Consider the following 57,671-nt stretch of genomic DNA (forward strand, 5'->3'; position numbering starts at 1 on the left):
AGCTGGCGATCGACCTGTACGCCGCCCCGATCACCCGTGAGGCGCTGCTCACCCGCTGGACGGAGGCCACCCTGGCCCACCTGCGGGCCGCCGAGGCGGGCAGCGACCACCAGCTCGCGTGGGCCCGCGCCTTCGCCGCGACGGCGCGCAAGCCGGAGGAGCTGGACCTCCTGGACAGTCTGCTGGAGGGAACCCAGACGATCGAGGGCCTGGCCGTCGACACGGAGCTGCGCTGGGCGTTCGTACAGCGGCTGGCGGCGGTGGGCCGGTTCGACGAGACCGAGATCGCGGGCGAGTACGAGCGCGACAAGACCGCCGCGGGCGAGCGCCACGCGGCGACCGCGCGCGCCGCCCGGCCGACCGAGGAGGCCAAGGCGGAGGCCTGGGCGTCGGTCGTGGAGTCCGACAAGCTGCCGAACGCGGTCCAGGAGGCGGTCATCGCCGGCTTCGTCCAGACCGACCAGCGCGAGCTGCTGGCCCCGTACACGGACCGCTACTTCGAGGCGCTGGCCGACGTCTGGGCCTCGCGCTCGCACGAGATGGCCCAGCAGATCGTGGTCGGCCTCTACCCGGCGATCCAGGTCTCCGAGGAGACCCTGGCGAAGACGGACGCCTGGCTGACCTCCACCGACCCGAACGCGGCCCTGCGCCGCCTCGTCTCGGAATCCCGCTCCGGCGTGGAACGCGCCTTGCGCGCCCAGGCGGCGGACGCGGCGGCGGAGTAGCCGAGCAGCGGTACGCAGGTTCAGAAGGGCGCCCGGCGGTACGCCGCCGGGCGCCCTTCTCGCTGCACGGAATCCGCTCAGTGCGCCCGCGCATGCTCAACCACTCCCCCTCTCCCTTCCTCCCCGTCCTTCACCTCTGTGTGGTCCGTCTTGAACACCGCCCAGACGGATTTGCCGGGATGGTGCGGCGTCACGCCGAAGTCGTCCGCGAGAGCCATGACGAGGCGAAGTCCCCTGCCCCCGCAGTCGTCCACTGCCGCATCCCTCACTTCAGGGCTCCCACCGCCGCTGTCGCGCACCTCGATCCGGACGAGCGGACCGTCGCCGACCAGCACCAGGGAGAGTTCGCGTCCTGGCGGTACGCCGTGCAGCAGGGCGTTCGTCACAAGCTCCGACACGCAGATGCGCACGTCGTCCTCCCGGCCCCGGTAGCCCCACTCAGCGAGCGTGTCGAGAGCGAACCTGCGTGCGGCGGGCACCGAGCGGTGAGCCCGCGGGAATCGACGTTGCCGCGACAGAAGCACGGTGAGCACCGCCTTGGATCAGTGGTCTACGGTCCGGGCCACCGTGCCACTATTCACGAAAAGCAGTAAGATGTGAGATCTGAAGCAGTTCACTTAACGTGTAAAGCAGCAAGGTCGTCGAGCACTCGCCTCCTGGAGGACACCGTGAGCGACAGCACATGGGTCAGCACCTCACTCCCGTACCTGACTCCACGGGAAAAGGGGCAGCCGGAAGCCTGGGCGTCCGAAGCCGCGGCCCAGGGCGGCAAGGGCACACAGCGCATTGCGTACGCCGGTGAGACAACTCCTCCGGAGGGAGTCGCCAAGCTCCTCGAACTGCCAGCCGAAGAGACGGCGATCGTGCGCCGGCGAGTGATCGAGCTGGACGGAGAACCTTGTGAACTGACGGACACGTACTACCCCGCGCCCATCGCCCGAGGCACCCGCCTCGCCGACGAGAGGAAGATTCCGGGCGGCGCCGTGACGCTCCTCGCCGAGCTGGGACACGTCGGCGCCTGCGTGCGCGAGGACGTGACCGCGCGCATGCCGAGCCCGGAGGAACGCGACATCCTGCGCCTGGGACCGGACGAGCCCGTCCTCCACCTGAGCCGAGTCACACTCGACGGTGACGACCGCCCCTTCCAGGCCGACATGATGGTCATGCCGGCGCTCCGCCGGCGCCTGCGCTACGAGATCCGGATCGGATGACAGTGCCCACCACCCACACCGCGTCGCCGGACCCGCGATCGCTCCACGAGCGGATCGCCGCCGACCTCCGGGACGAAATCATGAGCGGGGACCTGGCACCGGGCGCCAGCCTTCCCTCCACGGCCCGGCTCAAGGACAGATTCGACGCCTCGAACGCGACCATCCAGAAGGCACTACAGCTCCTCAAGGACGAGCAACTGGTAGTAGGCCGCGCCGGATCCGCGGTCACCGTTCGCGAGCACCGGCAGCGCACGGTGCGCCCCGCCGCGTCCATGGCCCCCGCGGACCCGGGAAAGCCGTACCGCTGGCTCACCGAGGCCACGCGCCTCGGCATCCAGGCGCACAGCACCCTGCTCGACGTGATCGAGACCCGCCCTCCGGCCGACGTCGCGTCGGTACTGGGCCTCGACGACACCGAGACCGCGGTACTGCGTCATCAAGTCCTGTCCATCGACGATGAGCCCGTCGAACTGGTCAAGTCCTACTACCCCTTGCACCTCGCCCGAGGCACCGCCATCACGGCCAAGCGGAAGATCAAGGGCGGCACCCCGGCACTCCTCGCCCACCTCGGCTTCCCACCGCGCCTGAGCGTGGACCGGGTCTCGGCCAGAGTCCCCACCCAGGAGCAGTACCAAGCCCTGCACCTGCCCAGCGACCTCCCGGTACTCCGCACCCTGCGCGTGGTCTACAGCGACGAGGAACGTCCCGTGGAAGCCACGGTCATGGTGAAGGCGGGCCACCTCTACGAGCTTCAGTACGAGTTCACACCAGAGTGAGCAGAGTGCCCTGGGCGCCCGGGAGGACGCGTTCGCAGAATCATGAAGGTGGACGCCGGGAACTCGCCCGCCAGTGCGGCTGGAGAAGCCGTCGGGCGGTCGGGCTCGCGACAGCCGCTGAGGGCTGAGGAGAAAAAAGGTGCAAAGCCTGCGGAGCTGCGACTACAACAAGTCCCATGACGGTCTTCCACTGTTCCAAGTGCGGCAGCGCGCTCACGCCGGACTTGACGGCACTGCCCGGCGTTCCGATCGTCCCGGACCTCTACAGCTCTCGGCCCGAGGGGGCACGCCAGGCGTCTCCTACCGTGCCTCGTAAGCATTACGCGATCGACCGCGAGCCATGGGGCGCTCCTTTCGTCCAGCAGGAGGACCAGGACAACCCGGTACCGGCTTATCCTCGGGGACCACTCATGGCTGTCGAGGAAGGCTTCGTCGTCTCGGCCGGTGTTCGCGACACGGTCGTTGTCCACCCTGATGACGTTCCCGAGTTGCAGCCCCTGCCAGGGTGGGAGAACAGCACCGGCTGCTGCGGCCCGAACGGAACCGAAGGAGCAAACCGCGCATGTCCGTGCGGAGCCCGGATCGCCACTCTCGCCGCAGACTGCTCCGGGCCATACGAACTGCATCTGGACCCGGTCCGGACATACGCATTCGCCGGGCAAGGCACACCGTCCGACACGGCCGGCCGGTCCGGCGGGGCATTTGACGCCTCGCACAGGGCCGAGGAGCCATGACATCCTGCGGCCGTGCTTTTGAGCGATCATGCAAGCAGTGTCGACCTCCGTCCGCTGCGCTATCAGTTCCCCGTGGTCCAAGGCGACTCATACGACGACAACTGGCTGGTCATCAGCGGAACGGTGGCCACTCCCGAGGGCAGCTGGTCCTTTACCGACCCCTGTCTGCTGGCCCAGGAAGCCCGTCAGGTGTCCGCGTGGCTGCGGGCGGTGGCCTCCGGGGCGTTGGAGGTGACCGGGCCCGATGCCGAAGGCCGGCTGTCCCCGGACACATGGTTCGTCGAACCGGTCCTCGCCATGAGCCTCGCTGCCCGCACTGACCGCGGGGCGGTGATTCGCGTTCACCTGTCCCTGGAGGCGGCACCCCCGTGGCAGCAGGGAGATGACGGAGCGGACATCTACCAGTACTTCGTGGAGCTGCGGGTGGACGCTGCGGCACTGCTCCACGAGGCCGACCAATGGGATCTTGCTCTGAACTCTTTCCCCACCCGCTGATCCCGAAGGACTGGATGAGGTGGAGCGGGTCGGCGGCGGGCTGGGCTTCGCGGAAGACCCGGTCGCTACGGACCTGTCGAAAGTCCAGTCCGAACTGCCCGCAGACGTTCCGGACCATCCCTCGGGAGGCGGCCGGTCGTTGGGGTCCGTGGCAGTGATCCGGTTGACGATCAGGTACTGGTGCTGCGCCCGACGGAACGAGGTAAAAGCGCCTTCCACAGGGACAGGCTGTCAGCGGCGATCGTGTCGACGCCAGGTGCCTGCCCTCGGTTCGGACTTGAGGGCCCCGCTCGCACGAGATGGCCCAGCAGATCGCGGTCGGCCTCTACCCGGCGATCCAGGTCTCCGAGGAGATCCTGGAGAAGACGGACGCCTGGCTGACCTCCACCGACCCGAACGCGGCCCTACGCCGCCTCGTCTCGGAATCCCGCGCAGGCGTCGAACGCGCCCTGCGCGCCCAGGCGGCGGACGCGACGGCCGAAGGGGCGTAGCCCGTACGCGTACGTATCAGTGGCGCCCGGTGTTGCTTACGCCGGGCACCCTTGGTGTTCCTTGAGCCCGTCGACAAAGGCGGCGAAGGCGGGAGCGGAGACGAAGAGGGGGGCGCTGGAGGAACACTTCGAGTCGCGTAAGGCTGTGTTGCCACCTAGCTCCACGATCTCCACGCAGCCGTTGCCCTCGCCACCGCCCGAGAAGGAAGACCCGCGTCAGTGAATGGGGCATCGGGTTCCTCGGGATGCGGGGATCTGCTGTAGCCGTCGCTTCGGTCAGGTGCTTTGCGGGTCTCCGGTGAGGGGACGGCCGACGATTCGCTGAAGGTTGTCGACGTACTCGGCGAAGGCCCGGCGGCCCTGAGGGCTGAGCTTGAGCCAGGTACGGGGCCGTTTGCCGACGTAGCCCTTGCGGATCTCGACATAGCCGGCCTTCTCCAGGGCTGCGGCGTGTTTGGACAGGACCGAGTCGCTGATCTCCAGGCTGTCGCGGACGAAGGCGAACTCGGCCTCGGTCGCCGCGGCCAGCAAGGAGAGGATCTGGAGCCGGGCGGGTGCGTGGATCATCGGATCGAGATTCACCGGACCGGCCTTCCTGCCGAATGGGCCAGCACCTGGTTCTCGACCCAGCGGGTGGTGACCGCCGCGTAGACGGCGGCGACGGCGCCGGCGAGAACCTTCTGCCACACGGCGGAGTCGGTGAAGGAACGGGTGATGGCGGGAACAATCCCCCAGACGACGAGGATCGAGACGAGCCACAGCAACATCCGCACGCCCGCGTTCACGGTCCAGGTACGCGGCCTCCATCTGACGCGCATACGGGTGGCCAACGTGGCGGTGAGGGCCGCCAGGCCCGCGACCTCCACCAGGATGAGCACGATCCGGGCGGTGCCCCCCAGTTCCCCGGCGACCGCGGCCATGGTGACCAGGGCCACCACTCCTGGCATGTACCAGGCCGGGAGCCGCTGCTCGGCATAGGCCTTCTGCTGGACCCGCTGGATCTCGGAGAGGGCGTCGGCCGGGGTGGGAGTCGCGTCCATACGGAGATACCCGCTTCCTCGTGAAGTACTTGACGCAACGGAAAGTACCCAATCACTTTCCATTGCGTCAAGTACTTTCCTGAAGGATGAAGGATGCGGCATCAGCGCACGACACCGCCAGCCGAGCCGCAGCAGCCGGCGCTGGGGCCATCCCCGCGGGCGCGGGGAGCAAAGGAGCAGCCCGCACGAGGGCGGGCCGCGGTGGGGACCATCCCCGCGCTCTGGAGCCGGGTGGGCGCGTGGATCACGGGGTCGAGGTTCACCGGACCACCTCTCGCGCCGAGTGGGCCCGCACCCGGTTCTCGACCCAGCGGGTGGTGGCCGCCGTGTAAAGGGCGGTGACGGCACCGGCGACCGCCTTCTGCCAGATGGTGGAGTCGGTGGCTGAGCCTGCGACGTCCAGAACAATCCCCCAGACGCCGAAGCACGAGATGATCCACAAGGCCGGCCGTACGCCCGCGTCGACAGTCCAGGTGCCCGGCCTCCATATAACGCGCACCCGTGCGGCCAGCGCCCCGGACATGGCGCCCAGGCCCGCGCCGTTCGCCACGAGGAACACGAGCCATGCGATGCCGTCCATCTCTGCGGCGATCACGGCCGCGGTGACCAAAATGACCACACCCGGCATGTAGCAGAGCGGAAGCGGCTGGTCACCGTGCGCCTTCTGCTGAACCCGCCTGATCTCGGAGAGAGCGTCGGCGGGATTCGGTGTCACGTCCATGCAGCACACCTGCTTCCTCGTGAAGTGCTTGACGTAGCGGAAAGCATCCAAACTGCTTTCCGCTACGTCAAGCACTTTCTAGAAGGGTGAGGGATGCGGCGCCGGCGCACGACACCGTCAGCCAGGCCGCAGCAGCCGGCGCCGGGACTGTCCCCGCGGGTGCGGGGAGCAGTGGCTGTCACCTTCCTGGCTGTCACTGTCGATGGGACCATCCCCGCGGGTGCGGGGAGCAGGACCAGTACGAGGGCGACGCCGACCCGGAGGCGGGACCATCCCCGCGGGTGCGGGGAGCAGATCGTCGTGGCTCCCACCTATGTCGCCGACCTGGGACCATCCCCGCGGGTGCGGGGAGCAGCAGGTGATCGTGCGCACCACCCCCACCAACGGGGGACCATCCCCGCGGGTGCGGGGAGCAGGCTCCGCCAACACGGCACGGTCCAGGTGGACTGGACCATCCCCGCGGGTGCGGGGAGCAGCAGGTGATCGTGCGCACCACCCCCACCAACGGGGGACCATCCCCGCGGGTGCGGGGAGCAGGCTCCGCCAACACGGCACGGTCCAGGTGGACTGGACCATCCCCGCGGGTGCGGGGAGCAGGCTTCCAGCTCTTCCGCCGTCAGCAGCTTCTCGGGACCATCCCCGCGGGTGCGGGGAGCAGACCCCGTGCACCGGGCCCCACGGTCCCACGTGGGGACCATCCCCGCGGGTGCGAGGAGCAGTCCGTCCCATGAGCCGCATCATGCGAATCCTAGGGACCATCCCTGCGGGTGCGGGGAGCAGGCAGGCATCGCACTGCCGCCGTTCCAGATGGCGGGACCATCCCCGCGGGTGCGGGGAGCAGCGGTTGAGCATCTCGTCCATGGCGAGGGCGTCGGGACCATCCCCGCGGGTGCGGGGAGCAGGGTCATGCCGTCGACCTCTCGGTACACCTCCTGGGACCATCCCCGCGGGTGCGGGGAGCAGTTGAAGGGCTGGTTCGTGAAGACGGAGAAGCTGGGACCATCCCCGCGGGTGCGGGGAGCAGGCGTCGGTGCTCCGCGCGTCGGGCCTGCTGCAGGGACCATCCCCGCGGGTGCGGGGAGCAGGACGTGGAGCCGTCGACGACCAGGTTGAGCTTGGGACCATCCCCGCGGGTGCGGGGAGCAGATCGAGCGTCAAGGCCAGGGTGTCGGCGAGGAGGGACCATCCCCGCGGGTGCGGGGAGCAGATGGCCAAGTACGTGACGCGTACCGGCCTGGAGGGACCATCCCCGCGGGTGCGGGGAGCAGCGCGAGCAGAGCGGTTGCGGCGGCCCCGGCGATGGACCATCCCCGCGGGTGCGGGGAGCAGCTCACCCAAACGCCCGGCAAGCGCCCCCGACGGGGACCATCCCCGCGGGTGCGGGGAGCAGTACCTGTCCACCGCTGGGGAGTCGATGAACGTGGGACCATCCCCGCGGGTGCGGGGAGCAGGAAGCAGCGCTACCTCGAGCGGCAGGTGCGGCGGGACCATCCCCGCGGGTGCGGGGAGCAGTCGTCGTCCGCCCCACCGTCACCGTCGGCGTCGGGACCATCCCCGCGGGTGCGGGGAGCAGACCGACTTGTCCATGTAGCGGACGCTGATCGGGGGACCATCCCCGCGGGTGCGGGGAGCAGGGCCAACGAGCACCAGCTCTACCGGCTGCCCCCGGGACCATCCCCGCGGGTGCGGGGAGCAGTTGGGCGGGTCCGCGGGCGGGGTGCCGCCGTCGGGACCATCCCCGCGGGTGCGGGGAGCAGTTCCCGGCCGTCAGCACGCCGGGCAGGGTCGTGGGACCATCCCCGCGGGTGCGGGGAGCAGCCGGAGCCGGCGCCGGTGGCGGCGATGTCGACGGGACCATCCCCGCGGGTGCGGGGAGCAGCAGGTCCGCAAGGGCAAGCACACGCGCGCCCAGGGACCATCCCCGCGGGTGCGGGGAGCAGTGCTTGAGGACGTGCGGGTGGAACGTGGCCGTGGGACCATCCCCGCGGGTGCGGGGAGCAGTCCGGCGGCCACGGGTCCTTGTTGTCGCCGAGGGGACCATCCCCGCGGGTGCGGGGAGCAGGAACTTCCCCTCGGCTGGCTGACCGGTGGAGGGGGACCATCCCCGCGGGTGCGGGGAGCAGGGCCCCAGCTTCCGCAGGTTCGCCACGATGTCTGGACCATCCCCGCGGGTGCGGGGAGCAGTTTCCCCGAAAACCGGCCCGTCGGACGACGAGAGGACCATCCCCGCGGGTGCGGGGAGCAGAGCTCACGGACATCATGGGCGGCTTCTAAGTAAGGACCATCCCCGCGGGTGCGGGGAGCAGCGCCCACCTCGTGGACCCGAGGCAGGTCAAGGAGGGACCATCCCCGCGGGTGCGGGGAGCAGACGCGTGGATGGTGCCACCGGAAAATGCCAAAGGGACCATCCCCGCGGGTGCGGGGAGCAGTCCCCGACAGGGGGCCCGGGGAGCCGCCGACGGGGACCATCCCCGCGGGTGCGGGGAGCAGTCGCCCTTTTTGGCGTAGGCCTTTTCCAGCTGGGGACCATCCCCGCGGGTGCGGGGAGCAGGCCCCCCCCCCCCGGCGAGCTCGGCCGCGGCGCCGGGGGGACCATCCCCGCGGGTGCGGGGAGCAGTCGACCAGGGCCGCGAGCAACTTCCGCAGCCCGGGACCATCCCCGCGGGTGCGGGGAGCAGGTCAGTCCCGCCGCCTCGCGGAGCTGTACGTAGGGACCATCCCCGCGGGTGCGGGGAGCAGTCCTGCAGGCGGGCCTGGGTCGGGTTGGGTTCGGGACCATCCCCGCGGGTGCGGGGAGCAGCCCTCGTCGCCGACGCGCGTAAGGCGTTGCTCGGGACCATCCCCGCGGGTGCGGGGAGCAGGACCCGCCTTCCTCCGGTCCTCGGCGGCCGGCGGGACCATCCCCGCGGGTGCGGGGAGCAGGGTCGGCAGGCCAACATGAACGTCGTGGCCGTAGGACCATCCCCGCGGGTGCGGGGAGCAGATGGTTGGCCATGATCGTCAAGAGGTGGCCGAGGGACCATCCCCGCGGGTGCGGGGAGCAGCATCCCACGTGCCCCCGAGACGGGCCCCCACGAGGACCATCCCCGCGGGTGCGGGGAGCAGGTGGGCAGTCGAGTGCGCCCCCGTTCGCTCCCGGGACCATCCCCGCGGGTGCGGGGAGCAGGCCAGGATCATGATGCGGTCGGCCGTGTCCAGGGGACCATCCCCGCGGGTGCGGGGAGCAGCCTGGCCACTCTCTGGACGACGTGCACGCCGTGGGACCATCCCCGCGGGTGCGGGGAGCAGGGTCGGCTTCCTTGACGTGCCGCAGCGTCTCGGGGACCATCCCCGCGGGTGCGGGGAGCAGCCGCTGGAGATGTATGACCAGGCGGAGCATCTGGGACCATCCCCGCGGGTGCGGGGAGCAGGCTCCGGCTCCCGATCCCCACTGCATCTCACCGGGACCATCCCCGCGGGTGCGGGGAGCAGGTCGTCGCTCCCGGACGGCGGAGCGCTCACGGGGGACCATCCCCGCGGGTGCGGGGAGCAGTGTACCCGCTTGAGGACGCGGACCGCGTCGAGGGGACCATCCCCGCGGGTGCGGGGAGCAGTTGCCGCGGTTCTTGCCGCCCGGGGTGCCCTGGGGACCATCCCCGCGGGTGCGGGGAGCAGGGGGGCGCTCCGCTAGGCACCGGTCCGTCGTGGGGACCATCCCCGCGGGTGCGGGGAGCAGATCCTCGCTCGCTACCAGACTCACGAGGAATCGGGACCATCCCCGCGGGTGCGGGGAGCAGTCCAGATCTCCCGGTCCGCACACATGCAATTTTGGACCATCCCCGCGGGTGCGGGGAGCAGCACCGGCCACGTCGATTCAGACGATCTAGTCCGGGACCATCCCCGCGGGTGCGGGGAGCAGAGGACCCCATGCCGAAGATCAGTACCCGTGTCGGGACCATCCCCGCGGGTGCGGGGAGCAGACCTGTCGGCTCCGGGTCATCAGTTCAGGGCTGGGACCATCCCCGCGGGTGCGGGGAGCAGCAGTCGTTCGCCTGCCGGTCGAACACTCGCCTGGGACCATCCCCGCGGGTGCGGGGAGCAGACTCGGTGACCTGCGGGTTTATGAGGGCGGGGGGCGGTTTTTGAGTACTTTCGCTGATTCCGGCGAATGGGGCATAAGTGGTTCTGTGTGCATCAGCCCCTCCCGAAGCGGCGGCGTTTACTTGCTCTGCTCCAGCCGGGTGGTGGGCCGTTCTGGGGCGTTGGGCCGGGGGTGGGGGCGTTCGGGTCGGGGCGGCGGATGAGGGTGACGCCTTCGTGGTCGGTGGGGTGCCAGGTGTGGTCGTGGGTGCGGAAGGTGAAGCCCTGTTCGTTGTTCGTGGTGTGGGCGAGGAGGGCGCGGCCCTGGCCCGCGTACTGCTGGACCTCTTCCCAGAGCACGTCGCGGATGCGGGCCGAGGGGTTGCCGACGAACACGCCTGCGGAGATCTCCAGCAGCCAGCGGGTGAGGAATCCGCGTAGGCCGGCCGGGCAGTTGGTGAGGACGATGACGGTCACCAGAGCGAGTCCCCGTAGTCGTCGGGCCCGTCGTGGTTGACGCCGGAGGCGACCTGGCGTCCGCCGTCGCTCTGGAGCGTGACCACGTCCCGGTCGTCATCGGCGGCGCCGCCGGGACCGGTGGAGCCGGCTGTTTCCGGTAGCAGGAGGTGTTTGATGTCGTCGACGCACCTGTCCAGCAGGGACGTTTCGTTGATGCGGTCCCGGAGTGCGCGGCGGGTGCGGGAGCCGACGTCCTCCTCGTCCTGTGCGGCCACGTCGAAGGCGAGCGGGATGCCGATCTCCGTTTTGTAGAGGTCGGCGATGTCCAGGACGAAGGAGAGTTCGTGGCCGGAGTGGACGAAGCCGAGGGCGGGGCTGCAGCCCAGGGAGGTGACGACGGCGTGGGCGATGCCGTACATGCACTGGGCGGCGGCGGTGATGGCCTGGTTGACGGCGTCGCCGCTGGTGAAGTCGCCGGGGACGTAGCGCCGGCCTTTCCAGGGGATGCCCGTGCGGGCGGCCTCGGCGCGGTAGCAGTCCTTGACCCGGCGTCCCTCGCGGCCCAGGAGTTCGTGCCGGGTGAGGCCGTCGGGGTCCTCGTCCGGGAAGCGCAGCCGGTACATGTGCCGGGCCACGGCGATGCGGTTGCGCGGGTTGGTCCATTGCCGGGCCTGGGCCTCCATGAGGGCGGAGGAGCGGCTGAGGGCGCGGCCGGAGGCGTAGTAACGCACGCCGTGTTCGCCGACCCAGCAGACGGCGGCGCCGGTCTCGCCGAGCACGCTCATGGCCTGGTGGGTGATACGAGTGCCGGGGCCGAGGAGGAGGGTGCCGATGGTGGCGGACGGGATGTGGGTGGTGCCTTCGGCATCCTGGGCGGTGATGGCGTTGGCGTCGCGGTGGACCGTGCAGCGTTCCAGGTAGACGAAGGAGAGGCGGTCACCGGTGCGGGTGAGCTGCCGCGGGGTGAGCATCGGGCGCCGGGAGACCGTGCTCACGGTGTCCGCCGGTCGGGCCGGTCAGGCCGGGCGGCGGGGGTGACGGGGGCCAGGGTGAGGAGGCCGCAACCGTAGGCGCGGGCCCTGCCGACGCCCTGGGTGAGGGTGCGGCGCAGGGCGTCGGGGTCGATGACCTCCAGCCGCCCCTCGAAGGTGGCGGTGACGACGGTGACGGGGTTGCCTCGACGACCTTCGGGACCGCGGGACTTGTCGAAGGAGAGGGACCGCGCGTTCCGTACGGCCAGCTCGTACCGGTCTCCGGGGTGGGGGTGCTTGTGGTGGGTGGTGCCTTCGGGCAGCAGCCGCCGGTCGGCCGGTTTCTCGCAGACGCGGAACCCGAGGCGTGTGAGGCGTTCCTCGTCGAGCAGCCAGCCCATCTGGTGGACGGGGGTGAGGTGCGCGGTGAGTTTGCGGGGTTCGCCCTCCTTGCGGCGGACGGTGTGGACGGGGTTCGCGGTCAGGCGGAACGTCCAGTGGTCGCCGGTGGCCAGCCGGTCGAGGAGCGGGGCATAGGGCCGGGTGTGCCAGCCCGGGTTCTCGGGTCCGGCGACGGCGGGCCATCCCGCCTGTTCGACCAGGTGCGTCAGGTCCGGGCGGTCGGGGCTGACGACGTACAGCAGGACCTCGGCCCGCGCGTGCTGGTCGAGGCGCCACAGCACGCGGGGCGCGTCGGGCGCCGGGCTGTCGGAGGGCAGGAGGTGGGGAAAGGACGACATGACGGCCGCGTGCATGGCCTGGGGTGAGGACAGGAGGCGGCGGGCGCCGGGCCGGGCGGTGTTGACCCGGAAGCGGGTGATGAACATCGGGTGCTCTCATCCTTCCAGGATGTCGAGGGCGGCGAGGGCGTCGAGAGCGGCGAAGGGGTCGTGCGCGTCGCACGGTCCACCGCCGCCTGCGGGCATCGGTGTGGGCACGGGGTCGGTGAGGACGGTGCGCGGTGCGTGCCGCCGGTGGGCGGCGTCGAAGCTGACGGGCTGGTCGCGCAGCACGTCCGCTGTCACCGCGGGCTCGTCAGCGGTCGTCTCGCGCAGCACGGTGAGGGTCCGCGGCACGGTCCAGTGGCGTCTGCGGTACCAGGCGGAGGCTTGCCAGGGCACGTTCCTCAGGACGTCCTCCAGGCCGGCGTCCTCGTACAGGCCGAGGTCGACCGGTCCGGCGGGTGGGCAGGAGCGCCGCCCGAGGTAAGGCGGATACACCGGGGAACGCAAGGCGTCGTCGAGGCTGGTGAGCAGGGTGCGGTCGCCTTCGACGGCGGCGACGAAGACGGCGTCGGCGAGGTAGTACCGCTCGGACAGGGGCATGGAGGCGCCGGTGACGCCGTGGTGGGCGGTGTGGAAGTCCCTGATGCGGGTGCCCGGCTGGTCGATGCGGACACCGAACCTGAGGGCGGCGAGAGGGGCGAGCGCCCCGTCGTCGCCGCGTTCGATGCCGGCCGCCGCGGCGAGCAGGCCGATGACACCGCTCTTGGTCGGGGCCGATTCGGTGGTGCGGCGGGTGAAGCGGGAGGAGGCCCCCCAGGACTGCAGGGGGCCTGCCAGGCGGAGGGCGAGCACGCTCATGCGGGCTTCTTCTCCAGGCGCTCCGCGACGGCCCGCCCGACGGCGGCGGTGAGTTCGCCGAGCGTGCCGGCCTCGGTGCCGAGGTCGGCGAGTTTCTGCGTGGCGGGACCGACGCGCAGGACCCAGGTAAGAGTGGTCTCGGGGTTTCCGTAGGCGCGCTCGACGTCGGAGGCGTAGGCGGCGAGGCGGTCGGCGGCCTCACGTAGATGTCCGCCGCCGTCGCTGCGGACGGGGTCCTCGAAGGCGGCGACGCAGCTGATCGGCCGGGTGGTACGCAGTTTGACGACGACGGCGTCCGGCTCGGTGTGGTGACCGAAGGTGTTGATCTTCCCGGTGGGCAGGGAGTCGACGAAGGCGTGCACGAACGCCTCGACGGCGCGGCGCACCGGCTCGGTGCGCGGTTCGTCGTCGCGCAGGCCCTCCCCAAGGTTGGCGGCGAGCTGGTGCACGCCGAGGGCCGCGTAGCGGTAGAGGGTCGCGGAGTTGAAGTCGACGGTGCCGATCATTCCGGCGCCGGTCTCCTCGTCGGTGTTCTCGTCGTCGACGGCGGTGTAGTAGTCCGACTCGTTGTCGACGCGGTGGACGCTGAGGGCGTGGGCGACCTGCACGGCGGCGTCGACGTTGATGTCGGCGACATCGGCGACCATGCGGCCGAAGAGGGCGATGTCCACGGAGTGGCGGGTGTCCGCGAGTTCCCGGGCGCGGGCCTTGTTCTCCTTGGTCTTCAGGAACGCCGTGATGTCGGCGGCGCCTTCGAGGGCGAGGCGGGCAAGGCCGTCGAGCTGGCGGGAGCTGAGAAAGACCAGGTACTTGCTCTCGGGGGCGGGTGCGGGGCCGCCGTCCTTCTTGGCCTGGTCGGCCTTCCGCTTGGGGACCTCCGTCTTGAAACCGGCGGCCTTGACCGTCTCGTCGGCGAGCCGGAGCGCGTCCTCCCTTTCGGTGGACGGGTCGAGTCCGGCGATGCGGTCGGCCAGGAGTTCCACGATCTTCTTGGTCCGTACGCCCAGTTCGGCGGGGTCGAGGAGGTGTTCGTCCCTGAAGCAGGTGCGGATGGCCCGCTTCCAGGCCTGGCTGGAGACGCGGGCGCGGGGGACTCCGCCGTAGACGGCCGTCTTGGGCGCGCCCGTGTCGTCGCGATTCAGGTTGCTGGGCGGGACGGTCTGCAGGGCGTGCACGTCCAGGAAGATGCGGTTCACGAGGCGTCCTTGTCGGTGTCCGGGAGCGTGTCCGGGGCCGTGCCCGGGAGGGTGTTCGCGTCGGGGGCGGGGTCGGTGCCGGGCGTGGTGTTCGCGTCGGGTGTCGGCCGGGGCCGCCGCTGTTCGTGGAAGGAGCGTCCCCACCGGCGGCGGACGGCGGCGGGCCCGTCGGGCCACTGCCAGACGTAGAGCTGGCCGGCGAGGAGGGCGTAGTCGAGCGGGATGTCCTCGCGCCGCAGCAGGGCGACGAGGTCGCGCAGCCGCTGGGTGAGGGTGACGAGGTCGGGGGCGGAGCCCGCACGTACCAGGCGTTTGCGGACGGGTTCGTCGAGGCCGTCGGCCGGCATCAGGCGCCGGACGGCCGCGCCGAGCCCTGCCGGTCGTTCGCGGGTGTGCCGGCGGTGCATCGGGGCTCCGCGGGACTGCTGGTGGAACGCCCACAGGGTGAGGGCCGCGTGCAGGGCGTCCTCGGCGCGGATCAGTTCCCGCTCGCTCAGTCGCCGGGCCGGTTCGTGCGAGGCGAGGGCGTTCGCCTCTCCGCCGGTGTCGTGGAGCGGGTCGGTGTCGATGAGGCTCCACAGGTCGGGCAGTTCGCCGGCGGCACGGCCCGCGCCGCGGCGCAGTCGGGCGAGGGCGGCGACGGCCTGGGAGCGGTCCTGGAGGTAGCCCTCCTGCCAGGGGGCGATGTGCGCGGCGGCGAGGTCGGCGACCCGCTGGTACACCGGGACCGACGCGGGCGGGGCGATTACGGACGCAGATGTGGATGTGGATGTGGATGCGGATGTGGATGCGGTGGTCATGCGTGCACCTCCGGGGCGGTCGCGGCGGGGTCGGTTTCCGGCAGGCCGGCCGGTCCGGGCCCGACCGGCCCGGATCCGGGGATGCCGGGCCCGGGTGCGCCTCCGCCGGCCGGGTCGGTGACGCCCGTGGCGTTGCCTCCGGCATCCGGGGAGCCGGGGTCACCCAGTGCCCTGGCCAGGCGTCCTCGGAACCACACGTCGGCCAGGCCCGCGTTCAGCCAGTGGACGGCGCCCTTCTTGTCGGTGGAGAGGCGGCCCTCCCAGGCCGCGTCGCCCGCGGCGGCGATGAGGCGGTCGCCGGCGCTGCCCACCATCTGCCGTACCCGGCGCTGCCAGGTGTACCGGTGCTCGTACGGGTCGGGGGCGTCCGCCATGGCGGCCAGCCAGCCGCGGTACGGATGTTCCAGCTCGTCGAATCCACCGGCGCGGGCCACGGATTTCGGCCCCTCCTCCTCGGATCCGGTCGCCCGGGCCAGGTCCGCCGCGAGGTCCCCCAGCGCCCGTACGGCCCGGTCGGCGTCCTCGGCAGCGGCGACGGCCTGCCGGGCGTACGCCGGGTCCTGCCGGTGGAGCAGGACGACCGGCAACTCCAGGCGGTCGTCGACGACCTCGTCGATCACGGACTGCTGGGTCCCGTACGTGACGCCCACGAGCCGGGCGCGCACCAGGAAATTGCGGGAGAGCTGCCCCGAGGACACCAGGCGGGCCACCCACTCGAGGATGCGGGGCCGCAGCCGTGTCGGGCCCTCGGCACCCCCGGTGTCCTCGATCCGGTCGGCGACGAGCGCGGCGATGCCCCGCCAGGCCGCGCGGTCCGGGTCGTGTTTGAGGGGCAGGAAGACGGGTGACCGCCCGAGCTTCTTCTCCTGTGCGGGGCTGCGGCGCCACGGGGTCATCGGCTCGCGGTCGTGCGTGTTCCTGGACGCGAGCGGGTCGCCGTAGCCGAGGACGACTCCGTGGACGCCGTCCGCGTCGTAGTGCAGGCGTACCCGCCGCGACTGCCAGGTGTACAGGTCCCGGGGGCCGGTCGCGGGCCGGTCGGCGGAGCCGGGGCCGCAGGGGGCGCGGCGCCAGGCCGGCCGGTCGTCGCCGGAGAAGCCGAGCCCCTCGGTGTCCGCCGCGACCAGGTTGAGCAGCAGCGTCTCACGCAGCGTTTTCCCCTCCACGAAGACGCCTCCGAGCCCGCCCGCCCAGCCGGTCCCCAGCGGGTACACCTTGCCGCCCTTGACCCGGGCGTCGTCGTCCATGCCGGTCTTGATGCCGGAGGTGTCGTAGGCGTGGACGTGCACGACCCAGCGTGCCGCCTCGGCGAAGGCCAGCCGCTCCACGTCCGGCATCCGCGCGGAGAAGAACGGGGCACCCGCGGGCACGTCGGCCACGATCCGGTTGAGCGAGAAGACCTCGTCCTTCGTGGTGCGCAGGCCGGGAGTCTGCAGAAACGGGGTGGCCGGGTGCAGGAGGTCGAAGCAGTCCCGGTGCTGTTCCAGGTAGGCCTCCACGGGAGAGAAGCAGTCGGGGTCCTCCCACAGGTCCGCCCATTCCTCGATGTCGCCGGGGCCGTCCAGGGCGTCGTGCGCGACGGCCAGGAGGAGCCGGACGAGGGAGAACTCCTGTGTGGGCAGGTCACCGAGGACGTGACGCAAATCCTCTGCCTGAGCAAATATCTGACGTAGTGACAGTTCGTCCGGGGAGCCGTCGTGGCGCAGCACCCCGATCCACGGCCGACTGCCCAGGTCGAAGGAGAGCGCCTCTCTCCTTCCCTCGCTTCCACTACTTCCGCTTTCGCCTCCGTCAGGGGAGTCAGTCGTCCGGGTCACGGATCACCTCAAGGCCGTCTTCGGGGTTGTAGTGGAGCGAGAAACCCGCCAGCCGGGCCCGACCGTCCTCGTCGAGGGGGAGAATCAGCTGGTCGGCGAGCCAAGGGCTGTTCTTCCCCTGCCAGTGGGGCAGGTACAGCTGTTCCAGTTCCCCGATGGCCCGGTCCAGGACCGGGCCGGAGAACTGCAGCGGTAACCGCAGTCCGCAGCTCGCGGCCGTACGGGCCGCGAACGGCGTCGGGGTCGCGTCCTGCGGCAGTTCGACACCGGCCCGCTGCCGGTTCCTCCGGTCCGCTCCGAGCCACGGCAGGGTGGCCAGGCTCCCGTCACCGCGCCGCTGCACGACCACGACTTCCAGGCTGTCCCGGCTGTCGCGGACTTGGGCGTGCCCCGTGGGGGTGTCGTCCGTGTCGCCCACGCCGGCGGCCACCCAGCCGAACAGCGGTCGCCCCGCTTTGCCGACGTCCCCCAGTCGGAACACGGCGGCGCGCTCGGCCTGGTCGTCGCGGTGCCGGTCGAACTGCTCGCGCGCCGCCTTCAGCGCGTCCTGCCAGTGGTCCGGCCCGACCGGTCCTTCCCCGTAGGCGCCCTGGACGAGCGGGCTGATGTCCGTCGGGAGTTGCACCGGCTTCCGGGGCCCGCCGTCGAGGTGGGGCAGGAGCGCCGCGGCCGACCGCAGCAGGGCGTACCGCCCGTACACGGCCACCGACCCGCGCACCGGAGCGGGTACGTCCGCCGCCCAGTCGACTCCCGTCACCAGGCAGCGCGCGGTCCGCAGGCGCTCGGGCCGGTCGGCCTGGTCCTGTCCGCGCCGGTGGCGGTGCAGGCGGCCCATGCGCTGGAGGAGCAGGTCGACGGGGCAGAGGTCGCTGACCAGCAGGTCGAAGTCGACGTCCAGGGACTGCTCGGCGACCTGGCTGGCCACCACGATGTGCCGGCCCGCGGGCCTTTCCCCCGTACGCTCCGGAGGGCCGAAGAGCTGGAGCAGCCTGCTGTCCTTGCCCGCCCGGTCGAGGTCGACGAAGCATGAGTGGGCCACGGTCACGTTCTCGGCGCCGAACTCCTCGCGCAGCGCACGCGCCGTCTCCAGCACCCGCCCGACCGTGTTCCGGATCACCAGGACGCATCCGCCGTCGGCCAGTTCACTCCGCAGCCAGGCGGCGAGGACGTCCTGACCGTCGGCGATGCGCTCCACGCACACCGTCGTCGACCGGGCCGACGCCTGCGGTCGGCGGACCAGCGGAGCGCCGCCCGGAGCGACGGCGGTCAGCAGCGGGTACGCGTCGTCCGGGGCGGTTGCCGCCGCAGCGGGACCTTCCGCGGGCATGACCGCGTCCGCCCGGCCGGCGTACGCCTCGACGAGTTCACACCTGCGCGAGGCCGGAAGAGTCGCGGAGAGCACCACCACCGGCACCCGGTACGCACCCAACCAGGACAGCACCCGGTCCAGGTACACGCTCATGTACGTGTCGTAGGCGTGCGCCTCGTCGATGACGACGACCTTCCCGGCCACCGCGAGATGGCGCAGCGCCAGGTGCCGGCTCTTCAGCCCGGCGAACAGCAGCTGGTCGATGGTGCCCGCGACGAACGACGCCAGCATGGCCTTCTTACGCCCCCGCAGCCAGGCATGCGCCACCAGTTCGGCCCCCGCACGGCGCCGCGCGTCGTCCGTCCGCCACCCGCCCGACTGCCACGTGGACGAGGTTTCCGCCCCGTCCACGTCGACAGCCGCGACCCGCCCCGCACGGGCCATCAGACCGGCGAAGTCCTCGTTGAGCGCAGCTTTGGAATGGGCCAGATGCACGGACCGGCGTGCGCCTGCCACCCCCGGCAGCCGGTCCAGCCAGGCGAGCAGGCGGGGGAACATCGCATTGCCGGTGGCCATGGTCGGCAGGGCGAAGAAAACTCCTCCCGCGCCGGAGCGCGCCGCGAAGATCTCGGCCACGGCGAGCGCGGCCTCCGTCTTGCCTTCCCCCATCGGCGCTTCGACGATCATCAGTCCCGGCGCCTCCATCTCCCGGGCGAGTTCCACGGCGGCCTCCTGCACGGGGCGCACCGTCGCCCCCTTCGGCAGAGCGAACCGGGAGGCGAACAACTCCTGCGCACTCCCGGCAGGTTCCTCGGCCCGCCAGGGGTCCGGCAGGTCAAGCCCCCGCCAGGCCGCAGCAAGACGTTCCCGGTCACTGCGGGACGCCCCATCGGGGAAGTACGGGAAGAGATCCGGGTTGCTGGCGATCCAGTCGGAGACGATGACCAGCGCGGTGAGCAGCACCTGAACCGGCTGCGGCAGCTTCGCCGTACGCCACTCCCCCAGCCGTTCCGTCACCCCGAAGCGCTCGGCACAGGCATCGAGCAGCTCCGTCTGCACCTCCCGCCACACCCGGCCGCTCGCCCCCGGAGTGCGCAGCAACTCCTCGTGCTCGTACAGGGCCTTGATCTGCCCGTACTCGGGCGGGACCCCGTGATGCCCGCCCACGGCAACCGTGAACTGACCGGTCCGCGCGGGCGCCCACCCGTGCCGCTCCTCCAGCCACTCCCCCAGCAGCACCTGCCCGGCCAGACCGTGCGGCGCGATCCGCCGGTCCGGCCCCATCGCCTTCGCCGAGCGCATCTCCATCCCCTGGTCGCGCATCGCGTCGGCGAGTTGATCGACCTGGCAGGCGAACGCGGGGGTGGCCTTGCCGATGTCGTGCACCCCGGCCAGCCACACGACGAGGGCCCGCGCGTCCGACTCGCCCTGCGGCAACGCCTCGGCCACCAGCCGCCGCACCCCCGCGGGCAGCCAACGGTCCCACAACAGGCCGGCCACCGCCGCGCTGTCCTCCATGTGCCGCCACAACGGCAGCCACCCGTCGGTGTCCCGATCATGCTTGGCCCACACCGCCCGAGCCGGCCCTCCGAGCCGACACAGCAGGTCGGATCGGGGCATCCCCCCATTGCTCATGAGGGATTGATACAGGGAGAGACGGGCTCCGCACACCAAAATGGGCAAAGAGACGGAAGCAGGCGCAGGAAGCGGCATCGGGACTTACGATGACCGGCTCACCATCGCTTCACTGAGAAGCGCCCGCGAGACCGAATGGCACCGCATGCCCCATTTGCCGAGATCTGCAAAAGTCTCCGAAACCACGTATCTGCGAAAGTAAAACCGCAGGTCATCCAGTCTGCTCCCCGCACCCGCGGGGATGCTCCCCGTCAGGTCTGACTGTCAGCCGGGATGATGTGCTGCTCCCCGCACCCGCGGGGATGCTCCCGAGTGGAAGGAGGCGGGGACGGACTTCCACCGCTGCTCCCCGCACCCGCGGGGATGCTCCCGGGCCTTGACCGCCGACGCCTTCGGGGTCGCGCTGCTCCCCGCACCCGCGGGGATGCTCCCAGCACGCCGGCGGCCGTGTTGATGGCGCGGGTCTGCTCCCCGCACCCGCGGGGATGCTCCCGCGCCTCCCGGCGAGCCGCTTGACCCCAGGTCCTGCTCCCCGCACCCGCGGGGATGCTCCCCTCTACCCCTGGTGGACCGGCAACCGCGAGATCTGCTCCCCGCACCCGCGGGGATGCTCCCCCGCTCGCCCAGATCGTCCGCTGGACGGCTCCCTGCTCCCCGCACCCGCGGGGATGCTCCCGAGGAAGCGATCCTCACCGCCCTGCGAGACAGCTGCTCCCCGCACCCGCGGGGATGCTCCCGTGGAACTCCCGCTGCGCCGGATCAAGGAACTCTGCTCCCCGCACCCGCGGGGATGCTCCCAGTCCCGAGCTCCACGGCCGCCGGCCGACCGGCTGCTCCCCGCACCCGCGGGGATGCTCCCGACGCCACCGTTCGCAGCCTGCCGCCGGCCCCCTGCTCCCCGCACCCGCGGGGATGCTCCCCCGGGCACCAAGACGATCAGGGTCTCCCCTGCTCCCCGCACCCGCGGGGATGCTCCCTGGACGAACAAGACCCTCCCGGCCGGGACCGACTGCTCCCCGCACCCGCGGGGATGCTCCCTGTTCGGCTCGTGGAACACCTCTCCCCACGGGCTGCTCCCCGCACCCGCGGGGATGCTCCCATCGGAACGGACTGGTCCGTCATTTTTGCTCCCTGCTCCCCGCACCCGCGGGGATGCTCCCGGGCGCTCCACCAGCTTGGTGATCTTGTCCAGCTGCTCCCCGCACCCGCGGGGATGCTCCCTACTGGTACACCGGCGGTACGGCACCCGAGGCCTGCTCCCCGCACCCGCGGGGATGCTCCCTTCAACGTCAGCGGCATCGGCGTGCAGGTGGCCTGCTCCCCGCACCCGCGGGGATGCTCCCGACTGGCCGTTCCCGCCCAACGCTCCCGCCCTCTGCTCCCCGCACCCGCGGGGATGCTCCCGTAGCCCGGCCCGTGGGCATCGTCCTGACTGTCTGCTCCCCGCACCCGCGGGGATGCTCCCGGACGCGCCGCGATCACCTGCGCGTCCTTGCCCTGCTCCCCGCACCCGCGGGGATGCTCCCAACTACGACATGCGACGTCTGCCGAAGACGGACTGCTCCCCGCACCCGCGGGGATGCTCCCCCGCTGACCTTGCTCCCGGTCTTGAGCCCGAGCTGCTCCCCGCACCCGCGGGGATGCTCCCGGCGGCGACGTCGACGTCTGGCCGACATGGCACTGCTCCCCGCACCCGCGGGGATGCTCCCGTGGTGGTGGTCTGCGCGGTCCAGGAATCGTGCTGCTCCCCGCACCCGCGGGGATGCTCCCAAACTGCCGTGGGAAACCTGGCTCGGCGCCGACTGCTCCCCGCACCCGCGGGGATGCTCCCGCGCGCCACATGAAGCTCGTCGTGGAAGCGAACTGCTCCCCGCACCCGCGGGGATGCTCCCACGGAACCGCCTCCCGTCCCGACAGCCCCGACCTGCTCCCCGCACCCGCGGGGATGCTCCCAGGGGCACGATCTGCGCGATGAACTTCCCCACCTGCTCCCCGCACCCGCGGGGATGCTCCCCCGCCGCGAGGCGAGTGCCGCCAGTGCTGGCACTGCTCCCCGCACCCGCGGGGATGCTCCCGCCCCGTCGTTCCGGTGACGGCGTTCGCGGCACTGCTCCCCGCACCCGCGGGGATGCTCCCGATCCCCCCCTAACATCCGAGCCACCGCTAGGCTGCTCCCCGCACCCGCGGGGATGCTCCCGGGGTACGCCGGAGACGCGCCGTGAGCACGACCTGCTCCCCGCACCCGCGGGGATGCTCCCGAGTACATCCGCGACAACCCCGGCATCCTCACCTGCTCCCCGCACCCGCGGGGATGCTCCCCGCACGTTGGCGTGGGTGGCTCCGGGGCTGCGCTGCTCCCCGCACCCGCGGGGATGCTCCCCGATGTGCTCCCCTCAGACCTTCGCCTTCGGCCTGCTCCCCGCACCCGCGGGGATGCTCCCGATCGGGTCCACCTCGGGCACGGCCAGGGCCGCTGCTCCCCGCACCCGCGGGGATGCTCCCCTGCGGGATCTCCGCAAGTTCCTGCCGGTCCACTGCTCCCCGCACCCGCGGGGATGCTCCCCGTGCTGTGGCTCAGGCCCTCGTACCGGGTGGCTGCTCCCCGCACCCGCGGGGATGCTCCCCGCCTTCAGAGCCTGCTGCTTCGGGGTCAGCCCTGCTCCCCGCACCCGCGGGGATGCTCCCACCGGCCGCGATGGCGGCGACCTCCCCGCCGGCTGCTCCCCGCACCCGCGGGGATGGTCCCGTGCTCCTCGGCATCGAGGCTGCCGGGGCCGGCTGCTGCCCGCACCCGCGGGGATGGTCCCCCCTGACCGTCTTCGAGGCCCTGTGTCAGGCCCTGCTCCCCGCACCCGCGGGGATGGTCCCCCTCGGCATGTCGTCTCCCCCGGTGCCATCCGCTGCTCCCCGCACCCGCGGGGATGGTCCCAACACGGCTGCCAAGATCCCGGGCGTTCCAGACTGCTCCCCGCACCCGCGGGGATGGCCCCGAGGCCGCGAAGATCACCGTCCAGTTCACGATCTGCTCCCCGCACCCGCGGGGATGGCCCCACGGGGTGCCGGACACGGCCGGACTCAATGACCTGCTCCCCGCACCCGCGGGGATGGCCCCTGTGGTGCTGAGGGGGCATCATGCCGTGTTGGGCTGCTCCCCGCACCCGCGGGGATGGCCCCCAGCCGGCGTCGGTGTCCGTGAGCGGCCACACCTGCTCCCCGCACCCGCGGGGATGGTCCCGCGCCCTCAAGCAGATGGATGAAGCTGAAGCCCTGCTCCCCGCACCAGCGGGGATCGAATTCCAGGGGGCGCCCCGCATCACGTCAAGCGTGCTCGGCGCTCCTTGAGCACGCCGATGAAAGCGGCGAAGGCGGGGGTGGGGACCGAGAAGGAGGCGCGGGAGAGGCGCTTCGAGTCACGGATGGCTATGTGGCCGCCCAAGTCCGTGATCTCCACGCAGTCATTGCCCTCTCCACCACCCGAGTAGGAAGACTTGCGCCATTGCGTAGGGGCGGTCATCGGATACCTCACAGCTCCTTGGCCAGCTGATGAATGAGGTCACGCGACGGCTCCGGTGCGAGTGACCCGGCCCTTACCCTACGGAACAGGTCTTGGAAATGCGCCAGTTGGGCTTCACCGTCAAGGAAAGCTGTGCCGTGAGGGGCGTCGCGCACCACGGTGTCCAGGCGCGGGACCGGACCACCCAGGTGCACCATGGTGCTTCCCGCGCCCGCGAAGTCGTCCAGCGCGAAGGGGATGACCCTGACGGTGACATGGTCGGCGTCGGACATCTCCAGGATGCGCGCGAGTTGAGCTCGCATCACCGCGCGCCCGGCAACCCTTATGCGTAGCGCCGCTTCGTGGATCACCGTCTCGTACGGGATCGGGTCGGGTCCTTCGATGACGACCTTCCGCCGCATCCTGTGCTCCACCCGGCGCTCCACCTCGACACCTGGGAACTCCGGGTTCATGTAGGCGAAGAGGGCGCGGGCGTAATCCTCCGTCTGGAAGAGCCCCGGCACATGGATGACCGCCACATCGCTCCGGAACGTCGCGTGATGCTCCAGCTCGGCAAGGTCCAGGTAGGCGACGGGCAGGACGCCTCGGTATGCCTCCCACCAACCCCGAACGCGTCCCGTCGCCATGGTCACCAAAGCGTCGATCAACTCGACATCCGCACAGGAATAGTTGGCGGCGAGTCGACGCAGGCGCTCCTCACTCACGCCCGCGAGGGCGGACTCGATGTGACTGATCTGGACAGGGCTCACCCCGAGTAGCGCCGCAGCTTCCCGAGCGGCGAGACCTGCGGCGTCACGAAGCCGGCGCAGCTCGGTCGCCAATCTCAACTGACGTGCAGTGGGCTCACGCCTCAGGGCCATCGACGGTGCTCCGATCTCGTGCACATGTGCGTGACTCATTCGGGGTCAGATTACGCGAGCGACTTGCTCGACATGAAGATTTAGACCTACCTTCAGTCGCGAAGCAATCACTCTGTGCAGCATTCAAATCTCGGAAGCGCACCGCTCCGCCATGCCACAACGCGGACGGCAGAGACACCGGCAACCACGACTGCCGCGCACCCAAACCACCCTCCACCTCACAGGAGTTCGCATGCCCGAAACCGACCCGTGGGAGTACTCCCTCTCCATCCCGAACGACCCCAGAGCCGTCACCGTCTGCCGTCGCACCCTGCGCCTGATCCTCACGGTGCACGGCCTGATCGGGCAGGTCGACGTCGCGGAGCTGCTCGCGACGGAGTTGATCGGCAACGCCGTGCGGCACACCAAAGGGCCCGCCGCGCTGCGAGTGCGCTGCTCGGCGTCGGGGGTTCTGCGGATCGGGGCATGGGACGCGGACCCGTCCCCGCCCGAGCCGCCGCAGCCCTTCACGCCGGCGCTGGACCGGGAGGACGGAAGAGGGCTCGCCCTGGTGCGGGCCTGTGCCGATGTCTGGGGTTGGCAGCCGCTCTCGCGCGAGGGCAGCCTGGGCAAGTACGTGTGGTGCGAACTGGACGGCGTTCGGGCGGGGCGTCCGGACTGAGCACGCCGGATCGGCGCGCGGCGCGTTCACGCCCTCCGTTCCGCGGCGGCGTGGAAACGGCGGACCGCGTGCGCCGCCCGGTCATGGTGGGGGCGAGCCGGGCTTCCGTGGCGTCGGCAGTCGGCTGTGCCGTCCAGGTCCACAGCACCTCGGCCGCCCCCTCCGCGACTCCGGCGGCGCGGGCGGGGCAGATCACGGACGGCTCCGACCAGCGCTCCGCAAGGGTGGCCACCTCCATGAGCATCCGGTTCGCCGTCGCCTGCCCGCCAGTACCTTCCGCACCGGACCGGCATGTCGATTCAGCGCAAGTTCGACGGATGCCGAGGCCACGCGTTGCGGTCCGCCATTCCGCTCCTTGCAGAGGCCTCCGCTGACAGACGGCGGTCCGTCGTCTCGCAGCGCCGCGAAGTCTTCCGCTCGGGCTCCTCTCGCTCAGGTGCCTTCCGTCGAGGCGCGGGTGCGAGCTGACCCGCCATCGTTGCCCCGAACGCCAGCGCCATGCCGACCAGTTGCCACGGCGTCAGCGCCTCGCCGAGCGCCGCCCAGCCGACGACGGCCGCGGTGAGTGGGGAGAGCGGGCCGAGGAAGGTGACCTGGGTGGCGGTGAGGCGGCCGATGCCGCGGAACCAGAGCCAGTACGCGACCGCCGTGTTCACCAGGGCGAGGTAGAGGTAGCCGCCGACCGCCGGGGCGTCCAGGGCGGGAGGGGCGCCCTCGATCAACAGGGCGGGCGGGGCGATGAGCAGGCCGCCCGCGGTCAGTTGCCAGCCGGTGAGCGCGAGCGGGCCGACGCCCTCGGGGCGGCCCCACCGCTGGGTGAGCACGGTGCCGGTGGACATGGAGGCAATGGAGGTGAGCGCCGCGAGCACGCCGAGCGGGTCCAGCGCCCCGGCCGCCTTCAGGACGACCAGGCTCACGCCGCCCGCGGCCACGGTCCCGGCGAGCAGGGTGCGCCTCGCCGGCCGCTGCCCCAGCAGCAGTGCCGAGAGGCCGACCACGCACAGCGGCGCGATCGAACCGACGGCCGCGGCCGTCCCGCCGGGCAGCCGGTACGCGGAGAGGAACAGCAGGGGGAAGAAGGCGCCGATGTTGAGTGCGCCGAGGACGGTCGCCTTCCCCCACCACGCGCCCTTCGGCAGCACCCTGGCCAGCGCGAGCAGCAGCAGTCCGGCGGGCAGGGCGCGCATCAGGCCGGTGAACAGGGGGCGGTCGGCGGGGAGGAACTCGGTGGTGACGGCGTAGGTGGTGCCCCAGGAGACGGGGGCGAGGGCGGTGAGCGCGATCAGGGTGGCGCGGTTCGGGGCCATGGGGGCGCACCTCTTCCCGGGGCGGCTTCGAGTGGACAGAGAGTAGCTTAGCGCTAAGCAACTTTTCAGCAAGCTACTTTCTTGCGGGCGACCGGGAGGGGGCGGATACTCCTGCCCATGAGTGCACGCCCCGAGCAGCGCAAGGACCCCGTCGACGCGATCGTCGAGCAGTGGGCCCGGAAGCGGCCGGACCTCGACACGGTCGCGATGGAGGTCTTCGGCCGCATCACCCGGCTCTCACGCGCCATGGGCGACCAGTTGGAGAAGGCGTACGCCAAGTACGGGATCTCGCGCGGGGAGTTCGACGTCCTCGCGACCCTGCGCCGCTCCGGCGAGCCCTACGCCCTGTCCCCGCGTCAGCTCTCGGCCACGCTGATGCTCACCACCGGCGGGATGACGGGCCGCCTCGACAAACTGGAGCGGGCGGGACTGCTGCGCCGTTCCCCCGACCCGCACGACCGCCGGGGACTCCGGGTCACGCTCACCGACCAGGGCCTGCGCCTGGCCGACGAAGCGGTCGGCGCGGGCCTCGCCCTCCAGACGGATGCCCTGTCCTCCCTGGACGAGGAACGGGTGGAACAACTGGCCGACCTACTCAGGGACTTGCTGCTCGCCACCGAGAAGTAGCGGACTGGCCGACATCCGGAAGCGGGCGCACCGAACGCCGGGTCACCACCGCGTACCGGGCGGGGCACCCTCCCCCGCCCGGCGCCCGGCACCAACCCGGCGATCCGGCGGCCCGACGCCCCGGCGTCCCGGCGTCCCGGCGTCCCGGCGTCCCGGCGTCCCGGCGTCCCGGCGTCCGTGGCCTACCAGCGGTTCCGGTGCACAACCTCCGCGACCGGGCGGCGGCTCACCGGACCGAAGTTGCCGCGCGGCCACCCCACCGGGATGGCCGCGAAGGTGTTCATGTCCTCGGGAATGCCGAGGGCCGCCTTCCACTCCTCCTCCAGCATCAGGTGCCAGATGGTGATGTTGGCGGCCAGGCCCAGGCCCCGCGCGGCGAGCAGCAGGTTCTGCACGCCCGGGTAGACACAGGAACCCTCCGCGAGGGCGGAGAAGCGCTCCTGGATCCGTCCCATGCGCGCCGTCCCCTCGGCACCGAGCGCCTCGGCGTAGCGCTGCAGGCCCTCCTCCTCGATCCTCGGCTCCGGGAACCGGTAACAGGGGATGATCAGCGCCGGTGTCTCGGCGAAGTGGTCGCGCTGGTACTCGATGGCGGCGACCATGCGCCCGTACGCGGCCTCGTCCATGCCGGCGGGGGCGTACTTGCCGGTCGTGGCGAGGTACGCGTCCACGCATCGCTTCCACAGCGGCGCGAGCTCGGCCATGACCTCGGGGTCGGTGACGACGACGTACTCGTAGCGCTGCATGTTGCCGCCGCTGGGGCCCCAGACGGCCGCCTGTATCAGCCGGTCCAAAAGCTCGTCGGGCACCGGGTCGGGCTGGAGGCGCCGCATGGCCCGCATGGTGGACATGGTCGCGAAGAGGGCGGGTTCGGCGGCCTCGACGGCAGACGATTCGGGCAGGGTGGCTTCAGGGTTCATGGGCGGAGTCTAGAAACAGCACGCCCCGCCCCGAACACCCGGTCACCTCCGGGGCGTTGCTCCGGCCGGAATCACCCCGCACCACCGGGGCCGGGCCCGGACCGCGACCGAACCGCAGGCGGTCCGTACGCGCATCGGGGGTGCCCGATATCGCCGCACCGGACGCTCCTGACGCCCCTTCAGCCGGTCGGCAGAGGCGGGGCGGAGGCCGAGGGCGGAAAGCCGGAGGCGGAGGCGGGACGCCCCGCCGCCCTGCCGCATACAGCCCCACGCGTCACTCCTCGAAGCGGAGCTGCACGCAGCACGAAGGGCGCCGATCCCGTCATCCGTACGGCGGCGATTCACGCGTACGGGTGGCGGGATCGGCGCCCTCGGAAAGATGCGGGGACGACCGACCGGGGTCAGGGACCGGAGTCCGGGGCCGGGGTCAGGCCTTGACGTCGGCCTTGGCGTCCGGCTTGATCGTGATGTTGGAGCTGGTCGTGTCCTTCTTCTTGTGCGACTTGTCGCCGACCATCACCAGCCCGGCGATGACCAGGAAGAGCACGATCGGGGCCGCGACGTACAGCCCCAGCGTCTCGATCACGCTCAGGCCCGTGCCGGGGTCGTCGCCGTCGTCGCGGGTGAGCGCGAGCGCGGGGGACGTCATGAGCAGCATCATCAGCGTCGTACCGGCTGCCAGGGCGCCGGCGCGCAGGGCGTTCGTCTTGTCCACGGTGCCAACGTAGCGAACCGCCGTGGGGCCCGCGCGTCCGGGGTGGCGTACGGGACCCCGGTCACATCGGGTATGTCCCGGTGCGGCCAGGTTTGCCCTCAGGTCCAGCCCGGGGTGTCCGCGCCCCCCGGCCGGTCGGTGTGGGCGCGCACCACGTCGAGCAGGGCCCGCAGTCTCGGGGACGCCGTCAGGTCCTCCAGGGAGATCGGGCGGCCCTGCGCGTCGGCGATGGGCAGGCGCCAGTTCGGGTACTGGTCCCAGGTGCCGGGGAGGTTCTGCGGGCGCCGGTCGCCGACGCCGTCGGGGAGCCAGACGCCGATCATCCGGGCGGGGGTGCGCAGCAGGTAGCGGTGGACGGCCTGGACGCGTGCCTCCTCCTCCGTGGGGGCGGTGCCGTCCGTCTGCGCGAGAGCGGTGCCGCCCGTGCCGTGGCCGTGCAGCAGGCCGAGCCCGGTCAGCAGCTCCAGCCACTCCGCGGTGTCCGCGACGGCCTCCGCGTGCTCCTCTGTGAGGGGTCGGGTGAGCAGGCCGAGGCTGTCGCGGAGCTCGACGTGTTCGCCGGTGAGGCGGGACGCGGTGGGCGGGAGGTCGTGGGTGGTGACGGTGGCCAGGCAGTCGGCGCGCCAGGCCTCCGGCGGAAGGGGCCGTCGGTCGCCCTCCCAGTCCCGTTCGAACCAGAGCACCGACGTCCCGTACACCCCGCGTTCGCGCAGCGTCTCGCGTACGCCGGGCTCGACCGTGCCCAGGTCCTCGCCGATCACCACCGCCCCGGCGCGGGAGGCCTCCAGGACGAGGACGGCGAGCATCGCCTCGGCGTCGTAGCGGACGTACGTGCCCTCGGTGGGCGGCTGCCCCTGGGGCACCCACCAGAGCCGGAACAGGCCCATGACGTGGTCGATGCGCAGGGCGCCCGCATACCGGAACAGGGCCTGGAGCAGGGCGCGGAACGGCGCGTAGCCGCAGGCGGCGAGCCGGTCGGGGCGCCAGGGCGGCAGGCCCCAGTCCTGGCCGCGGGCGTTGAAGGCGTCCGGGGGCGCGCCGACCGACATGCCGGCGGCGAGGGTGTCCTGCTGCGCCCAGGCGTCGGAGCCTTCGGGGTGCACGCCGACCGCGAGGTCGTGGACGATGCCGAGCGGCATCCCGGCCTCGCGCGCGGCCCGCTGGGCGGCGGTGAGCTGGGTGTCGGTGAGCCAGGCCAGCCGGGAGTGGAAGTCGACGCGGGCCGCCAGTTCTCGGCGGGCGCGCGCGGTCCCGGGCGAGCGCGGGTCGCGCAGGGGGGCGGGCCAGGTGTGCCAGTCGGGGCCGTGCACCTCGGCGAGCGCGCACCAGGTGGCGTGGTCCTCCAGGGCCTGCCCCTGTTCGGCGAGGAAGTCGCGGTAGGCGGCGAGGCGGCCGGGGCCGAGCGGCACCTCGTTCACGACTGCTTCGAGTGCGGCCTTCTTGGTCGCCCAGACGGCGTCCCGGTCGATCAGGGCGCCCTTGTCCAGCACCGCCTCGCGCAGTTCCGCGGCCCGCCCGAGCAGGTCCTCCAGCGGGTTCCGCCGCAGGTCCCCTCCGGGGTTCCGCCGCCGGGCGCGGTCCTCCTCGGCTCCCGCGCCGCCCGCGCCCTCCGTCCCGCCTACGCCCTCGCCCTCCGAGCCGCCCGTTCCCTCCCTCACGTACGCGAACTCCGGTACGTCCTCGATCCGCAGGTGGACCGGGTCGGGGAAACGGCGGGAGGACGGCCGGTAGGGCGAGGGGTCGGTCGGGGTGCCGGGGACGGCCGCGTGCAGCGGGTTGATCTGGACGAATCCGGCGCCGAGAGTGCGGCCGGCCCAGGTGGCGAGTTCGCCGAGGTCGGCGAGGTCGCCCATGCCCCAGGAGCGGCGGGAGAGGAGCGAGTAGAGCTGGACGAGGAGCCCGTAGCAGCGGGCCGGGGGTGCGGGCAGCCGGGGTGGGGCGACGATCAGGTGGGCCTCGCCGGTGCGGCCGTCGGGCGCGGTGGCGGTCACCCGGTGGACGCCGGGCGGGAGGTCGTCGGCCGAGGCACGGATCTCGCCCTGCTCGGTGCGGACGAGCAGCCGGGTGCCCTCGGGGAGCGCGGCCAGGGCGGGCGGCGCGCCGGTGCCCCAGCCGACCACGGTGGGCGGCAGCAGCCGCTCGGCCCGCTCCCGTTCGCCGGTGGCGAGCGCGGCACGGACGGTCTCGGGTGTCCCCGCGTCCACGCCGAGGGCGGCCAGGGCGCGGATGACGGCGGTGGCAGAGGCGGCGACCGTACGGTCCGGGGAGGGGGCGTAGGAGGTGGCGACGCCATGGAGGGCGGCGAGCCGGGACAGATCCGCGGAGGGCCCGGGGGTCGGCTCCGGGCCGGAGGCCGGCGTGGAAACCCCGGGCGGCGGCTCGGAAGAGCCGGAAGGTGACCCAGAAGGTCCGGAGGGCGGCTCGGAAGCGCCGGAGGGCGATTCGGAAGTCGGCTCGGGGGGCGGCCCCGAAGACGGCTCGGGGAACGGCCCCGGAGGGCGGGAGGACGACGCGGAAGGCGGCTCGGCCGGTCCGGCGCCGGCCATCTAGGGCTCCGGGACGTACTGCGCCGGGAAGGAGTCGAGTCCACTGGTGTCCATGGCCGCGTCGGACTCGCTGGTCAGGTGGGCGGCGTCGGAGAGCGGGGGCTCACTGGTGAGGGGTTCGGCGTCGGGCAGCGGGGGCTCGCTGGTGAGCGGGACTCCCGCGCAGGGGCCCTCCGCACTGAAGACGCAGGCGTACATGCCTTCGGCTTCGACGCTGTGCGGGCCGTCGAGGTCGGCGGACGGATCCGCCTCGGGTTTGGACATGGGCGGGGCCAGGACGAACGCCGGTGCAGCAGCCACTGAGGGCCTCCTCGTCGAGAACAATCGAAAACAATCGAATCAAGCGGGATCAAGCGGATCGGCAGGAAACTTTGCGCACGAATGTGCCTGTCGGCGGGGTTCCTCGCAGCCCCTACCCAGTGGACGCGAAGACAGACACCTCAATTCGGGGAACGTGTCCCTGCTCACATTGTGTTCCCGTTCCCGCATCCCGCATGCGGGCAAACCCGCCACAACGGCCACTCTGATTGACACGCCCGAAGCGCGATGATGGGCTCCTGATCTGTCACGGAATGGTTTCTGTCTCCTTGGGAGGGGCCTTGCAGCTGCGGCGTGGGAAGAGGGCGGCGGCCCTCGCGTTCGTCGTCGTCGCCGGGACGTTGGGCGCCGTGCCCGTCTCCGCGGCGGCCCCCTCCGTTCCCGGGACGACCACGTCCCCCGTGCCCGACCGGGTCGAGGCGGACCTGGCCGTCTGGCCCCGCCCCCAGTCCCTGCGGGCGAACGGCGCCCCGGTCGCGGTGACCGACGAGGTTGTCCTGCACACCGACGCGTCGGCCGATCCCCACGCCGTCGAGGCCCTGCGCGCGCTGCTGCGGGAGGCCGGCGCGCGCCGGTTCACCGCCCCCGGCGACAAGGCGCCCGAGGGGGCGCTCGTGGTGCGGATGGGCGCGGACCGGCCTGCGGGCTCCCCCCAGTCCCCTCGGCCGGACCTCCACGCCCTCCCCTCCGGCGGTTACGCCCTGACCGTCGGCAAGGAGACCGTCGCGCTCACCGGTGCGGGCGAGGACGGCCTGTTCCACGCCGTCCAGACGCTGCGTCAGCTCCTGCGCCCCGACAACACCTTCGCGGCCGCCGTCGTACGCGACTGGCCGGGCACCGCCGTGCGCGGGATCACCGAGGGCTTCTACGGCACCCCGTGGACGCACCGGCAGCGGCTGGAACAGCTGGACTTCATGGGCCGCACCAAGCAGAACCGGTTCCTGTACGCGCCCGGCGACGACCTCCACCGGCAGGCCCGCTGGCGCGAGCCGTACCCGGACCGGCAGCGCGCGGAGTTCCGGGAGCTGGCGGAACGGGCCCGGAGCAACCACGTCACGCTCGGCTGGGCGGTGGCCCCGGGCCAGGCGATGTGCTTCGCCTCGGGCGAGGACCTGCGCGCGCTGACCCGCAAACTGGACGCGATGTGGGCGCTGGGTTTCCGCACCTTCCAGCTGCAGTTCCAGGACGTCAGCTACAGCGAGTGGCACTGCGGGGAGGACGCGAAGCGCTTCGGCTCCGGCCCCGACGCCGCCGCCCGCGCCCAGGCACATGTGGCGAACGCGGTGGCCCGGCACCTGGCGGACCGTCATCCCGCTTCCACAGCCCTCTCGTTGATGCCGACCGAGTACTACGAGGACGGGTCGACCGCGTACCGGCGGGCCCTCTCGCACGCCCTGGACTCCGGGGTGGAGGTGGCGTGGACCGGGGTCGGAGTGGTGCCGAGCACCATTACGGGCGGTGACCTGGCCGAGGCGCGGAGGGTGTTCGCGCGCCCGCTGGTGACCATGGACAACTACCCGGTCAACGACTTCGCCCCCGGCCGGATCTTCCTCGGCCCCTACCAGGGCCGCGAGCCCGCCGTGGCCGCCGGTTCGGCCGCCCTGCTCGCGAACGCGATGGAGCAGCCCGAGGCGTCCCGCATTCCCCTGTTCACGGCCGCCGACTTCGCCTGGAACCCGCGCGACTACCGCCCCCAGGAGTCCTGGCGGGCCGCGATCAAGGACCTCGCGGGCGGCGACCCCGTCCTGGGCGAGGCACTGTCCGCGCTGGCGGGCAACGCCGCGTCCTCGGTCCTCGGCGCCGAGGAGTCGGCGTATCTGCGGCCGCTGCTGAAGGAGTTCTGGCGGACCCGCGCGGACGCCGGTGGCGACGAGGGCCGCGCGGCCGAGAAGCGGCTGCGCGCCGCCTTCACGGTGCTGCGCGAGCTGCCCGGGACCCTGGCCGGCAACCCGCGCACCGCCTCGCTCGCCGACGAGGCCGCCCCCTGGACCGGGCAGCTGGCCCGCTACGGTGAGGCCGGCCTCACCGCACTGGACATGCTGCGCGCGCAGGAGTCCGACGACGCGGGTGCCGCCTGGACCGCCTACCGGGAGCTGGCCGAACGGCGGACGCTGCTGAAGCCCGCCCGGGTGACGGTCGGCAAGGGCGTCCTGGACCCGTTCCTGAACCGGGCCCGGGACGCGTACGAGACCTGGGCGGGCATCGGCCGCAAGGCGACCGCCGGCTCCGGCGGCCGGTCGGACGACGGCGTGCTCCAGCTGCCGCGGGTCCGGGACCTGAGCACGGTGACGGTGCTGACCGAGCCCGGCACCACGGGGACGGTCGAGATCCACGCGCCGGGCGCGGGCTGGCGCCGTCTGGGCGCGCTGACCGCGTCCGGCGCCACGGAGCTGCGGGTGGACGGTCCGGCCGGCGCCGTCCGCGTCACTGGCGCGGACGCCTCCCGGGTACGGCACGTGGTGCCGTGGTTCACGGACGAGCCCACCGCCTCGCTGAAGCTGCCGGACGGCCCCGCGGACACCGACATCGGCGGCACCCGGCGGCTCACGGCCACGCTCGAGTCGCTGCGGCCCGAGCAGGTGCGCGGCAAGGTGAGCGTCGAGGCGCCGAAGGGCGTGAAGGTACGGGTTCCGAAGGGCGACCTGACCGTTCCGCGCGGCACGCCCGTGGAGGTGCCCGTCGAGGTGACGGTGGAACCGGGGACGCCGACCCGGTCGTACGAGGTGCGGCTCGGCTTCGGCGAGGTGACCCGGACGCTGACGGTCAACGCCGTCCCGCGCATCGCCGGGACCGACCTGGCCCGCACCGGCACGGCGAGCTCCTCGGCCGACGAGACGCCCGACTTCCCCGCCTCGGCGGCGAACGACGGCAATCCCGAGACACGCTGGTCGTCACCCGTCGAGGACGACGCCTTCTGGCAGGTCGAGCTGGAACGCCCGGTGCGGCTCGGGAAGGTCGCGCTGCACTGGCAGGACGCGCACCCGTCGGCGTACCGCGTCGAGGTCTCGGCGGACGGCCACGACTGGCGTACGGCGGTGTCGGTGGCGGACAGCGGCGGCGGTCGGGAGACGCTCCGCATGGACGAACCCGACGTCCGCCACGTCCGCGTCCAGGGCGAGAGGCGCGCCACCGAGTGGGGCTATTCCCTGTGGTCGGTGGAGGCGTACGCGGTCGCGGACTGACAGTCGGGGGCGTCGCGCGCTGCACCCCGGCCGGACCTTCGCGTTCCACCGGCTGACGGGAAGCACGCCGGGAGGGTGCTGCTCGGCGGGCCATGGGCAGTGGGCAGTGACGTGCCGCATCAGGCCGAACGGGCGCCGTTCGGCCTGATGCACACCGGCTTTCGGGGTGTTCGTTCAGGCGGCGTTGCCGTGCGGAGTGAGGTTGATGTTCAGGTCGGCGTCGAGGGCACGGGCCAGCCGTCGGAGAAGGGGGATGGTGGGGACGGTGCCGCCGCCTTCGATGCGGGAGATCTGAGGTTGCTTCATGCCGCAGCGCTCGGCGAGTTCGGTCTGGGACAGGCCGAGGGCGGTGCGCCGGTCGTAGACCATCTGGCCGAGGTCATGGGCCAGTTCGGCCTCTTCGTAGAGGCGGTCGTACTCGGGGTTGTCCTCAGCCGCCTCGCTCAGGAGCTTGCGGTGGCGGCGGGTCTGCCACTCGGCGTGGTTCATCGCGGTTCCTCCTTGATATCGCGGTGGTAGACGGTGTGTTCGGCGGCCGGTTCGTGGCGGGCCTCGCAAGCGGCCTGGGCGGCGTGGGCGCGTTCCACTTCCGCCGTCTCGCGCATCTTGGTCTTGCGGAACACCGTCAGGAGCACGATGCGGCGGTGGGACGCGATCCAGTAGGTGATGCGTTGGGCGTTGCCATCGAGGTCGAAGCGCAGTTCGCGGAGCTTGCCGCCGAGATGGCGGGTATAGGGCTCGCCGAGCGTAGTGGCGTTCTCGGCGAGCCGGTCGACCTTCTGCTCGACGGTGATGTACTGGCGGGCCGGGATGTTCTCCAGCCAGAGGCGCACCTCGGGCTCGATCTCGACCGTGTACCGCTCACCGTTCACCGTTCACCGTTCATAACTTCGATGATATATGACATGAGTGCTATGGGCCTGTGACGGCGAGCACGACCGGCAGGCCATCCGGCCGGGGCCGGCCGAACATCGCTCTGCCGGACATCGGGACGCTGAAAAATCCCTTCGACACTCACTATTCACTCAGTACATGTACTTGGTCCATACTGATCGACATGAGCACCCGCCACGTCCTGCTGGGCCTGCTCGCCTCGGGGCCGAGCCATGGCTACGACCTCAAGCGACGCCACGACGAACGATTCCCCGAGGCCCGCCCCCTCGCCTACGGGCAGGTCTACACGACCCTGCAACGTCTGGTCCGCGACGGCCTCGCCGAGGTCGACGGCACCGAGTCGGACGGCGGTCCGGAGCGGACCGCCTACCGCACGACGGACGAGGGAACGCGTGAACTCTCCCGCTGGGCCGGGGAGATCGCCCCGCCCGCCCCCTTCGTGACGAACGAGATCTTCGCCAAGGTCGTGGTGTCGATCCTGTCCGGCGGCGACCCGGCCGCGTATCTACGCGCCCAACGCGCCGCCCACATGGGGCGGATGCGGGAACTCACCGCGGTGAAGTCCGCGGCCGGGGCCGGACTGGCGACCGTGCTCTCGACGGACTACGCCCTCAACCACCTGGATGCCGACCTCCGTTGGATGACCACCACGGCGGACCGGCTCACCACTCTGACCGCGGAGGTCGACGCAGCATGAGCAACCGGAGCAAAGGAAGCGGCCCGGGCGAGGGTCGCGACGGGAGCCCCACGGGTGCCGGCGCCGGCACCGGCGGAGCCTCCGGCAGCGGCCCCGCACAACCGCTGCTCGCGGCCCGCGGCCTGGTCAAGGCGCACGGAAAGACGCTCGCCCTGCGCGACGCCTCCGTGGAGCTGCGCGCCGGGGAGATCCTGGCGGTGACCGGCCCCAGCGGCAGCGGCAAGTCGACGCTGCTGCACTGCCTGGCCGGCATCGTCCGCCCGGACGCCGGCTCGGTGACGTACGACGGGCAGCGGCTGGAGGAACTGCCGGAGAAGCGGCTGAGCGAGCTGCGCCGTACCGACTTCGGGGTGGTGTTCCAGTTCGGGCAGCTCGTACCGGAGCTGACCGCGCTCGACAACGTGGCGCTGCCGCTGATGCTGGCCGGTACCGGACGGACGCAGGCGCGCGAGCGGGCCGGGGAGTGGCTGGAGCGGTTCGGGGTGCGCGGGCAGGCGGAGTTGCGGCCGGGCGAGATGAGCGGCGGGCAGGCACAGCGGGCCGCACTGGCGCGGGCCCTGGTCACCGGCCCGAGGGTGGTCTTCGCGGACGAGCCGACCGGCGCCCTGGACTCACTGGCCGGTGAGCAGGTGATGACGGCACTGGCGCACACGGCCCGGGAGGCCGGTACGGCGGTGCTGCTGATCACGCACGACGCCCGGGTGGCCGCGTACGCCGACCGCGAGGCGCAGTTGTGCGACGGGACGCTGACGCCGTTGGAGGTGGCCGCGTGAACGCCGCCGCCTCTCCAGGTACGCATCCCTCCCCCGCCCTGCGCTCCGACCTGCGGCTGGCCTGGCTGCTCACCCACGGTTCGGACCGGCGGGAGTGGTGGCGGGTCACGCTCACCGCGACCGGCGCGGCGCTGGCCACCGGGTTCGCGCTCGCGGCCGGTGTCCTGCTGTCGCTGGGGGTCCGCAGGACCGGCACGTCCGTCGCCGAAGGGCTGGTGGACGAGCCGGGGACGCGCGCCGGGGTGATCCTCGGTCTGCTGCTCCTGCTGGTCCCGGTGCTGGGGTTCCTCGGGCAGTGCGCCCGTGTCGGCGCCGTGCACCGGGACCGGCGGCTGGCCGGGCTGCGGCTGGCCGGGGCGACGCCCTGGCAGGTGCGGCGGATCGCCGCGCTGGAGACGGGTCTTGCCTGCCTGCTCGGCTCGGCGGTCGCGACCGTCGTCTCGGTCCTGCTCCTGCTGGGCCTGGAGTCCCGGCCGGACGTCCTCGCCTGGGTGGTGGTCGCGCTGGTCGCCCTCGCGGTACCCGCACTGGGCGCGGCGGTGGGCGCGCTGGCCCTGCGCCGGGTGGTGGCCTCACCACTCGGCCGGGTACGCCGGGTGACGGAGATCCGTTCGGCCCGCGGTCCCGGCCGGCTGTTCCTGGGCGGGGCGGTGCTGGTGGTCGCGGTGGGCGTGGTGTCCGCGCTGGCGGGCCGCACCTCGGCCGGCGGGGCGAACTGGGCGTTCCTGGTGACGGTGTTCGCCGCGCTGCTCGCGGTCGGCGCGGGCGCGGTGTGGCTGGCCGGGGCCTCCTCCCGGCTGATCGGGCGGGTGCTCGCGGGCCGGGCCCGGTCGGCGACGGTCCTGATCGCGGCGGAGCGGCTGCGTGCCGACCCGTGGGCGGCGTCCCGTACGCATGCGGCCGTGCTGCTGGTGACGGTCGTCGGCACCGGGTTCATGGGAGTACGCCACGCGTTCCTCGCGGTACTGCACCGCGACCGGGAGACCTTGGGCGCCTCCACGTCGTACTACACGACAGGCCTGAACCTGACCGCCGCGGCGATCACGGTGGCGGTACTGATCACCCTGAGCGGCCTCGCCGTCGGCACCGCCGAGTCGCTGGCCACCCGTCGGCGGGGACTGGCCGCGCAGACGGCCGCCGGTGTCCCGCGCTCGGTACTGAACCGGGCGCTGCTCCTGGAGACCGCGCTGCCCCTGGCCCCGGCCCTGCTCCTCGCGGGCATCGGCGGCATGGCGTTCGGTGTCGGCTACAGCACCCTGACGGCCACGTCCCTCCCGTGGACCGCCCTGCTGGTCCCCCCGGCCGCCTACGCGGCCTGCCTCCTGGCCTCGGCCACGGCCCTCCCCCTGCTGCGCCGCTCGGCCGACCCGTCCCAACTGCGTTACGCCTGACCGGCCGGCGCGACGGCCACGCCCCGACGCCGGGGGGACGGGGGTTCACCGGAGACGGGGCGTGGCCGCCGTGCCGTCACGCCCGGACGGATACGAACCGGGATGAACCGGTCGGGCGGAGATGCCGTCCACTCCGAGACGGCACTTCCCGGCAGACCCACAGGAGGTCGACCCGGCGACGCGGTGAATTCCGCCCCTGTCACCGTGGTCTACGGCCACCGCACCACTGGCCACGAACTGCCGCAACATGACGGTCCGTCGGTCCACTGCATTCAAAAGGCGGTCCTTGAACAGCGGCGACAGCGGACTACCGCTGCAGCAACAGCCGGCTTCACCTCGTTACGCCTGGCGAGAAAGCCTCAAAAAGATGGCTGGATTCCGACTGAACCAAGCTTAAAGCTCTAAAGGAAGAGCTCCCGGTGCGGTAGACACATCGCCCCTCCCGTCCGATCCCCGAACCTCAAGATCTCCGTCTGCAGCACCGGTATCCTACGGACCATGAATCTCGGACCACTCGAACCCAAGATAGGCGACCTTGTCGTCGCAGTTGCATGCTTCTCCTTAGTCTTCGGCCTTTTTGCGAAGGTCATCCTCCCGCGCATCCGCAAGACGCTGGAGGAGCGCGAGGATGCCATCGAGGGCAACATCGAGCGCGCCGAAGCCGCTCGGATTGAAGCTGAGCGCATCCACGACGAGTACAAGAACGAGCTTGCCGAAGCCTACCGGGAATTCGCCCATATCCGGCAAGAAGCAAGGGAACAGGGCGCCCAAATCATCGCAGCCGCCCGAGAGGAGGGCGCTCGTCAGCGTGATTCCCTTGTCGCAGCGGCGCACTCTCAGCTCGAAGTCGACCGAGCCTTGGCAGCCGCCGCACTCAACGAGAGTGTGCGCCTGCTTGCAGTCGAACTGGCGGGCCGAATCGTTGGTGAGCCTCTCGACGATTTCGCTGACAACAGCGAAATCATCGACCGCTACTTCGATGAGCTGGAAGCCGGCTCGTCAGTGAAGTAAGCGACGAGCCAGGCCCCTCGAAGGCCGAAAACGCATGGCAATCGACAGAGACCCCCAGGTAGTCCTTTCGGTACTGGGTCCTCTACCGTGCTCACCGATTGGCAGCACCCTTCACCACTCGGCGGCGCTTGGGTTTCGGCGAGATGTCACCGCACGCGTGTTCAAGCGCTCGCTCGCTGCAACGAAACCTGATGTCAGCAGGTGAGAGCGCCCGCATGCCGACTGCAGAGCCGGTTTCCGCCCTGCTGGAGGTCCTGATGAGTACGGCCGCTCCTGAAGACTTCAGCCACTACCCGCAGCCGAAACCACGCCTGTCAGCCGATGAGTTGCCGGCGGCGAAGAGCACCCAGCCGATCCGCTCCCTGGACGACCTCGCCGCCGACACGTTCAAGTCGGACGAGGGACTGGAGGAGTTCCTCGCGTTCACGTACGCCGAGCGTCACCGAGACGCGGCCTGACCCTGTCCCCCCGCCCATGGCGCCGGGGCCGCCCCGGGCCACACGCACGCGAAGGCCCGGGGCGGGCCGGTCAGGCGGAGATGCCGTCCATGCGGGACAGGCCGTCGATGCGGGCCATCGCGTCGTCCGCGCCGTAGGGCTGGAGGTAGGGGAGCCAGCACGGGTCGCGGTGGCCGGTGCCGATGATGCGCCAGGCCAGGCCGGAGGGCGGGGCCGGTTTGTGGCGCAGCCGCCAGCCCAGTTCGAACAGGTGACGGTCGGCCTTCACGTGGTTGCAGCGGCGGCAGGACGCCACCACGTTGTCCCAGACGTGTTTGCCCCCGCGGCTGCGCGGGATGACGTGGTCGACGCTGGTTGCGACGCCACCGCAGTACATGCACCGGCCCCCGTCGCGGGCGAAGAGCGCGCGGCGGGTGAGTGGAACGGGCCCCCGGTAGGGGACCCGCACGAATCGCTTGAGCCGGACCACGCTGGGTGCGGGGACTGTGACGGTCGCGCTGTGCAGGTAGGCGCCGGACTCCTCGAGGCATACGGCCTTGCTCTCGAGGACGAGGACGAGCGCGCGGCGGAGCGGTACGACGCCGAGCGGCTCGTACGACGCGTTGAGAACCAGGACATGCGGCACGGATGCCTCCTTGTACGCCGGCGGCGCGTGGCTCGCGCCGGGACGATCCGTAGTCAGTCTCCCCTCATGCCTGGTCGTCGCGCCACCATGTACCGGTAACGGGCTGAGAGTGTTTTCGACCACACGCGGTACGGACGCGGTACGGAGGCAGCCCTGACGCGGTCCGGCTTCCGAGGCCACGACCCGTCCGGGCCGGGGTGACGGCCGGGGCGGGCCCGGGTGAGGGCCGTCTCTTCTTCACTCATCGTGCGGGTCCACCCGCAATGCCCCGTTAGTGTGGTGACTCTGCCCGCACCGGTGACCTTTTCGTGACCTTGCAGCCCTCGAAGACCTTGCAGACCTTGACCGCGCGCCGGGGGCAGACCGTGCCACCTGGAGGTACCCGCCGTGTCCCTGTCCGCCGTCCCCCTGGCCGAGGAGCCGTCCCCGACCCCCTCGGATTCCGGGACCCCGATGGTGCCCACGCTCAAGGACGCCCACGAGAGCGCCACCAACGCCGCCGGCTGGGTGGAGGAGAACTGGTCCACCTGGCTCGCGATCGGGCTCAGGGTGCTGCTCATCGTGGTGATAGCCGCCGTGCTGAGAGTGTTCGTGCGGCGGGCGATCACCAAGCTCATCGACCGGATGTCCCGGACCGGCCAGGCCGTGGACGGCACCGGGATCGGCGGGCTCCTGGTCAACTCCGAGCGGCGGCGCCAGCGCTCGCAGGCGATCGGCTCGGTGCTGCGCTCGGTCGCGTCGTTCCTGATCCTGGGCACGGCCGCGCTGATGGTCCTGGGCACCTTCCAGATCAACCTGGCCCCGCTGCTGGCCTCGGCCGGTGTCGCCGGTGTGGCGATCGGTTTCGGCGCCCGCAACCTGGTGACGGACTTCCTCTCCGGCGTGTTCATGATCCTCGAGGACCAGTACGGCGTCGGCGACACCGTCGACGCGGGCGTCGCCACCGGCGAGGTCATCGAGGTCGGCCTGCGGGTGACCAAGCTGCGCGGCGCCGACGGCGAGATCTGGTACGTGCGCAACGGCGAGGTCAAGCGCATCGGGAACCTCTCCCAGGGCTGGGCGACCGCCAACGTCGACGTGACCGTCCGCGCGGACGAGGACCTGGACCACGTCAAGGCCACCCTCGTCGCCGTCGCCGAGAGGATGGGCAAGGAGGATCCCTGGAACGAGCTCCTGTGGAGCCCCATCGAGATCCTCGGCCTCGACTCCGTCCTGCTGGACTCGATGGTGGTCCGCGTCTCGGCGAAGACCATGCCCGGCAAGTCCCTGACCGTGGAGCGCGAGCTGCGCTGGCGCATCAAGCGCGCCTTCGACGCGGCCGGCATCCGTATCGTCGGGGGCGCCACCGCCCCGGTGGAGATGGAGGGCCCCGACCCGGCGGCGTCCGTCGCGCCCCCGTCCGCGTACGCGAGCAGCATCTCGCCGCAGTCCATCGCGGCGTCCCCGCTGACCCCGCCGCCGAGCACGAAGAAGTAGACAGAAGCAAGAGGGAGCGAGCGGCCGGCGGCACGGCGGAGGACGCAGTGCGCCGAGCAGTGCTCCAAGAGGGCGGTACCCGGGAGTCCCGGGTACCGCCCTCTTCCGTGTCCCGGCCACTCCCCCTCTTGACGCTCCCTCCGCCTTGATCTACTTTCCTCCCTTCTCCTCCCCTCCCCTCCCCTCCCCTCCCTCCCCTCCCCTCCCCTCCCTCCCCTCCCTCCCTCTCCGTCCGACAGGAAGCCTTCCTGAAGGGAAGCCCTCGTCCAGCCGCGGCGGGCCTGCGTCCGACCGCCCCGGGACACCGCTCCGCGCGCCCCCGAAAGGGCCGAAAGGGTTGCTTTCATGAAACTCACCGTGGTCGGCGGGGGTTCGACCTACACGCCCGAACTCGTCGACGGCTTCGCCCGGTTGCGGGACAGCCTGCCGGTCGAGGAGCTGGTGCTGGTCGATCCGGCGGCGGACCGGCTGGAGTTGGTGGGCGGTCTGGCCCGCCGGATCTTCGCCCGTCAGGGGCACGGCGGGCGGATCGTCACCACGTCGGACCTGGACGCGGCCGTGGACGGCACCGACGCGGTGCTGCTCCAGCTGCGGGTGGGCGGGCAGGCGGCCAGGCAGCGGGACGAGACCTGGCCGCTGGAGTGCGGTTGCGTCGGCCAGGAGACGACCGGTGCCGGTGGCCTGGCCAAGGCGCTGCGCACGGTCCCGGTGGTGCTCGACATCGCCGAGCGGGTCCGGCGCGCCAACCCGGACGCCTGGATCATCGACTTCACCAACCCCGTCGGCATCGTCACCCGGGCGCTGCTGGAAGCCGGGCACCGGGCGGTGGGGCTGTGCAACGTCGCCATCGGACTCCAGCGGAAGTTCGCCGTACACCTCGGCGTCGACCCCGCCGGGCTGCACCTCGACCACGTGGGCCTGAACCATCTCACCTGGGAGACCGCGGTGCGCCGGGGCGGCCCCGGGGGCGAGGACGTCCTGCCCGAACTGCTGCGAGGCCACGGCGACGCGATCGCCGCCGACCTCCGGCTGCCCCGCGCCGTCCTGGACCGGCTGGGCGTGGTCCCCTCGTACTACCTGCGGTACTACTACGCGCACGACGAGGTCGTACGGGAGCTGCGCACCAAGCCGTCCCGGGCCGCCGAGGTGGCCGGCATGGAGCGCCGGCTGCTCGCCCTCTACGCCGACCCCGCCCTCGACGAGAAACCGGCGCTGCTGGCCGAGCGCGGCGGCGCCTACTACTCCGAGGCGGCCGTGGACCTGGCGGCGGCCCTGCTGCGCGGTGCCGGCAGCCCGTACCAGGTGGTGAACACGCGCAACGGCTCCACGCTGCCGTTCCTCCCCGAGGACGCGGTGATCGAGGTGCAGGCGGCCGTGGGCACCGAGGGAGCGAGCCCACTGCCCGTTCCGCGCGTGGACCCCCTCTTCGCGGGCCTGATGGCGAACGTCACCGCCTACGAGGACCTGGCGCTCGACGCGGCCCTGCGCGGCGGCCGCGAGCGGGTCTTCCGCGCCCTGCTCGCCCATCCCCTGATCGGCCAGTACGAGTACGCCGAGAAGCTCACCGACCAGCTCGTCGCACACAACCGGGAGCACCTCACGTGGACCTGACCCCGGACCTGCCCCCGGGCCTGACGGCCGGCGTGGCCCCGGACCTGACCCCGGACCTGACCGCGGGCGTCCTCGCCGTCGACGCCGGCAACAGCAAGACGGACGTCGCCGTGGTCGCCCACGACGGCGAGGTCCTGGCCACCGCCCGGGGCGGGGGGTTCCGGCCGCCGACGGTCGGTGTGGAGACCGCCGTGGACGCGCTGGCGCGGGCCGTCACCACCGCGTTCACCGCCGCCGGTGTCTCCCGCGTCGCGCATGTCTCGGCCTGCCTGGCCAACGCGGACCTCCCCATCGAGGAGGAGCGGCTGACGGCGGCTCTGGCGGCACGCGGCTGGGGCGAGACCGTGGAGGTCCGCAACGACACCTTCGCCGTCCTGCGCGCCGGGGCCACCGAGCCCCGCGGGGTGGCCGTCGTGTGCGGGGCGGGCATCAACTGCGTCGGCATGCGCCCGGACGGCCGCACCGCGCGCTTCCCGGCGCTCGGCCGCGTCTCCGGCGACTGGGGCGGCGGTTGGGCCCTGGCGGAGGAGGCCCTGTGGCACGCGGCCCGCGCCGAGGACGGCCGCGGTCCCGCCACCGCCCTCGCCGGCACCCTCCCGGCACACTTCGGCCTCCCGGACATGCCGGCCCTCATCGAGGCCCTGCACCTGGAGCGCCTCCCGCCCCGGCGCCGTCACGAACTGGCACCGGTGCTCTTCGCCACAGCGGCCGACGGCGATCCGGTCTCGGGCGCGATCGTCGACCGCCAGGCCGACGAGGTGGCGTCGATGGCGGTCGTGGCACTGACCCGCCTGGACCTGCTCGCCGAGGAGACACCCGTCCTGCTGGGCGGCAGCGTCCTGGCCGCCCGGCATCCCCGGCTGGACAACCGGATCCGCGCCCTGCTCGCCGAGCGCGCGCCCAAGGCCGTCCCCCGGGTCGTCACCGCCGCCCCGGTCCTGGGCGCGGCCCTCCTGGGCCTGGACCGCCTGGCGGCCCCACCGAGCGCCCAGGCCCGGCTGCGGGCCCATTACGGGCAGGCGTAGGAAAACCTGCCGGGGCGGGGCGGGGCGGGGCGAGCGGGGAGCGGGGTATGGGGGAACGGGTGCTCGCTCCCCCGAGGGGCACGCGCTGCCGGCTGCTCCCGCTCTCACCCGCCGAACAGGCCCAGAAAACCGGGCGGGCGGTCGGTCGGGTGCCCGAGTGGACGGGTGGGTGGTCGGACAGATGAGCGGGCGGATGACAGGAAGGGCGGGCGGTCGGGTGCTCGAGTAAACGGGCGGTTGGGCGAGCGGTCGGGCAGGGGCTCGAGTGGACGGTTGAGCGGGCGGGTGCCCGAGTGGACGGTTGGGTGGCCGGACAGGTGGACGGGCGGGCGGTCGGGTGCCCGAGTGGGCGGGTGGGTGGTCGGACAGGTGAGCGGGCGGATGACAGGACGAGGGCCGGAAACGGGTCCGGGGCTCCGGTGAACCCGCCGGGCAGCTCTCGGCCCCGGATCTCCGGATGCCCGCGAACTCCGCCCGGAACCAACCGGATTCCCCCGGCGTGTTCGTGGGCAGGGGGTGGTGCGGGGAGTGCGCTCCGGGGTCGTCCGGGGCTCGCTCGTGGGCCGGAATTCCCGGTGACCGTACGGCCGTCGGATCAAGATCGCGCCAAGGCCGGTGCATATGTCGGTTCCTGCGGCGATACTTGCGGGGACGAATGACCACGGGGGAGGTCAAGTGACCCACACGCCGAGCGGCGGCGCGGCACCGCCGGGCGCGCCCGCGACTCCCGCCATGCCCGCCATGCCCGCCATGCCGCCGCGGTCCGGGCCGGGCGGCGTCCCGGCCCCGCGGCAGGCCTCCGGCTACCCGCGACTCCCGGCGTCCCGGCAGCCGGAGGCGCCCCGGCGCACGGCGTTCGTCGAGGGGGCCGTCCGGCTGCGCGAGGCCGCCGCCACCGAACCCGGCCGTCTCAGGGTCATCGGCGCGGTCCTCGCCGCCCTCGTCATCGCCTTCGGCACGGTCGCCTCCTGGCAGATGGCCGAGCGGGCCGCGGCGGCGGACGACGTCCTCACCCGCAGCCAGCCGCTCGCCTCGGACGCCGCCGACATCTACCGTTCCCTCGCGGACGCCAACACCGCCGCCTCCAGCGGCTTCCTGGCCGGGGGCCAGGAGACAGCCGCCTCCCGGAAACGGTACGAGAAGGGCATCCGTACCGCCGCCGCCAAACTCGTCAACGCCGCGGCCAACTCCGACCCGGGCTCCTCGTCGACGGTGACGATCACCAGACTCAACCGGCTGCTGCCCGAGTACAAGGGCCTGGTGGAGCGCGCCCGTACCTACAACCGGCAGGGCTATCCGGTGGGCGGCGCCTATCTGCGGTACGCGAACGAGAAGATGCAGGAGGAGATGCTTCCCGCGGCGGAGAAGCTCTACCAGAAGGAGACCGAGCGCCTCGACGCCGACTACGCGGACGCGACCCCCTACCCGTGGGCCGCGATCGCGCTCGGCGCGGTCGCCCTCGCCGCGCTCGCCTGGGTCCAGCGCCGTACGTACCTGCGGACCCACCGGGTGCTCAACCACGGCCTGGTCGCGGCCACCGCCGCGGCGGCGGTCGTGCTGCTCTGGCTGGTCGTCGGCCACAGTCTCGCCCGCTCGGGGCTGAACGGCTCCTACGCCCACGGCGTCCGCTCGCTCGGCGTGCTGCACGAGGCCCGTATCGCCTCCCTGAAGGCACGCGGCAACGAGAACCTGACGCTGGTGGCCCGCGGCGCCGAGACGACGAAGGTCGGCGACAAGGCGTACGACGCCTATGACTACGACTTCCAGCACGACATGGAAGCCCTTGACAAGGGCCTCGCCCGGGCCGGCGAACTCGCGGACGACAGCAGCGGCGAGAAGCCGGTGGCCGCCGCCGTGAGCAACATGACGGAGTGGAAGAAGCGCCACGCGGCCGCCCGCGAGGAGGACGGGAACGGCAACTACCAGAAGGCGCTGGACCTGGTGATCGGCGGCAAGGGCGCGACCGGCGAGTGCTTCGACGGCGTCGACGAGAACCTGGCCTCGGCGCTGACGCACGAGAGGCGCGAGTTCGAGGAGGCGGCCACCGGCGGCCGGGACGCGCTGACGGGCCTCCCGCAGGGCGCCGCGGGCCTCGCCGTGCTGGGTGCGGCGGGCGCGGCGCTGGGTATCGGCCGCAGGCTGTCGGAGTACCGGTGATCGGAGAACCGATGACCGGAGAACCGGTGAAGGGTGAAGCGGAAGGGGGCGTGATGAGGAACGTACGACGTCTGCGGGCCGGCCTGCGGGGCTGGGGCGGGGTGGGCGCGATGGCCACCCTCTGCGCGCTCGCGCTGATCTTCGCGCTGGTGCTGACCCGCACCGGGTCCTCCCCCGGGCCCGGCAAGGAGCCGAGGACCGCCGGACAGGGCGTGACGGACGCCATGGACGCGAAGGCGGCCGAGGAGTGCGACGATCCCGAGAAGCAGACCCTGACCCCCTCCGACACCGACGGCCAGGTCATCGACGCGATCAAGGCCCGCCCGGACGAGAAGCGGAAGCTGATCGTCGGCATCGACCAGAACAGCTACGGCTGGGGCTACCGCGACCCCAACAGCGGGGGCGGCACCCGGCTCGAGGGCTTCGACATCGACCTGGCGCACCGCATCGCCGAGGACATACTCGGCGACCGGGACGCGGTCCAGTTCAAGGCGATCCCCACCGACCAGCGCATCCAGGCGATCCAGGACGGCCGGGTCGACATGATCGTCCGCACCATGACGATCAACTGCGAGCGCCTGGAGGACGTGGCGTTCTCCGCCCCGTACTTCACCACGGGACAGCAGGTCCTGGCCCCGAAGATCTCCCCGGTCCAGGGGTACGGTCCCACGCTCGCGGGCCGGAAGATCTGCACGGCGGCGGGCTCCACCGCGTACACGAACCTGGAGGCGGACAAGGCGAGGGGCGCCCTCCCCCGGTCGGCCGACATCCGCACCACCGTCCCCAACCAGCTCGACTGCCTGGTACGGCTGCAGCTCGGCGAGGTCGACGCGGTCGTCACCGACGCCGCGCTCGCCGGCGGCCAGGCCGCGCAGGACCCGACGGTGGAACTCAAGGGCGACTCCTTCACGACCGAGTACTACGGCGTGGCGATGAAGGACGACGCGGACGACCTGGTCCGCCGGGTCAACCAGGTCCTGGTGGACTTCGGCGAGGACACCGCGAACGGATGGCAGGCCTCGTACGAGCGTTGGCTGTCGAAGACACTGGGCAGTGATCCGGGCAGTTCCGAACCACCGGCACCGGAGTACCTGCGCGTGAGCTGACTCACCGTCGGCCCACCGCGCGGGCAGAGAGACGAGCACAGGACAACGCACGAACGTCGACGTACGAACGTCAACGACCGAACGTCGACAGCCGAACGTCGACGACCGACCCGCAGCGAGAGGTGATCGATGGGCGACACGGATCCCACCGGGCCGGTGATGGACCGGGACGAGGTGGACCGTGCGCTCGCGCGGCTCGGCGCGGAGCACGAGGCGGTCGAGACCTCGCTCCTCGCCCTGCAGGACCACGCGGGCCGCAGACTCCTGGAGGGTGCCCGTCTCACCGGCCGTACCGAGGAGCGCTGGCAGGCCACCGAGGCCTCGATCACGCTGCTGTGGACGTACTTCGACGCGTACTCCGGCGCGTTGCGCACCGCCCGCGAGATCCGCGCCCGGCGCCGCTGGTCCAGCCGTGAGGACCTGGTGGAGCTGACGGAGCTGCTGCGCGGCGAGTGCGTCACGGTCGCGGGCTCGTCCACCGCGAACGCGAACGCGCCGACGCCCCACGGCCGCGCGGGCCGCCTCAGCGAGCGCTACTCGCTGGCCTCGCTGGTCGAGTTGATGAACGAGCTGTACGCGTCCTCGCTGGACATGGTCGTCGCCTCGGACGCGGTGTGGTCGGCGCTGCCCGCGCGGATAGATCTCCTGGCCGCCGAGCTCCAGCGCACCCGCAGACTCGCCCACCCCGTAGGGGTCCGTCCCGGCGAGCACCCGGCGGGCGACGACCTGGAGCGGATCACCCGCACCCTGACCCGGCTGCGCGAACAGGTGATCTCCGACCCGCTGGCCTTCTGGAAGCCCCTGGAGGGCAGTTCGGCGCCGGGTGGCGGCCGGCCGGACACGACGGTGTACGACCGCGAGGCGCGCGCCCTGGAGGAGGTGCGCCGCGAGATCGACGCGGTGCTCGCGGTCCGCCAGGACTCCGAGCAGCGGATCGTGCGGCTGCGGGACGTCCTCTCGCGCGCCGACCGCACACTCGCCGAGGCGCGCACGGCGCGCGGCGAGGTGCTCGCGAAGATCGCCGCGACGGAGGTGCCGGCCGTCAGCGGCCCGCCGACCGTGCTGCAGGAACAGCTGGCGGCGGCCGCCGAGTACCGCAGGCACGCCCAGTGGCACCGGCTGTCCCCGCTCCTGGAGTCCCTTGAGCAGAAGGCGGAGGACGAACTGGTGCGCGCCCGCGAGTCGTTGACCGCGGTCACCGCCCCGCTGGCGATCCGCGCCGAGCTGCGCGGCCGGCTCGACGCGTACAAGGCGAAGGTCGCCCGGCACGGCCTCGCGGAGGACACCGTGCTGGCCGAGCGGTACGAGAAGGCGCGCCGCATGCTGTGGAGCGCGCCCTGCGATCTGCGGGTCGCCGGGGATGCGGTGCTGCGCTACCAGCACGCCGCCGCCGAACTCCTCGGCACGGTGCCGCACCGGGTGCCCGGCCAGGCCGGCCCGCCCGGGCAGTCCGGTCGGGGCGCGCCCGAGGAGCGTGGGGGGCCGACGCATGAGTGACAAGGGGGAGGCAGGCGCATGAGTCAGGCGGAGAACCGGACGCACCACCAGGGCCGGCCCCAGGGACAGCCCGACGGTGGTTCCGGGGAGCTGAACAGGCCCCGGGAGCAGAGCGGGAACGGGGAGCGGAACGGGACCCAGGAACAGAGCGGGAACGGGGAGCAGCAGGCGCAGGCGTCGCAGGCCGCCGCCACGGCGTCCCGTGCCTGTCAGCGTCCCGGCTGCGAGGGCGCCTACGAGGACGTCGGCGGCGGCGAACTGTACTGCGACACCTGCGGGCTCGCCCCGGTCGTGTCACCGACCGGGGAGGTCGGCTCGGCCCCGACCGGCGTCACCGTCGGCGGCCGGGAATCGCGTGGTTCGCACGGCTCACGGGGTTCCCGCGGCTCCGGCGGCTCCGGCGGCAGTGCCCGTACCGGCAGCCGCGGTTCGCGTACGTCGTCCCAGCCGTCGCAGTCGGCGAAATCGCGGCGCTCGGTGTCCGGGCGGCTTTCCCGTTCGCTCCCGGGCGGCGGCGCCGACCGCTCGGTGTCGGTGCGCAGCTCCGGGTCCGCCGGCGGCTCCTCCGGCCGGGGCCGGCTGGGCGCGGGGCTGGTCCAGGTCCCGCCGATCCCGCGGCCCGACCCGCGCGCGATGGTGCTGGACAACCCCGAGGTGCCGGAGCGGAAGCGGTTCTGCTCCCGCTCGGACTGCGGCGCCCAGGTGGGCCGCGCGCGGGCGGGCGGGGCGGGCCGTACGGAGGGGTTCTGCACCAAGTGCGGCCACCCGTACTCGTTCGTCCCGAAGCTGCGGGCCGGTGACGTGGTGCACGGCCAGTACGAGGTGGTCGGCTGTCTGGCGCACGGCGGCCTGGGCTGGATCTATCTCGCCGTGGACCGGGCGGTCTCGGACCGCTGGGTGGTCCTCAAGGGCCTGCTGGACACGGGCGACCAGGACGCGATGGAGGCGGCGATCTCCGAGCGGCGCTTCCTCGCGGAGATCGAGCACGCCAACATCGTGCGGATCTACAACTTCGTGGAGCACCTCGACCAGCGCACCGGTTCGCTGGACGGCTACATCGTCATGGAGTACGTCGGCGGCAAGGCCCTCAAGGAGATCGCCAACGGCCGCCGCGCACCGGACGGCAGGCGGGACCCGCTGCCGGTGGAGCAGGCGTGCGCGTACGGCATCGAGGCACTCGAGGCGCTGGGGCACCTGCACTCCCGCAACCTGCTGTACTGCGACTTCAAGGTCGACAACGCGATACAGACCGAGGACGAGCTCAAGCTGATCGACATGGGCGCGGTACGCCGGGCGGACGACGACGAGTCGGCCATCTACGGCACGGTCGGCTACCAGGCCCCGGAGGTCGCCGAGGTCGGCCCGTCGGTCGCCTCCGACCTGTACACGGTCGCCCGGACGCTCGCCGTCCTCACCTTCGACTTCCAGGGCTACACGAACGTCTACGTGGACTCGCTGCCCGACCCGGACCACATCGACGTCTTCCGGCAGTACGAGTCGTTCTACCGGCTGCTGGTCCGCGCCACCGATCCCGACCCGGACCGCCGGTTCGCCTCCGCGCAGGAGATGGCCGAGCAGCTCACCGGCGTCCTGCGCGAGGTCGTCTCGCTCCAGTCGGGCCGCGCCCGCCCCGCCCTGTCGACCCTGTTCGGTCCGGAGCTGCGGGTGACGGACACCGAGCTGTTCCCGGCGTCGTACGGCGACGTGTCCCGGCTGGGGGCGCGCGTGATGCCCCGAAGAGGGCCGGGACGCGGACGGCCCACCCCGGTCACACGGCTCACGCGGCTCACACGGCCCGAGCAGCTCCCCGAAGGCGGGGGCGGCGCCGCAACGGGCGGACAGCCCGGCACCTCGGGCACCTCCGTACCCCCGGGCGCCCCCTCGGGTGCCGCCCCGGGCCTCGTCAAGTCCGTCGACACCCCCGCGGCGGCTCTCACGCTGCCCGTCCCACTCATCGACCCGGCCGACCCCAACGCCGGCTTCCTCGCGGGGCTGCTGGCGTCCGCGCCCGCGGAGCTGGTCCACGCCCTGGCCGCGGCGCCCACGCCGTCGACCGAAACCCGGCTGCGGCAGGTGCGTGCCTGGCTGGAGACCGGCGAGCCGGAGCCCGCGCTGGCCGTGCTGCGCACCCTGGAGGAGCGGGAACCCGACGACTGGCGGGTGGTCTGGTACCGCGGGGTCGCCGCCCTGGTCACCGGCGACCACGAGGGCGCCGCGCTCGCCTTCGACGCGGTCTACGACGCCTTCCCGGGCGAGATCGCGCCGAAGCTGGCGCTCGGCCTGTGCGCCGAGGTACTGGGCCAGCTCGACAACGCCGCCGAGTACTACCGCCTGGTGTGGTCGACCGACCCGAGCCATGTGAGCGCGGCGTTCGGCCTGGCCCGGGTACGGCTGGCCACCGGTGACCGGAGCGGCGCCGTACGGACGCTGGTGTCGGTGCCGGAGTCGTCGATCCACTGCACGGCCGCGCGGGTGGCGTCCGTACGCGCCCGGCTGCGGGGGCGGACCCCGGTCGCGGGCGACGTACCGTTCCTCGACGACCTGAGTGCCGCGGCGGACCAGGTCGAGGCCTTGGAGTCGTACGGTCTGGATCCGGCGCGCCGGGAGCAGTTGGCGGCCGAGGTCCTCGGTTGCGCGCTCGACTGGGTACTCTCCGGGGGCCAGGGTTCCGTTCCGCTTCCGCTTCCGGCTCCGCCGGGACGGGGGCAGCGGAACGCCGCCGGGGAAAGGACACTGCTCGGCAGCGGACTGGACGAGCGGAACCTGCGCTTCGGACTCGAGCGCTCGTACCGCACGCTGGCCCGGCTGGCGCGGAGCGGTGAGGAGAGGATCGACCTGGTGGAACGTGCCAACCGTTACCGCCCCCGGACGTGGGTGTAGTTGATGTCGCAGATGCCCCAGCAGGCCGCCCTGTCGAAATGCCCGAACTGCGAGGAACCCCTCGAATCGGGTGATCGATTCTGCGGTGCGTGCGGATACGACCTGTCGGCCGTCCCGGCACCGCCGGTGGACCATCCGACGATCACCATGAACACCGGGAACGCCATGAACACCGGAAACGCAGGTAAGGCCGGGAACGGCGCGGTGCCGTCGCCGAGTCCGGCGGAGCGCGGGGCACCCCCGCCCCCGCCCCCGCCCCCGGTCGCACCCCCGGGGGCCCCGGTGGCTCGTCCGGCGTCGGCGCCGATGCCGAGCGAGCCGGACTGGCCCGATGTCCGCCCGGACAGTTCCGGCGTGTCCGCCCCGACGCACCGGCCCGCGGACCTGGCGGGCACCGACTCGGCCGGCCTCCCACTGACCGGCCACTCCCGCCCTCACCCCCACTCCCATTTCCATTCCCAGTACTCCGCGCCCGCGCCCGTGCCACCTCCCCCGCCCGCGGCGCCCCCCGCCACGGCTCCGGCCGCCGGGGCGCCCCGGTCCTCCGGCGTGCGCTTCGACCGTCCCACCCAGCCGGTCACCGACCCGGTTCCGCAGCCACGCGCCCAGCAGGTCCCTCAGCCGGGTGCGCGCCCCGTCGCCGGTCCGGGCGCGCAGCCCGAGGAGTACCCGCTGCAGGCCCCGGACCCGCGCGTGGCCGCCGAGCAGGGCGTCGAACAGGGTGGCGAGCAGGGCGCGGCCGCCCCGGGCAGCACCGTGTGCGTGGCCTGTCGTGCGGGCAGGGTGGACGACGACGGCTACTGCGAGAACTGCGGCCACGCCCAGCCACGCGAACGGGACCACATGGAACAGGAATGCGGCCCGCTGGCCGTGGTCAGCGACCGCGGCCTGCGCCACCACCGCAACGAGGACTCCTTCGGCATCGGCACCACCACGCTGCCCGACGGCTCCCCCGCCTCCGTCGCGATCGTCTGCGACGGCGTCTCCTCCGCGACCCGGCCCGACGAGGCCTCGCTGGCCGCGGCCCGGGTGGCGAGCGCGTCACTGCTCGCGGCCCTGCCGCGCGGCACGCACCCGCAGCAGGCCATGCACGAGGCGATCATCGCCGCGTCGGACGCGGTCAACGCGCTGGCCGACGAGCCCGAGACGGAACGGGAGCGCGCCCCGCACCAGAACTCCCCGGCCTGCACCTTCGTCGGCGCCGTGGTGACGGACGGTCTGCTGGTCGTCGGCTGGGTCGGCGACAGCCGCGTGTACTGGGTCCCGGTGGACCGCGCCGCTCCCCCGGCCCGGCTCACCGAGGACGACTCGTGGGCCGCGCAGATGGTCGCCGCGGGCCTGATGGGCGAGGCCGAGGCGTACGCCGACCAGCGCGCCCACGCGATCACCGGCTGGCTCGGCGCCGATGCCTACGAACTCGATCCGCACACCGCGTCGTTCAAGCCGGACCGGCCGGGAGTGGTCGTGGTCTGCACGGACGGGCTGTGGAACTACGCGGAGTCGGCCGAGGAGATGGCCCGGGCCGTCCCCGCCGACGCCGCCGTCCGCCCGCTGCACGGTGCGCGGGTCCTGCTCGGACACGCCCTCGACGGCGGGGGCCACGACAACGTAACAGTGGCTCTCGTGCCGTTCCCGGCCGTGCCGTAGGGGGCAGGATCGGCCTGAGGCCGCGTACGACAGGCCCTTGACGGGGAAAGTACAGGGAAACCGCAAGGAATCGCAGGCAACCGCAGGAGAGCTGCGGACAAGCACCGGCGAACCGGAGGGGACCGGTCCGCCTTCTGTCGTCGCCCCGTTCGTCGGGGTTCTCCAGGGGGAGAGAAGCAGGCATGGCCAATTTCGCGAAGTCGAACGTGCCGCGGTTCTCGGTGGACGTGTACCAGAACGAGTATCTGCCGGAGGGCGGCCGCGAGGTCAACGCCATCGTCACGGTGACCGCGACCGGCGGCGGCACCGTCGGCAGCGCGGTGGCGGCACCCCACCTCTACACGCCGGGTGAGGGGCCGTCGGCGGCCGTGGTGCTCATGGTCGACTGCTCCGGCTCGATGGACTATCCGCCGACGAAGATGCGCAACGCCCGCGACGCCACGGCCGCCGCGATCGACGCCCTGCGCGACGGCGTGCACTTCGCGGTGGTCGGCGGCACGCATGTCGCCAAGGAGGTCTATCCCGGCGCCGGGCGGCTCGCGGTCGCCGACGCCGCCACCCGCGAGCAGGCCAAGCGGTCGCTGCGCACGCTGAGCGCGGGCGGGGGCACGGCCATCGGCACCTGGCTCAAGCTGGCCGACCGGCTGCTGGCGTCGGCGGACGTGGCGATCCGGCACGGCATCCTGCTCACCGACGGACGCAACGAGCACGAGTCGCCCGAGAATCTGAAGGCGGCCCTGGAGGCGTGCGCCGGACGGTTCACCTGCGACGCCCGCGGCGTGGGCACCGACTGGGACGTGAAAGAAGTCACAGCGATCGCCTCCGGCCTCCTCGGCAGCGCCGACATCGTCGCCGATCCGGCCGGACTCGCCGACGACTTCACGCGGATGATGGAGACGGCGATGGGCAAGGAGGTCGCGGACGTCGCTCTGCGGCTGTGGACCCCGCTGGGCGCGGCCGTGAGATTCGTCAAACAGGTCGCGCCGACGGTCGAGGAGCTGACGGGGCGGCGCACCGAGGCCGGCCCCCGCGCGGGCGACTACCCGCTGGGTTCCTGGGGCGACGAGTCCCGTGATTACCACGTCTGCGTCGAGGTTCCGGCCGCGGACGTGGGGCGGGAGATGCTCGCCGCCCGGCTCTCGCTGATCATCCCTCAGCCCGCCGGCGCCTCCGCCACAAGCGGCGCGGAGGGCGTCCAGAAGCTCGGTGCGCAGGGTCTGGTGCGCGCCGTGTGGACGGACGACATGGCCTCTTCGACGTCCATCAACCCCCAGGTCGCCCACTACACCGGGCAGGCCGAACTGGCCCAAGTCATCCAACAGGGCCTCGATTTGCGCAAAGCGGGTGATTTCGACGGAGCAACGTCCAAACTGGGCCGGGCCGTCCAGCTCGCGAGTGCCTCCGGCAACGCCGATACTGCGAAACTGCTTGCGAAGGTGGTGGACGTGGTCGACGCCGCGACCGGTACTGTGCGACTGAAAGCGAGGGTCGAGGAGGCCGACGAGATGACACTCGAAACCCGGTCCACCAAGACTGTTCGTGTAAAGAAGTGAACGCGAGTTGAACGAGCCCGGCCTCGGGCCGGAGAACTTCGGTCGGAAGCGACCGGACAAGGAGAGGAGGAAGCGCCGACATGCCGACCTGCCCGAACGGACACCAGTCGGGTTCCGACGACTGGTGCGAGGTGTGCGGCCACCGCATGGCGGGGTCCGTGCCGCCGCCCCCTCCTCCTCCCCCGCCGCCCGGCGGTGGTTACGGATTCCCGCCCCCGGGTGGCCAGGGCGGTCCCGGCGGCCCGGGTGGATACGGAGGGCCCGGGGGCCCGAACGGCCCCGGCGGTCCCGGCGGTCCCGGCGGCAGAGCGGAGCTGTGCCCGCAGTGCCGCACGCCCCGTGAGGGCGCCGCGCCGTTCTGCGAGGAATGCCGGTGGAACTTCCTGACGAACACGGCGACCTCGTACACCCCGGCAGCCCCGCGCCCCGGCGGTCCCGGCCCGGGTGGGCCCGGACCCGGCGGCTCCGGACCCGGTGGCCCCGGACCCGGTGGCCCCGGACCCGGTGGCCAGGGTGGTCACGGCGGATACCAGCAGCAGCCCCCGCCCGGCCCGCCGTACGGCGGTGGCAACGGTGGTGACTCCTACGACTACCAGGGCTCCCGTCCGTCACAGATGAACCGGCCGGCCGAGCCGATCCCGCCGGGCCCGCCCGGCTTCGGCGGCGACCCCTCGCGCCAGGCACCGCCGCCGCCCGGACCGGGCGGATACGGAGGCCCCGGTGGGCCCGGCGGTCCGAACGGTCCCGGTGGGCCCGGTGGTCCGAACGGTCCCGGTGGGCCCGGTGGTCCGCACGGCGGACCGGGTGGTCAGGGCGGTCAGGGCGGATACGGAGGCCCTGGCGGCCCGAACGGTCCCGGTGGCCCGAACGGTCCCGGTGCTCCGCAGGCGTACCGGTCCGGTCCGCCGGCCCCGCCCGGATTCCCGCAGGAGACCGGCCGGCCTCCGCAGCAGGGCGGTCCCGCCTTCGGCGGCGACGACGACTGGGTCATCCCTCCGCCGTCCGGCGGTCCCGGTGGCGGCCAGGGCGGTCCGAACGGCCCCGGTCAGCACGGGCAGCAGGGCCAGCACGGGCAGGGTCAGCACGGGCAGGGGCAGCACGGCGGTTACGGCTACCCGCCGCCCGGCGCGACCCAGGCGCCGCCCGGTCCCGGCGGCTTCCCGCAGCAGCCCCAGGGTCCGGTGACCTGGACCGCGACGATCGGTCCGGACCGCGATTACTTCATGGCGATGATGCACCGCTCCGGCCCCGAGGCCACGGGCCTGAACCTGCCCGCGTACTCGCCCGAGCAGCAGCGCGCTCTGACCGGCAACCAGCTCACGATCGGCCGTCGGCGCCACTCCACCGGTGACACCCCCGACATCGACCTGTCGACGCCACCGGAGGACCCGGGCGTCTCGCACCAGCACGCGGTGCTGGTGCAGCAGCCGGACGGCAGCTGGGCGGTCGTCGACCAGAACTCGACGAACGGCACGACGGTCAACGGTTCGGAGGAACCGATTCAGCCGTTCGTCCCGGTCCCGCTCCAGGACGGCGACCGCGTCCACGTGGGCGCCTGGACGACGATCACCATCCACCGCGGCTGAGAGAAACCGGGTCGGGCCGAGAGCGGCTTCAGGAGGGCAGCACCCAGCGGTGCGGCCCTCCTGGGTCGTCCAGCCACGCCCAGCACCGGTCCTCGCCGACCGTGAGGCCGTACCGCTCACGCTCCGGCCGTCCCTCGCGCCACCACACCTCGTACGCCTCCCCGGCCCCGATGCTGCCCGCGGTCAGCGCCAGCAGGAACCGGAACCGGTCGCTGCCCCTGGCCCGGCGCGGCACGTCGGCCAGGTCGGTCTCGTCGGCCGGCACCGTCCGCGACCGGTTCGCGCCGCGCAGGGGGACGAAGTAGGCGGGCGTGTGCAGGAAGCGGCCCTCGGCGTACTTCGGGCCGTGCACGGTGAGGGCGATCAGACCGGTGGCGAACGGGGCGAGGACGCGGGCGCCGGGCCGGCACTGGGCGAGCCAGGCCCCGGGCACGGACGGCAGTGTGCAGGTCACGATGATCCGGTCGTAGGGGGCGTGTGCGGGCACCCCGCGCGCGCCGTCGCCGGTGACGACCACCGGGTGGTGTCCGGCGGCGTCCAGGTGCCGGCGGGCCGACTCGGTGATCTCCGGGTCGAGGTCGACGGTGATGACCAGGTCGTCGTCACCGAGCC

45 protein-coding genes, 2 pseudogenes and 2 CRISPR repeat arrays (2 of these 49 running past the window's edge) are annotated in these 57,671 nt (G+C 72.4%); of the genes and pseudogenes, 23 read left to right on the top strand and 24 right to left on the bottom strand.

Annotated elements, in window-relative coordinates:
* Positions 1-725: the end of an aminopeptidase N gene (gene pepN, locus V4Y04_RS12205; RefSeq protein WP_332427659.1), read on the top strand. 1,888 nt of this gene lie to the left of the window's left edge; the window shows 725 of its 2,613 coding nt (coding positions 1,889-2,613); its start codon lies off the left edge, out of view; it ends in the stop codon at positions 723-725.
* A 77-nt stretch (positions 726-802) separates the two neighbouring features.
* On the opposite strand, the gene V4Y04_RS12210 is transcribed toward pepN, so the two are convergent.
* On the bottom strand, positions 803-1,249 hold the full coding sequence (locus V4Y04_RS12210; RefSeq protein ID WP_332427660.1) for an ATP-binding protein: 447 nt from the start codon (positions 1,247-1,249) through the stop codon (positions 803-805).
* Between the two features lie 144 nt (positions 1,250-1,393).
* Here V4Y04_RS12210 and V4Y04_RS12215 point away from each other — a divergent pair, with 144 nt between their 5' ends.
* From V4Y04_RS12215 to V4Y04_RS12230, 4 genes and pseudogenes are all read left to right on the top strand, one after another.
* Positions 1,394-1,936 carry a GntR family transcriptional regulator gene (locus V4Y04_RS12215; RefSeq protein WP_332427662.1) on the top strand — a complete coding sequence of 181 codons (543 nt, stop codon included), beginning with the start codon at positions 1,394-1,396 and terminating at the stop codon, positions 1,934-1,936.
* A complete protein-coding gene (locus tag V4Y04_RS12220; protein WP_332427665.1) occupies positions 1,933-2,712 on the top strand; it encodes a GntR family transcriptional regulator in 780 nt (259 codons plus the stop codon). The genes V4Y04_RS12215 and V4Y04_RS12220 overlap by 4 nt, the downstream gene beginning before the upstream one ends.
* Before the next feature lie 746 nt (positions 2,713-3,458).
* Positions 3,459-3,941, top strand: coding sequence for a WapI family immunity protein (locus V4Y04_RS12225; protein WP_332427666.1), 483 nt, complete (start codon positions 3,459-3,461; stop codon positions 3,939-3,941).
* Positions 3,942-4,228: 287 nt separating this feature from the next.
* Positions 4,229-4,432, top strand: a pseudogene (locus V4Y04_RS12230) (hypothetical protein); the annotation flags it as partial.
* A gap of 36 nt (positions 4,433-4,468) precedes the next feature.
* Here V4Y04_RS12230 and V4Y04_RS12235 read toward each other — a convergent pair.
* From V4Y04_RS12235 to V4Y04_RS12300, 14 genes and pseudogenes are all read right to left on the bottom strand, one after another.
* A pseudogene (locus V4Y04_RS12235) lies at positions 4,469-4,630 on the bottom strand (DUF397 domain-containing protein); the annotation flags it as partial.
* A 78-nt stretch (positions 4,631-4,708) separates the two neighbouring features.
* Positions 4,709-4,999 (bottom strand): winged helix-turn-helix domain-containing protein, encoded by a 291-nt coding sequence (locus V4Y04_RS12240; protein ID WP_332427670.1) that lies wholly within the window; start codon positions 4,997-4,999, stop codon positions 4,709-4,711.
* A gap of 11 nt (positions 5,000-5,010) precedes the next feature.
* A complete protein-coding gene (locus V4Y04_RS12245) occupies positions 5,011-5,472 on the bottom strand; it encodes a hypothetical protein (RefSeq protein ID WP_332427671.1) in 462 nt (153 codons plus the stop codon).
* A 259-nt stretch (positions 5,473-5,731) separates the two neighbouring features.
* Positions 5,732-6,193 carry a hypothetical protein gene (locus V4Y04_RS12250; RefSeq protein WP_332427672.1) on the bottom strand — a complete coding sequence of 154 codons (462 nt, stop codon included), beginning with the start codon at positions 6,191-6,193 and terminating at the stop codon, positions 5,732-5,734.
* 143 nt (positions 6,194-6,336) lie between these two features.
* Positions 6,337-10,274: direct repeats of the CRISPR family, unit length 29 nt; unit sequence GGGACCATCCCCGCGGGTGCGGGGAGCAG.
* Positions 10,275-10,366: 92 nt separating this feature from the next.
* Entirely contained in the window at positions 10,367-10,729 is a 363-nt protein-coding gene (gene cas2e, locus V4Y04_RS12255) for a type I-E CRISPR-associated endoribonuclease Cas2e (RefSeq protein WP_332427674.1), read from the bottom strand.
* A complete protein-coding gene (gene cas1e, locus V4Y04_RS12260; protein ID WP_332427675.1) occupies positions 10,726-11,706 on the bottom strand; it encodes a type I-E CRISPR-associated endonuclease Cas1e in 981 nt (326 codons plus the stop codon). Before cas1e ends, cas2e begins: the two co-directional genes overlap by 4 nt.
* Positions 11,703-12,509 carry a type I-E CRISPR-associated protein Cas6/Cse3/CasE gene (cas6e, locus tag V4Y04_RS12265; protein WP_332427676.1) on the bottom strand — a complete coding sequence of 269 codons (807 nt, stop codon included), beginning with the start codon at positions 12,507-12,509 and terminating at the stop codon, positions 11,703-11,705. Before cas6e ends, cas1e begins: the two co-directional genes overlap by 4 nt.
* A 9-nt stretch (positions 12,510-12,518) precedes the next feature.
* Positions 12,519-13,265, bottom strand: coding sequence for a type I-E CRISPR-associated protein Cas5/CasD (gene cas5e, locus V4Y04_RS12270; protein WP_332427677.1), 747 nt, complete (start codon positions 13,263-13,265; stop codon positions 12,519-12,521).
* On the bottom strand, positions 13,262-14,461 hold the full coding sequence (gene cas7e, locus V4Y04_RS12275; protein WP_332427678.1) for a type I-E CRISPR-associated protein Cas7/Cse4/CasC: 1,200 nt from the start codon (positions 14,459-14,461) through the stop codon (positions 13,262-13,264). Before cas7e ends, cas5e begins: the two co-directional genes overlap by 4 nt.
* Complete coding sequence (gene casB, locus V4Y04_RS12280) at positions 14,458-15,261, bottom strand: type I-E CRISPR-associated protein Cse2/CasB (RefSeq protein WP_332427679.1); 804 nt, start codon at positions 15,259-15,261, stop codon at positions 14,458-14,460. Before casB ends, cas7e begins: the two co-directional genes overlap by 4 nt.
* Entirely contained in the window at positions 15,258-17,078 is a 1,821-nt protein-coding gene (gene casA, locus V4Y04_RS12285; protein WP_443079999.1) for a type I-E CRISPR-associated protein Cse1/CasA, read from the bottom strand. The genes casB and casA overlap by 4 nt, the downstream gene beginning before the upstream one ends.
* Positions 17,062-19,959, bottom strand: coding sequence for a CRISPR-associated helicase Cas3' (gene cas3, locus V4Y04_RS12290; RefSeq protein ID WP_443080000.1), 2,898 nt, complete (start codon positions 19,957-19,959; stop codon positions 17,062-17,064). The genes casA and cas3 overlap by 17 nt, the downstream gene beginning before the upstream one ends.
* A gap of 283 nt (positions 19,960-20,242) precedes the next feature.
* Positions 20,243-23,257: direct repeats of the CRISPR family, unit length 29 nt; unit sequence CTGCTCCCCGCACCCGCGGGGATGGTCCC.
* A 78-nt stretch (positions 23,258-23,335) separates the two neighbouring features.
* A complete protein-coding gene (locus V4Y04_RS12295; RefSeq protein ID WP_332427682.1) occupies positions 23,336-23,536 on the bottom strand; it encodes a DUF397 domain-containing protein in 201 nt (66 codons plus the stop codon).
* Positions 23,537-23,544: 8 nt separating this feature from the next.
* Entirely contained in the window at positions 23,545-24,396 is an 852-nt protein-coding gene (locus V4Y04_RS12300) for a DUF5753 domain-containing protein (RefSeq protein WP_332432807.1), read from the bottom strand.
* Between the two features lie 232 nt (positions 24,397-24,628).
* On the opposite strand from V4Y04_RS12300, the gene V4Y04_RS12305 reads away from it, so the two are divergent.
* Positions 24,629-25,057 carry an ATP-binding protein gene (locus V4Y04_RS12305; RefSeq protein ID WP_332427683.1) on the top strand — a complete coding sequence of 143 codons (429 nt, stop codon included), beginning with the start codon at positions 24,629-24,631 and terminating at the stop codon, positions 25,055-25,057.
* Positions 25,058-25,356: 299 nt separating this feature from the next.
* Here the strand turns inward: V4Y04_RS12305 and V4Y04_RS12310 are convergent, their stop codons facing one another.
* On the bottom strand, positions 25,357-26,364 hold the full coding sequence (locus V4Y04_RS12310; protein WP_332427684.1) for an EamA family transporter: 1,008 nt from the start codon (positions 26,362-26,364) through the stop codon (positions 25,357-25,359).
* 117 nt (positions 26,365-26,481) lie between these two features.
* On the opposite strand from V4Y04_RS12310, the gene V4Y04_RS12315 reads away from it, so the two are divergent.
* The gene (locus V4Y04_RS12315; protein ID WP_332427685.1) at positions 26,482-26,991 is read left to right on the top strand and encodes a MarR family winged helix-turn-helix transcriptional regulator; all 510 of its coding nucleotides are present in this window, start codon (positions 26,482-26,484) and stop codon (positions 26,989-26,991) included.
* A 182-nt stretch (positions 26,992-27,173) separates the two neighbouring features.
* On the opposite strand, the gene V4Y04_RS12320 is transcribed toward V4Y04_RS12315, so the two are convergent.
* The 4 genes from V4Y04_RS12320 to V4Y04_RS12335 all read right to left on the bottom strand — a co-directional run bounded on the left by V4Y04_RS12320 (position 27,174) and on the right by V4Y04_RS12335 (position 31,436).
* The gene (locus V4Y04_RS12320) at positions 27,174-27,911 is read right to left on the bottom strand and encodes a nitroreductase family protein (protein ID WP_332427686.1); all 738 of its coding nucleotides are present in this window, start codon (positions 27,909-27,911) and stop codon (positions 27,174-27,176) included.
* Positions 27,912-28,338: 427 nt separating this feature from the next.
* Entirely contained in the window at positions 28,339-28,626 is a 288-nt protein-coding gene (locus V4Y04_RS12325) for a hypothetical protein (protein WP_332427688.1), read from the bottom strand.
* Positions 28,627-28,724: 98 nt separating this feature from the next.
* Positions 28,725-30,941: a 4-alpha-glucanotransferase gene (gene malQ / locus V4Y04_RS12330; RefSeq protein ID WP_332432808.1), complete on the bottom strand. Its 2,217-nt coding sequence runs from the start codon at positions 30,939-30,941 to the stop codon at positions 28,725-28,727.
* Positions 30,942-31,172: 231 nt separating this feature from the next.
* Positions 31,173-31,436 (bottom strand): hypothetical protein, encoded by a 264-nt coding sequence (locus V4Y04_RS12335; RefSeq protein ID WP_332432809.1) that lies wholly within the window; start codon positions 31,434-31,436, stop codon positions 31,173-31,175.
* Between the two features lie 335 nt (positions 31,437-31,771).
* Between V4Y04_RS12335 and V4Y04_RS12340 the strand changes: the two genes are divergently transcribed.
* Positions 31,772-34,672 carry a beta-N-acetylglucosaminidase domain-containing protein gene (locus V4Y04_RS12340; RefSeq protein WP_332427689.1) on the top strand — a complete coding sequence of 967 codons (2,901 nt, stop codon included), beginning with the start codon at positions 31,772-31,774 and terminating at the stop codon, positions 34,670-34,672.
* A 174-nt stretch (positions 34,673-34,846) separates the two neighbouring features.
* Here V4Y04_RS12340 and V4Y04_RS12345 read toward each other — a convergent pair whose 3' ends face one another.
* Both V4Y04_RS12345 and V4Y04_RS12350 read right to left on the bottom strand, forming a co-directional pair.
* Positions 34,847-35,161, bottom strand: coding sequence for a helix-turn-helix domain-containing protein (locus V4Y04_RS12345; RefSeq protein WP_332427690.1), 315 nt, complete (start codon positions 35,159-35,161; stop codon positions 34,847-34,849).
* The gene (locus tag V4Y04_RS12350; protein WP_332427692.1) at positions 35,158-35,544 is read right to left on the bottom strand and encodes a type II toxin-antitoxin system RelE/ParE family toxin; all 387 of its coding nucleotides are present in this window, start codon (positions 35,542-35,544) and stop codon (positions 35,158-35,160) included. Before V4Y04_RS12350 ends, V4Y04_RS12345 begins: the two co-directional genes overlap by 4 nt.
* A gap of 185 nt (positions 35,545-35,729) precedes the next feature.
* On the opposite strand from V4Y04_RS12350, the gene V4Y04_RS12355 reads away from it, so the two are divergent.
* From V4Y04_RS12355 to V4Y04_RS12375, 5 genes are all read left to right on the top strand, one after another.
* Complete coding sequence (locus V4Y04_RS12355) at positions 35,730-36,263, top strand: PadR family transcriptional regulator (RefSeq protein ID WP_332427694.1); 534 nt, start codon at positions 35,730-35,732, stop codon at positions 36,261-36,263.
* Complete coding sequence (locus V4Y04_RS12360) at positions 36,260-37,036, top strand: ABC transporter ATP-binding protein (RefSeq protein WP_332427696.1); 777 nt, start codon at positions 36,260-36,262, stop codon at positions 37,034-37,036. Before V4Y04_RS12355 ends, V4Y04_RS12360 begins: the two co-directional genes overlap by 4 nt.
* On the top strand, positions 37,033-38,427 hold the full coding sequence (locus V4Y04_RS12365) for an FtsX-like permease family protein (RefSeq protein ID WP_332427697.1): 1,395 nt from the start codon (positions 37,033-37,035) through the stop codon (positions 38,425-38,427). Before V4Y04_RS12360 ends, V4Y04_RS12365 begins: the two co-directional genes overlap by 4 nt.
* Before the next feature lie 498 nt (positions 38,428-38,925).
* On the top strand, positions 38,926-39,438 hold the full coding sequence (locus V4Y04_RS12370; protein WP_332427698.1) for a F0F1 ATP synthase subunit B: 513 nt from the start codon (positions 38,926-38,928) through the stop codon (positions 39,436-39,438).
* 215 nt (positions 39,439-39,653) lie between these two features.
* Positions 39,654-39,896: a hypothetical protein gene (locus V4Y04_RS12375; RefSeq protein ID WP_332427699.1), complete on the top strand. Its 243-nt coding sequence runs from the start codon at positions 39,654-39,656 to the stop codon at positions 39,894-39,896.
* A 70-nt stretch (positions 39,897-39,966) separates the two neighbouring features.
* Here the strand turns inward: V4Y04_RS12375 and V4Y04_RS12380 are convergent, their stop codons facing one another.
* Positions 39,967-40,521 carry an HNH endonuclease gene (locus V4Y04_RS12380; protein WP_332427701.1) on the bottom strand — a complete coding sequence of 185 codons (555 nt, stop codon included), beginning with the start codon at positions 40,519-40,521 and terminating at the stop codon, positions 39,967-39,969.
* 387 nt (positions 40,522-40,908) lie between these two features.
* Between V4Y04_RS12380 and V4Y04_RS12385 the strand changes: the two genes are divergently transcribed.
* The 10 genes from V4Y04_RS12385 to V4Y04_RS12430 all read left to right on the top strand — a co-directional run bounded on the left by V4Y04_RS12385 (position 40,909) and on the right by V4Y04_RS12430 (position 57,059).
* Entirely contained in the window at positions 40,909-41,997 is a 1,089-nt protein-coding gene (locus V4Y04_RS12385) for a mechanosensitive ion channel family protein (protein WP_332427702.1), read from the top strand.
* Positions 41,998-42,342: 345 nt separating this feature from the next.
* Positions 42,343-43,608: a 6-phospho-beta-glucosidase gene (locus tag V4Y04_RS12390; RefSeq protein WP_332427704.1), complete on the top strand. Its 1,266-nt coding sequence runs from the start codon at positions 42,343-42,345 to the stop codon at positions 43,606-43,608.
* A gap of 56 nt (positions 43,609-43,664) precedes the next feature.
* Positions 43,665-44,633, top strand: coding sequence for an N-acetylglucosamine kinase (locus V4Y04_RS12395; protein ID WP_332432810.1), 969 nt, complete (start codon positions 43,665-43,667; stop codon positions 44,631-44,633).
* Positions 44,634-45,308: 675 nt separating this feature from the next.
* The gene (locus V4Y04_RS12400) at positions 45,309-46,790 is read left to right on the top strand and encodes a hypothetical protein (protein WP_332427705.1); all 1,482 of its coding nucleotides are present in this window, start codon (positions 45,309-45,311) and stop codon (positions 46,788-46,790) included.
* A gap of 53 nt (positions 46,791-46,843) precedes the next feature.
* Positions 46,844-47,896 carry a glutamate ABC transporter substrate-binding protein gene (locus tag V4Y04_RS12405; protein WP_332427706.1) on the top strand — a complete coding sequence of 351 codons (1,053 nt, stop codon included), beginning with the start codon at positions 46,844-46,846 and terminating at the stop codon, positions 47,894-47,896.
* A 129-nt stretch (positions 47,897-48,025) separates the two neighbouring features.
* Complete coding sequence (locus V4Y04_RS12410; RefSeq protein WP_332427708.1) at positions 48,026-49,393, top strand: hypothetical protein; 1,368 nt, start codon at positions 48,026-48,028, stop codon at positions 49,391-49,393.
* An 18-nt stretch (positions 49,394-49,411) separates the two neighbouring features.
* Entirely contained in the window at positions 49,412-52,273 is a 2,862-nt protein-coding gene (locus tag V4Y04_RS12415; protein WP_332427710.1) for a serine/threonine-protein kinase, read from the top strand.
* A 3-nt stretch (positions 52,274-52,276) separates the two neighbouring features.
* Positions 52,277-53,920 carry a PP2C family serine/threonine-protein phosphatase gene (locus V4Y04_RS12420; protein ID WP_332427712.1) on the top strand — a complete coding sequence of 548 codons (1,644 nt, stop codon included), beginning with the start codon at positions 52,277-52,279 and terminating at the stop codon, positions 53,918-53,920.
* Positions 53,921-54,102: 182 nt separating this feature from the next.
* Positions 54,103-55,473, top strand: coding sequence for a vWA domain-containing protein (locus V4Y04_RS12425; protein ID WP_332427713.1), 1,371 nt, complete (start codon positions 54,103-54,105; stop codon positions 55,471-55,473).
* An 80-nt stretch (positions 55,474-55,553) separates the two neighbouring features.
* Positions 55,554-57,059 (top strand): FHA domain-containing protein, encoded by a 1,506-nt coding sequence (locus V4Y04_RS12430; RefSeq protein ID WP_332427715.1) that lies wholly within the window; start codon positions 55,554-55,556, stop codon positions 57,057-57,059.
* 28 nt (positions 57,060-57,087) lie between these two features.
* Here the strand turns inward: V4Y04_RS12430 and V4Y04_RS12435 are convergent, their stop codons facing one another.
* Positions 57,088-57,671, bottom strand: the 3' portion of a protein-coding gene (locus tag V4Y04_RS12435; protein WP_332427717.1) for a methyltransferase domain-containing protein. Its footprint extends 412 nt past the window's final position; the window shows 584 of its 996 coding nt (coding positions 413-996); the start codon falls outside the window, past its right edge; the stop codon is at positions 57,088-57,090.

This window comes from Streptomyces sp. P9-A2, from assembly GCF_036634175.1.
Lineage (GTDB): Bacteria > Actinomycetota > Actinomycetes > Streptomycetales > Streptomycetaceae > Streptomyces > Streptomyces pratens.

What these genes read in the sequence shown, in the direction of transcription:
- V4Y04_RS12220 (WP_332427665.1), top strand. Translation starts at nt 1,933, where the DNA reads ATGACAGTGCCCACCACCCACACCGCGTCGCCGGACCCGCGATCGCTC.
- V4Y04_RS12240 (WP_332427670.1), bottom strand. Translation starts at nt 4,999, where the DNA reads ATGATCCACGCACCCGCCCGGCTCCAGATCCTCTCCTTGCTGGCCGCG.
- V4Y04_RS12245 (WP_332427671.1), bottom strand. Translation starts at nt 5,472, where the DNA reads ATGGACGCGACTCCCACCCCGGCCGACGCCCTCTCCGAGATCCAGCGG.
- V4Y04_RS12250 (WP_332427672.1), bottom strand. Translation starts at nt 6,193, where the DNA reads ATGGACGTGACACCGAATCCCGCCGACGCTCTCTCCGAGATCAGGCGG.
- cas6e (WP_332427676.1), bottom strand. Translation starts at nt 12,509, where the DNA reads ATGTTCATCACCCGCTTCCGGGTCAACACCGCCCGGCCCGGCGCCCGC.
- cas5e (WP_332427677.1), bottom strand. Translation starts at nt 13,265, where the DNA reads ATGAGCGTGCTCGCCCTCCGCCTGGCAGGCCCCCTGCAGTCCTGGGGG.
- casB (WP_332427679.1), bottom strand. Translation starts at nt 15,261, where the DNA reads ATGACCACCGCATCCACATCCGCATCCACATCCACATCCACATCTGCG.
- V4Y04_RS12295 (WP_332427682.1), bottom strand. Translation starts at nt 23,536, where the DNA reads ATGACCGCCCCTACGCAATGGCGCAAGTCTTCCTACTCGGGTGGTGGA.
- V4Y04_RS12300 (WP_332432807.1), bottom strand. Translation starts at nt 24,396, where the DNA reads ATGGCCCTGAGGCGTGAGCCCACTGCACGTCAGTTGAGATTGGCGACC.
- V4Y04_RS12305 (WP_332427683.1), top strand. Translation starts at nt 24,629, where the DNA reads ATGCCCGAAACCGACCCGTGGGAGTACTCCCTCTCCATCCCGAACGAC.
- V4Y04_RS12310 (WP_332427684.1), bottom strand. Translation starts at nt 26,364, where the DNA reads ATGGCCCCGAACCGCGCCACCCTGATCGCGCTCACCGCCCTCGCCCCC.
- V4Y04_RS12315 (WP_332427685.1), top strand. Translation starts at nt 26,482, where the DNA reads ATGAGTGCACGCCCCGAGCAGCGCAAGGACCCCGTCGACGCGATCGTC.
- V4Y04_RS12320 (WP_332427686.1), bottom strand. Translation starts at nt 27,911, where the DNA reads ATGAACCCTGAAGCCACCCTGCCCGAATCGTCTGCCGTCGAGGCCGCC.
- V4Y04_RS12335 (WP_332432809.1), bottom strand. Translation starts at nt 31,436, where the DNA reads ATGTCCAAACCCGAGGCGGATCCGTCCGCCGACCTCGACGGCCCGCAC.
- V4Y04_RS12345 (WP_332427690.1), bottom strand. Translation starts at nt 35,161, where the DNA reads ATGAACCACGCCGAGTGGCAGACCCGCCGCCACCGCAAGCTCCTGAGC.
- V4Y04_RS12355 (WP_332427694.1), top strand. Translation starts at nt 35,730, where the DNA reads ATGAGCACCCGCCACGTCCTGCTGGGCCTGCTCGCCTCGGGGCCGAGC.
- V4Y04_RS12360 (WP_332427696.1), top strand. Translation starts at nt 36,260, where the DNA reads ATGAGCAACCGGAGCAAAGGAAGCGGCCCGGGCGAGGGTCGCGACGGG.
- V4Y04_RS12370 (WP_332427698.1), top strand. Translation starts at nt 38,926, where the DNA reads ATGAATCTCGGACCACTCGAACCCAAGATAGGCGACCTTGTCGTCGCA.
- V4Y04_RS12375 (WP_332427699.1), top strand. Translation starts at nt 39,654, where the DNA reads ATGCCGACTGCAGAGCCGGTTTCCGCCCTGCTGGAGGTCCTGATGAGT.
- V4Y04_RS12390 (WP_332427704.1), top strand. Translation starts at nt 42,343, where the DNA reads ATGAAACTCACCGTGGTCGGCGGGGGTTCGACCTACACGCCCGAACTC.
- V4Y04_RS12405 (WP_332427706.1), top strand. Translation starts at nt 46,844, where the DNA reads ATGAGGAACGTACGACGTCTGCGGGCCGGCCTGCGGGGCTGGGGCGGG.
- V4Y04_RS12410 (WP_332427708.1), top strand. Translation starts at nt 48,026, where the DNA reads ATGGGCGACACGGATCCCACCGGGCCGGTGATGGACCGGGACGAGGTG.
- V4Y04_RS12415 (WP_332427710.1), top strand. Translation starts at nt 49,412, where the DNA reads ATGAGTCAGGCGGAGAACCGGACGCACCACCAGGGCCGGCCCCAGGGA.
- V4Y04_RS12420 (WP_332427712.1), top strand. Translation starts at nt 52,277, where the DNA reads ATGTCGCAGATGCCCCAGCAGGCCGCCCTGTCGAAATGCCCGAACTGC.
- V4Y04_RS12425 (WP_332427713.1), top strand. Translation starts at nt 54,103, where the DNA reads ATGGCCAATTTCGCGAAGTCGAACGTGCCGCGGTTCTCGGTGGACGTG.
- V4Y04_RS12430 (WP_332427715.1), top strand. Translation starts at nt 55,554, where the DNA reads ATGCCGACCTGCCCGAACGGACACCAGTCGGGTTCCGACGACTGGTGC.